The 52,417-nt window shown below is 54.5% G+C and carries 38 protein-coding genes; 15 read left to right on the top strand and 23 right to left on the bottom strand.

What is annotated here, in order from left to right; translation table 11 throughout:
• Positions 1-350: 350 nt before the first annotated feature.
• Together RC85_RS10850 and RC85_RS10845 are read right to left on the bottom strand one after the other, a co-directional pair.
• Positions 351-1,418 (bottom strand): hypothetical protein, encoded by a 1,068-nt coding sequence (locus RC85_RS10850; RefSeq protein ID WP_200836794.1) that lies wholly within the window; start codon positions 1,416-1,418, stop codon positions 351-353.
• Positions 1,419-1,462: 44 nt separating this feature from the next.
• Complete coding sequence (locus tag RC85_RS10845; RefSeq protein ID WP_149752948.1) at positions 1,463-3,043, bottom strand: hypothetical protein; 1,581 nt, start codon at positions 3,041-3,043, stop codon at positions 1,463-1,465.
• A gap of 927 nt (positions 3,044-3,970) precedes the next feature.
• On the opposite strand from RC85_RS10845, the gene RC85_RS10835 reads away from it, so the two are divergent.
• Positions 3,971-5,659, top strand: a complete 1,689-nt coding sequence (locus tag RC85_RS10835) for a sigma-70 family RNA polymerase sigma factor (protein WP_068262344.1) — start codon at positions 3,971-3,973, stop codon at positions 5,657-5,659.
• Positions 5,660-5,959: 300 nt separating this feature from the next.
• On the opposite strand, the gene RC85_RS10830 is transcribed toward RC85_RS10835, so the two are convergent.
• The 3 genes from RC85_RS10830 to pilM all read right to left on the bottom strand — a co-directional run bounded on the left by RC85_RS10830 (position 5,960) and on the right by pilM (position 12,266).
• On the bottom strand, positions 5,960-7,999 hold the full coding sequence (locus RC85_RS10830) for a hypothetical protein (protein WP_149752949.1): 2,040 nt from the start codon (positions 7,997-7,999) through the stop codon (positions 5,960-5,962).
• 169 nt (positions 8,000-8,168) lie between these two features.
• Positions 8,169-9,914, bottom strand: coding sequence for a hypothetical protein (locus RC85_RS10825; protein ID WP_068262320.1), 1,746 nt, complete (start codon positions 9,912-9,914; stop codon positions 8,169-8,171).
• Positions 9,915-9,986: 72 nt separating this feature from the next.
• Positions 9,987-12,266 carry a type IV pilus assembly protein PilM gene (pilM, locus tag RC85_RS10820; RefSeq protein WP_068262318.1) on the bottom strand — a complete coding sequence of 760 codons (2,280 nt, stop codon included), beginning with the start codon at positions 12,264-12,266 and terminating at the stop codon, positions 9,987-9,989.
• A 332-nt stretch (positions 12,267-12,598) separates the two neighbouring features.
• On the opposite strand from pilM, the gene RC85_RS10810 reads away from it, so the two are divergent.
• The 7 genes from RC85_RS10810 to RC85_RS10780 all read left to right on the top strand — a co-directional run bounded on the left by RC85_RS10810 (position 12,599) and on the right by RC85_RS10780 (position 23,893).
• Complete coding sequence (locus RC85_RS10810) at positions 12,599-15,586, top strand: hypothetical protein (protein WP_068262315.1); 2,988 nt, start codon at positions 12,599-12,601, stop codon at positions 15,584-15,586.
• On the top strand, positions 15,583-16,935 hold the full coding sequence (locus tag RC85_RS10805) for a serine/threonine protein kinase (protein ID WP_068262313.1): 1,353 nt from the start codon (positions 15,583-15,585) through the stop codon (positions 16,933-16,935). The genes RC85_RS10810 and RC85_RS10805 overlap by 4 nt, the downstream gene beginning before the upstream one ends.
• A gap of 203 nt (positions 16,936-17,138) precedes the next feature.
• On the top strand, positions 17,139-19,046 hold the full coding sequence (gene recQ, locus RC85_RS10800; protein ID WP_084422560.1) for a DNA helicase RecQ: 1,908 nt from the start codon (positions 17,139-17,141) through the stop codon (positions 19,044-19,046).
• A 171-nt stretch (positions 19,047-19,217) separates the two neighbouring features.
• Positions 19,218-20,438 carry a cofactor-independent phosphoglycerate mutase gene (locus RC85_RS10795; protein ID WP_068262310.1) on the top strand — a complete coding sequence of 407 codons (1,221 nt, stop codon included), beginning with the start codon at positions 19,218-19,220 and terminating at the stop codon, positions 20,436-20,438.
• Positions 20,439-20,534: 96 nt separating this feature from the next.
• A complete protein-coding gene (locus RC85_RS10790) occupies positions 20,535-22,319 on the top strand; it encodes an aspartate kinase (RefSeq protein WP_068262308.1) in 1,785 nt (594 codons plus the stop codon).
• Positions 22,320-22,435: 116 nt separating this feature from the next.
• Entirely contained in the window at positions 22,436-23,230 is a 795-nt protein-coding gene (locus RC85_RS10785) for a class I SAM-dependent methyltransferase (protein ID WP_068262305.1), read from the top strand.
• Between the two features lie 63 nt (positions 23,231-23,293).
• A complete protein-coding gene (locus RC85_RS10780; protein WP_068262302.1) occupies positions 23,294-23,893 on the top strand; it encodes a hypothetical protein in 600 nt (199 codons plus the stop codon).
• A 171-nt stretch (positions 23,894-24,064) separates the two neighbouring features.
• On the opposite strand, the gene RC85_RS10775 is transcribed toward RC85_RS10780, so the two are convergent.
• From RC85_RS10775 to RC85_RS10765, 3 genes are all read right to left on the bottom strand, one after another.
• Entirely contained in the window at positions 24,065-25,843 is a 1,779-nt protein-coding gene (locus RC85_RS10775; protein WP_068262299.1) for a DUF4129 domain-containing protein, read from the bottom strand.
• A 2-nt stretch (positions 25,844-25,845) separates the two neighbouring features.
• Positions 25,846-26,085 (bottom strand): DUF4339 domain-containing protein, encoded by a 240-nt coding sequence (locus RC85_RS10770; RefSeq protein ID WP_149752950.1) that lies wholly within the window; start codon positions 26,083-26,085, stop codon positions 25,846-25,848.
• 245 nt (positions 26,086-26,330) lie between these two features.
• A complete protein-coding gene (locus RC85_RS10765; RefSeq protein ID WP_068262336.1) occupies positions 26,331-27,125 on the bottom strand; it encodes a DUF6690 family protein in 795 nt (264 codons plus the stop codon).
• A gap of 96 nt (positions 27,126-27,221) precedes the next feature.
• On the opposite strand from RC85_RS10765, the gene RC85_RS10760 reads away from it, so the two are divergent.
• Positions 27,222-28,478, top strand: coding sequence for a class I SAM-dependent methyltransferase (locus RC85_RS10760; protein WP_149752951.1), 1,257 nt, complete (start codon positions 27,222-27,224; stop codon positions 28,476-28,478).
• Here the strand turns inward: RC85_RS10760 and RC85_RS10755 are convergent.
• The 4 genes from RC85_RS10755 to RC85_RS10740 all read right to left on the bottom strand — a co-directional run bounded on the left by RC85_RS10755 (position 28,461) and on the right by RC85_RS10740 (position 31,777).
• The gene (locus tag RC85_RS10755; protein ID WP_068262335.1) at positions 28,461-29,189 is read right to left on the bottom strand and encodes an ABC transporter ATP-binding protein; all 729 of its coding nucleotides are present in this window, start codon (positions 29,187-29,189) and stop codon (positions 28,461-28,463) included. The two genes, RC85_RS10760 and RC85_RS10755, sit on opposite strands and share 18 nt — an antisense overlap.
• A gap of 7 nt (positions 29,190-29,196) precedes the next feature.
• Positions 29,197-30,168 (bottom strand): prenyltransferase/squalene oxidase repeat-containing protein, encoded by a 972-nt coding sequence (locus tag RC85_RS10750; RefSeq protein ID WP_068262295.1) that lies wholly within the window; start codon positions 30,166-30,168, stop codon positions 29,197-29,199.
• The gene (locus RC85_RS10745) at positions 30,165-30,758 is read right to left on the bottom strand and encodes a thioredoxin family protein (protein WP_068262293.1); all 594 of its coding nucleotides are present in this window, start codon (positions 30,756-30,758) and stop codon (positions 30,165-30,167) included. Before RC85_RS10745 ends, RC85_RS10750 begins: the two co-directional genes overlap by 4 nt.
• Positions 30,759-30,958: 200 nt before the next feature.
• Positions 30,959-31,777 carry an enoyl-ACP reductase FabI gene (locus RC85_RS10740; protein WP_068262290.1) on the bottom strand — a complete coding sequence of 273 codons (819 nt, stop codon included), beginning with the start codon at positions 31,775-31,777 and terminating at the stop codon, positions 30,959-30,961.
• Between the two features lie 296 nt (positions 31,778-32,073).
• On the opposite strand from RC85_RS10740, the gene RC85_RS10735 reads away from it, so the two are divergent.
• Positions 32,074-34,095: a sigma-54-dependent Fis family transcriptional regulator gene (locus RC85_RS10735; RefSeq protein ID WP_235033407.1), complete on the top strand. Its 2,022-nt coding sequence runs from the start codon at positions 32,074-32,076 to the stop codon at positions 34,093-34,095.
• Between the two features lie 110 nt (positions 34,096-34,205).
• Here the strand turns inward: RC85_RS10735 and RC85_RS10730 are convergent, their stop codons facing one another.
• Both RC85_RS10730 and RC85_RS10725 read right to left on the bottom strand, forming a co-directional pair.
• Positions 34,206-35,372, bottom strand: a complete 1,167-nt coding sequence (locus tag RC85_RS10730; RefSeq protein ID WP_068262287.1) for an exonuclease/endonuclease/phosphatase family protein — start codon at positions 35,370-35,372, stop codon at positions 34,206-34,208.
• Between the two features lie 398 nt (positions 35,373-35,770).
• Positions 35,771-36,493, bottom strand: a complete 723-nt coding sequence (locus RC85_RS10725) for a DUF2071 domain-containing protein (RefSeq protein WP_068262285.1) — start codon at positions 36,491-36,493, stop codon at positions 35,771-35,773.
• Positions 36,494-36,580: 87 nt separating this feature from the next.
• On the opposite strand from RC85_RS10725, the gene RC85_RS10720 reads away from it, so the two are divergent.
• Together RC85_RS10720 and RC85_RS10715 are read left to right on the top strand one after the other, a co-directional pair.
• Positions 36,581-37,819, top strand: a complete 1,239-nt coding sequence (locus RC85_RS10720; RefSeq protein WP_084422557.1) for a hypothetical protein — start codon at positions 36,581-36,583, stop codon at positions 37,817-37,819.
• 185 nt (positions 37,820-38,004) lie between these two features.
• A complete protein-coding gene (locus RC85_RS10715) occupies positions 38,005-38,622 on the top strand; it encodes a hypothetical protein (protein ID WP_149752952.1) in 618 nt (205 codons plus the stop codon).
• A gap of 58 nt (positions 38,623-38,680) precedes the next feature.
• On the opposite strand, the gene RC85_RS10710 is transcribed toward RC85_RS10715, so the two are convergent.
• Positions 38,681-39,460 (bottom strand): NRDE family protein, encoded by a 780-nt coding sequence (locus RC85_RS10710; RefSeq protein ID WP_068262283.1) that lies wholly within the window; start codon positions 39,458-39,460, stop codon positions 38,681-38,683.
• A 311-nt stretch (positions 39,461-39,771) separates the two neighbouring features.
• Between RC85_RS10710 and RC85_RS10705 the strand changes: the two genes are divergently transcribed.
• Positions 39,772-40,029 carry a FliM/FliN family flagellar motor switch protein gene (locus tag RC85_RS10705; protein ID WP_068262279.1) on the top strand — a complete coding sequence of 86 codons (258 nt, stop codon included), beginning with the start codon at positions 39,772-39,774 and terminating at the stop codon, positions 40,027-40,029.
• A 249-nt stretch (positions 40,030-40,278) separates the two neighbouring features.
• Here RC85_RS10705 and RC85_RS10700 read toward each other — a convergent pair whose 3' ends face one another.
• The 7 genes from RC85_RS10700 to RC85_RS10670 all read right to left on the bottom strand — a co-directional run bounded on the left by RC85_RS10700 (position 40,279) and on the right by RC85_RS10670 (position 48,024).
• Entirely contained in the window at positions 40,279-41,505 is a 1,227-nt protein-coding gene (locus tag RC85_RS10700) for a M20 family metallopeptidase (RefSeq protein WP_068262277.1), read from the bottom strand.
• A gap of 15 nt (positions 41,506-41,520) precedes the next feature.
• Complete coding sequence (locus RC85_RS10695) at positions 41,521-43,239, bottom strand: hypothetical protein (RefSeq protein ID WP_068262274.1); 1,719 nt, start codon at positions 43,237-43,239, stop codon at positions 41,521-41,523.
• Positions 43,229-44,056 (bottom strand): type III pantothenate kinase, encoded by an 828-nt coding sequence (locus RC85_RS10690; RefSeq protein WP_068262272.1) that lies wholly within the window; start codon positions 44,054-44,056, stop codon positions 43,229-43,231. The genes RC85_RS10695 and RC85_RS10690 overlap by 11 nt, the downstream gene beginning before the upstream one ends.
• A complete protein-coding gene (obgE, locus tag RC85_RS10685; protein WP_068262270.1) occupies positions 44,053-45,195 on the bottom strand; it encodes a GTPase ObgE in 1,143 nt (380 codons plus the stop codon). The genes RC85_RS10690 and obgE overlap by 4 nt, the downstream gene beginning before the upstream one ends.
• Positions 45,196-45,284: 89 nt before the next feature.
• On the bottom strand, positions 45,285-45,710 hold the full coding sequence (mscL, locus tag RC85_RS10680) for a large conductance mechanosensitive channel protein MscL (RefSeq protein WP_202907967.1): 426 nt from the start codon (positions 45,708-45,710) through the stop codon (positions 45,285-45,287).
• Positions 45,711-46,030: 320 nt separating this feature from the next.
• On the bottom strand, positions 46,031-46,957 hold the full coding sequence (locus tag RC85_RS10675; RefSeq protein WP_068262266.1) for a hypothetical protein: 927 nt from the start codon (positions 46,955-46,957) through the stop codon (positions 46,031-46,033).
• Positions 46,954-48,024, bottom strand: coding sequence for a vWA domain-containing protein (locus RC85_RS10670; protein ID WP_149752954.1), 1,071 nt, complete (start codon positions 48,022-48,024; stop codon positions 46,954-46,956). Before RC85_RS10670 ends, RC85_RS10675 begins: the two co-directional genes overlap by 4 nt.
• A gap of 157 nt (positions 48,025-48,181) precedes the next feature.
• On the opposite strand from RC85_RS10670, the gene metK reads away from it, so the two are divergent.
• Both metK and RC85_RS10660 read left to right on the top strand, forming a co-directional pair.
• The gene (metK, locus tag RC85_RS10665; protein ID WP_149752955.1) at positions 48,182-49,402 is read left to right on the top strand and encodes a methionine adenosyltransferase; all 1,221 of its coding nucleotides are present in this window, start codon (positions 48,182-48,184) and stop codon (positions 49,400-49,402) included.
• A gap of 10 nt (positions 49,403-49,412) precedes the next feature.
• Positions 49,413-50,237, top strand: a complete 825-nt coding sequence (locus RC85_RS10660; RefSeq protein WP_068262261.1) for a metallophosphoesterase family protein — start codon at positions 49,413-49,415, stop codon at positions 50,235-50,237.
• A 206-nt stretch (positions 50,238-50,443) separates the two neighbouring features.
• Here the strand turns inward: RC85_RS10660 and RC85_RS10655 are convergent, their stop codons facing one another.
• Positions 50,444-51,655, bottom strand: coding sequence for a S1C family serine protease (locus tag RC85_RS10655; RefSeq protein ID WP_235033408.1), 1,212 nt, complete (start codon positions 51,653-51,655; stop codon positions 50,444-50,446).
• Positions 51,656-52,417 lie beyond the last annotated feature (762 nt).

Below are 52,417 nucleotides of genomic sequence, written 5' to 3'. Positions count from 1 at the left end.
AGCATTGTGGCAACGGCACATTTCCCTGATCGCCAGTATGTAGGCCGTAGCGAGCCAAAGCGAGTTACGGCAATTCGCGCACCGCCGTAACTCGCTATGGCTCGCTACGGCCTACTTTCGAGACGCAAGGCGTTTGGGAAAGCGAGTTGCGCTAACCTAAATCACCACAAACTCAACCACGGCTGGTTTGAAGACTGAACTTTGACGCTGCACGGACGAATCGATGCTTAGTACGGCGTGATCAATAAGTGACGAGCTTTGAAGTAGCGAAAGTCGCAGAGACTTTTGATTTCCCGCACGGCCGAATCTCTCTGTGAGATTCGCTATCTGAATTGTTGTTCACGCGGTCCCTAGCGAAACAGCCATCGGTAGTCGAGGCGTTCGTCCAGGCCGTATTGCTCGAGAATGTAATCCTGCTCGGCTTTGTTCTCGTAAGCGGGCACGCCGAACCGGATTCGGTCATCGGTTTGTGCAACTTTGTCGCCGGGACGATAGAAGTTCAGTTGTAGAACTTTTCTGCGGTACGGTGCATCCATGCCTTCGCCATCTTGTTCAAACGCATTCGTTAGACCACTGACCTCGACCGAAAGAAAGTCGATGTCTGGGTCAACGTCTTCCCATGTCGCGACTCCCCAAATTCCACCAGCGGCAGCGTCACCGGAATACGGGACTTTGACGCGAGTGATCTCAACTGAATTGTAAAGCGGCGCGGTGATTTGTTCGCGTACTTTGATTTTGTCCGCAGCACTTGGCAGAACTCGGTCAACGTAGGCAGTCCCCGTGCTTTGATTTCGAAGCACCAACATCGGAAAGAACCGACGGTTGTTGTAGTGAACTTCTTCGACACGTTTGTAAATCGGCACGCCGGCGATTATGTCGGCCGAAGGTCGCAAGTCGCCGCCGCGGTAGCGAACTCGGTAAACCATGTACCAAATCAACTTGCGTTGCATTCGTCCGTCGGCACGTGGCACATCAATGTAAACATGACGAAGCGGCTTGAACGCAAATTCGAATGCGTAAATCTCACGCCGCAAAATCACTTGCTTGGCCATCTCGACCAACGTTCGCGAACGCGGATCAAAGTGCGGCGATCCATCGGGATGAGTTTCACCACCGAATTGAATCTCGGGGTGTGCGTCCAAAAGCGACTGCAAGGTCTGAGGCCCCGCAAAGGTTTCCTCAGGTTCCGGCGCAGGCGGGATCACTTGCATGACGCCCGGTGCAAAACGAGTTTCCTCAGAGGTCGAAGGATCCTTCTTTGCTTCTGACTTTGCTGCGCCGAGACCGAGCGGAGCCTGCGCCGTCGCGGTCACCGACATGCACACCAAAGCTGCCGTCAACATCAGGCCGGATATTGGCCCAGACGTGACAATGGTTGCCAAGCTGGGTTGAATCGATGGTCGAGGTCGCGAGAACATGAATAGCTTTCGGCGTGAAAATGTCGTAAATGGGCAGGAAATGGTTATTTCAGATCACTTGCCGATTGTACTTCGGTTTTCTTGGCACGTTTAGAGATTGCGTCGGCGATCCGGGTAGAAGCCGGGGTGTTTTCAGCCGATTGGGCCATTTCCGCATCGGTTTGCTGGCTGCCATCCTTCACGGATTCGGATTTGCGGCCCGTCAGTCGCAAGGAACTGGCTAATTGTAGGTCCGAACCGGCGAAAGCGTCTACGTTGTCCGCTTCCAGAGTAAAGGTCGCCTGCATCCGGCGGCCCGAATCGTCTGAAAAGTGCATCAGCACCCACTGAATCGGCACGCCCTGGACCGAACCGGCTGCCGTCACACGTAGGACGCGGAGCCCGAGCGGCGAAACCCGTTCGTCGGAATCAATCAAATCAGTCAACTGATTGCCGAGGGTTTGCTTGACGTCCTGAGTAAACGCCTCCAGGGTCCATTGCTTGCCAGGTGCCAGCGAAGGCAGACTGCGGAAATCGCACTGCGCGACGCTTCGATCGTGACGAACCATCCGCATCATCGCGGCACCAGGAACGTCCGACATCATCCGCCAATCGCGGTTCATCAAAGTATCGAACCCGATTCGATCACTGTGCAAATCCACGTACAAACGATCCGCAGGAATGGGCCCGGTGACGTCCACCGATGGCAATTTCTTTTCCAAGCCGATGGGCGATGCCATCGGTTTGCGTAGCATTTTGATCGTGGCGGCGACATCAAAACCAGGCTTGGCGATTCCGATGTCTCGCGTTTCGTGAACTGCCATCGCAAGCCACGTGCAAACACCGATCCGTCGATCAAAAGTCAATTTGCCAACCGTACGAATGATCGTGGGAACACCATCGACTGATCCGTCTGCGTTTCCGCGAAATTGGATTTTGGCTTCGTCGCGGGTAATCGACACCACTTCGGCCTCGATTTCCGATGCGTCGACGGACGTCATGTTGAAAGCCGACGCAAGCGATTCAGGCGTGGGACGATACTTGGTCCCCTGTGACACTTCGCCAGTCGGTAGCAAGTGATCGACACCAATGCTGGACACCGGCAAATGCAGCAGATCCAGTTCGTCTCGACTGAAATAATCTTCGTTAGCGTATAGCACTTCTGGCAAGGTTTCGCGGCGCACCGTGGTTGTCTTCACCAAATCACGTAGCTCGCGGGTTTGCTTTAGCTTGCTTACATTCAAATCGGCCGATGCTTCGTGGTAGTAGCGTTCGGCGAAGGTGACCGGGTCGCTGATCGCCGAATCGGATACCGACCGTTTTCGGTTTTCTGGACGACGATAACGTTCTTCGTAATCGAACTTAGCCTTGCTGCTGATCGGCAGCTTGGACGCGGACTTGCGAGACACCAACGGATTGGCGGCCAGGTCCACGTTGCCCTCGACATCCAGGTCAATTCGAACGCGAAACAAATCTGTTTCCGCGTTTGGAATCAAACGCACACCGTTTGTGGGACGAGCCGCGTCGGCAACACCGGTCGTGGCGTCGCTGAGCAATAGTCCACCCAGCATCGCGGTGGCGGACGCCGCCATCAAAAACCGACGCCGATCGGTTGACTTGGGCAGGCTAAGTCGTGAATCGTTCAAGGAGGATTTTCGAGAAAACATCGGTCGTCCGAGTCGAGAAAATGAATGGTGGGAATCCGTGACGGTGATTCCCATTGCAGGCATCAGGTGTAGTCATCGTCTAGAAAGGGTCCTGTGGTTTAGAACGTGTTGGAAAAATATGAGGCGCATCTGGCCCATTGCGGAACTGTACCGAAGCAACTTCCCGATTTCCCAACCCGTTCCCAACCCAAACGCGTAAGCGAGAGATCTCTCTTGGCTGGGAAATCCCTCGCTTACCCGTTCGGGTGGTGATTGGGTGAAATTCAATCTGAGAAAGTAATTTGGGGACAATTCCTGAGCCCCAGATGGCAGGAAAGCACGTCTATCGCTGCAATCGCGATCGCAATCTGAGACGTCATAACCTTCAAAGGCATGAAAGTTTTACAAAGGGCCAGCGGGGGGGCGTGGGAACCGGTGGATCGCTTGGAATTGTTTTTCGGTCTGAATTGGTCGCGAATCACTGTGTTTGCGGAGATCTGCTGGCACCTTGGCCTCGAAAAATTTGGTTTTGGCCCGGGATTTCCTAGTCACTTAGCTGGTCAGTTGGTCAAATCGGATTCGCGTCCAACTTTCGGGGGTTTACCCGCCAATGCCGACGTGTTCGGATTCAGTGGTCGTGGCAGCCTAAAATGAATGTTTCACGCGAACTTTGAGTAAAATCAATCTGTCAAACAAGAAGTACTCGCGTCGAATTGACGCGTAGCGCAAAATTGAGTCAGCGGCAAGGAGTCGCTAACACTTTGACCAAACGTGTCACCACCGTACACGATGTTTGAAGTGTCCCAACGAAGCCGATCACGGATGGGTCGGCACCCGGGAAATAACCGAGACGAGTTGTCGTGCGATCCGCCGGGGTCGCAGGGACTATTTGAACGACAGCCGCCTCAGCACAGGGAGAAATGGTCGATGCACGAAGAATATCGAAATAGCCACCTCAAGGAATTACGAGATCAATTGGCACGCTTTGCCCCCAAGGCAAAGAAGGTCGAACAGATTGCTCTCACAGAGAAACTCTACGCAGAGATCGACGCCGATCGGTCCTACTCGCTCGAATATCTTTGTTTCCGCATCACCAATTATCGCAACGAAAAATCGGTGCGCCAGAACTTGGCTGGCGTCGATGTGCTGCATGACCTTCGATTGCTGATCGACGACCTGTCTGACTCGGCTGATATTTCTGTCGATGAAGTTGGCGAACCCGTTCACACGGTCGAGGAACTCAGCCGGATGTTCCGCGTTTCCACCAAAACAATCTCTCGCTGGCGAACGGCTGGCTTGTTGAGTCGTCGGTTGATGTTTGGCGGACGCAAACGAGTTGGGTTCTTGCACAGCAGCGTCGAACGTTTTGCAGCAAACAACCAAGACAAAATTCGACGTGGCGAACGGTTCAGCCAGTTGTCCGAAGAAGAAAAGGGCGAGATGATTGAACGGGCTCGGCAAATGGTCGAAGCCGGTGCAACCTTTGCCGATGTGACGCGGCAGTTGTCGGCTCAAATGGGCCGCAGTCCCGAAACAGTCCGCTACACGCTGAAGAACTTTGACGCCGACCACCGCGCCGTTGCGATCTTCCCAAGTCATCGCGATGTGTTGACCGAAGAAGACAAGCGTTCAATCTTTAAGCTGCACACGCATGGCGCGACCGTGACAACCCTTGGCAAGCGGTTCAATCGAACACGCACCAGCATCAATCGAATTTTGCTAGACATGCGGATCGAGCAGGTGATGGAATTGCCGTTGGATCACATCTATAACGATGACTTCAACTTGTCGGCATCTGACGCTGCTGCCCGCGAATCTGAATTCCTTGGGCCGGTTCCCGAGCCAGCCGTTGCTGCACGAAAGATCCGAGTTCCATCGGATTTGCCAAGCTATTTGGCCGCCCTTTACGATGTGCCGCTTTTGACACGCGAACAGGAATATCATCTGTTCCGCAAAATGAACTACTTGAAGCACAAAGCCAGCGTCCTGCGTCAGCACTTGTTGCGTCCGAGTGCCAACAAGTCGCTTTTGATGAGCGAGATCAATGACCTGTACGAGCAGGCAGTGTTGGTGAAGAACAAGATCGTGCAAAGCAATTTACGACTGGTGGTTTCGATTGCGAAACGTCACGTTGCCAGCACCGATGATTTTTTCTCGCTGGTCAGCGATGGCAACATGTCATTGATTCGTGCTGCTGAGAAGTTTGATTATTCGCGGGGCAACAAGTTCAGCACTTACGCTTCCTGGGCGATCATGAAAAACTTCGCCCGATCGATTCCAACGGAATTCAAGCATCGCGATCGGTTCCGCACCACGACCGAAGAGCTGTTTGTATCTAAGCAAGACGAGCGTTTGGATCCCTACACCGAAGAAACGGTTCAGAAAACTCGTCAGCGCGAGCTGTCAAAAATCTTGGGGCGACTGGACGAACGCGAGCAGAAGATCATCACCGCTCGGTTTGGTCTCGGCCGCGACAAGGAACCTCTGACGCTAAAAGAAGTTGGTGCAGAATTGGGTGTGACCAAGGAACGTATTCGCCAACTGGAAGCACGGGCTCTGTCCAAACTTCGCGAAGCCGCCGACGAAGCAAAGATCGACGTCGAGCTTGGTGCGTAAGGTCGCATGCCGTGCTGTGAGTGGTGAGAGGACGTCCGCTTAGAGACGGTTCAAAACCGTAGCTGATCCCGCCAGGCTTCAGTCCACGATCGGATCAAGCTCGACTGAACCCTGGCGGGATCAGCCACGGGCAGGTCGCCGGCAACCTCCGAGATCGCGGCAAAGACATTCAAGGGGCGACATGATCCGGGTGCTCACGCACCCGGCAAAGTGCTGTCACCGCTACGCGGCTAGATTGCCTGCTTCGCGTAGATATCGAAGCCGGACGTTCGCTCACACCTCCGAGCCTCACTGCTACGACTACTTCTCGTGTTGCTCTTTCTCTTTCGCGAATGAGTAAACTCGAAACGGTCGTTGATCGTCGATATCGTTGGAAACACTTAGCTTGCCAGTTGAATCAAAGAGCAACATCTGGCCGGGCGACGTGAGCTCCTCGGACATTTCAAGCGACACTCCGCCATCAATGTCGACGACCGAGATGGAAGACTTGACTTCGTAATCCGTGACTTTTTTGATCATGTTGGTGATCGGGTCAATGACTTCGGCTACCTCGGCGGTTTTGCTTAGCACGCCGCCCTCTTTGATTTCGTCGATCATCACTGGGACACGTACGCCTAGATTGAAATCGAACTTCGACAGCAGAACCTTCGCTGATGCTGTCTCGCGTGCGACCGGAACCGAGCGGTCACCGAGCGTATAGGACCGAACCGAGCCTCTTGTCACCGAACCGGCGAAGGCATCGTAGGTCGTTGGCAGCGAATCGGGCAACGTAGGTTCGCTCCACTCGCTCCACAGGCGGAAGTTCCGCTTGCCTGATTCTTTCGCCTCTGAAACTTTCGCCATCACACGCTGGGCAACATCAGGCGACAACTTGCTGGTAGTTGGCTGTGCTTGGGCCAGCGCCGGGAAGTTGGGATCGATCACCGCGTAGCGAAGGCGATACGAGTATTTGCGTCCTGGCTTTGCTTTGGATGGATAGAGGCCAAAGTCGTAGAACCGGATCAGTTTGTGGTCGACCGGATCAATTTCGACTTGTCCTCGGCTAAACATCCCCATGCCGCCACCGCTGTACATGTCGTCATATCCCATGTCCATATCCATGTCGTCATACCCCATGCCGCCACCGCCGCCTCGCATGCCACCGCCGGCCCCGGGACCGGCGAGTTCACTTTCGTCGTTCTGGAAATCGAGGTTTTCCAAATTGATCTCGCCACTGCGGTCGTTCTTTTCATCCTCAATCAATCGTCGTTCTTCCAACTCTCGCTTGGACAGCATCGGAATGCGTGGGTGCAGCGCAAAGTGGCTGTAATCGTCTAGCAGGACAGGTGGAATCCAAGTCGTGATGTTTTCGTCACGGTAATCCTCGGGAACAATCTCGGGTGCAAAGCCTTGCCATACGGTGTCAGCAATTTTGGTGTAAAGCGATCGGTCATAGACTTTCGTCCAGTCTTCTTCGTTCAACTGCTGGACTGATTTATCGGTCACATCAGCACGCTGGACTTCGAAGTCGTAGTACAGCGGAGTATCGCGAGTTGGGTCATATCCGCTTGCATCTTTGAGCGCAAGCTCGTACGCCTCGTAGATTTCCCGGTGCGGCAATAACGCAGTTCCGGCAATGAACCAACCGATTTTTGGTTGTGGGAAATTGTTTCTGTTCGTCGTCCCGCCTGTCGAAGTTGGAGTGTAGCCAAGGCTTTGCGAAGCATCGAATCGGCGGTTGGAAATTGGTTTCAGGTCTTCGTCGTCCCCGCGTCGAGCGCCCCGCCGGCCGCCGCCCATCATGCCCATCATTCCGTCGTCCATCATCATGTCATCCGTTTCGTCCATTCCCCGTCTTCCTCGGCGACCACGGGTTCTGGGACGTTTCTTTTCTTCCACTTCAAGATCATCCGCACCGTCGAGCTGGGCCAACGGGTATCCGTCAACCTCGCGGGCACCGTTGGCGGCGATCGCACAGACGACGCCCATGGTTCGTAAATCGATGGGTGGCAAAAGAAGCGGATCTTGTCGGCGAATCACCGAATCGCCAGTCGTTTCACCTACCCAAATTTTTGACAGCTTATAAGTCGTTGGATCGACCGGTTTGTAGAGCTGTTTTGTGCGGGCCACGATGCTGTCAGCCGACGTCTCCTTTCGCTCGGGAATGATCTGTTCGGTATGGTCGTCGTCGATCCCAAGCTTGACCGTGTTGGCTTCCTGCGTCAGTTGCTCAGGTGTTTTCTCGTTGGTGAAATCCGGTAGCTGAGCTCCCCGATAAACAAGGAATCCTGAAAGAGCAACGATCCCAGCGAGCACAACTTTCTCGAAGTGTGCCAGGGAGAACGATTTGATTTTGTCCATGTCCATGATTCGCTGTCCTAACGTGGGAACTGAAATTGACGAGGATCGTGAAGTGTAAAAACGATAGGTTGAAAAAAGAGCGGTTATTTATAGTCGCCTTTCGCTCCGCGAAAGTGTGATTTGACGCACTTTCGCAGAGCGAAAGGCGACACATCTCTTCAGCTCGATCCTAACCTGTCGGTGTCAGGTTCGATGGTGGCAGTGATGTTACCGGGGCTGCTGGCGCGGGTGCTTCTGTTGGCACACTCGCTGGGTCCGCGGGAACCTCTGCAGGTTGCCCACCTGGTGCCGGTGGCGTTGCAGGCACAGTCGCAGGATCCGGTGTCGGCAGAACCGCATCGTCGCCGCCGGCGGCCGGCGGATCAACGGCCGGTGCAGCGGGCTGGACTGGTTCCTTGACTTCGCCACTGAGATCTTGAACCGCCTGTTCGACCGTTTCTTCGTTGATTTGTTCGATTGCTAACTTGTCCAGGTCGGGTGGATTGTAGATGTAAATCAGACCGTAAATCTCCACTTGCATGTCCAATGGGAATTCATCAATAGGTTGATCATTTCCCGTCATTCCGCGTCCCATCGATGATCCGCCCATTCCCATGCCCATACCCATTCCATCTTCCATTTCCAAGTCGTCCATCCCCATGTCCATCCCCATTCCACCACCACCACCACCACCGGATGACGCAGTCGAGACTTTGCCCTTTGGCATGATTCTGGTTTGACGAACTTTGACCATCAGCTTGGCACTGCCACAGGCGGCAAGCAATTCGGGGATCGCCCGCTGGTTCATTTTAAGAGACATCATCACTGGCAGACGTTTCGCGATCGCCAAGGCAACGTTTTGAGGCTTGATGTCTTTCAACGCTGATCTCAAATCGACGGCCGCGATCTTCTCTAGCGATTCGGACACGTAACGGAACTCGGCCGGATCGGGTGACTCGTCTTCCTCGCCCATCCCCATCCCCATTCCAAAATCATCCATGCCCATGTCGTCCATCCCCATATCGCTCATCCCCATCCCCATTCCCATTCCGGTGGATACTCGGCTGCTGCCCGGAGCGGAGATTTGGCCGGCACCGAAAACGACGGAGCTGCCAATCTTGATTCCATTGATTTCGTGAATTTTTGCTTGATAGGGTTGCTTGGCCGGCCCATTGACCTTGCCGATGATTTCCAGCAACTGTCGCAGCACCCACAGATTTTCCTGCGAGTAATAAATTTCCAGCGTGTTCGGCAAACCGGCTTGCCGCCAGGGAAAAAGATCCGTCAAAAGATTGGCTTGGCTCTGCTGAGTCCAAACGACCAACGGTCCTTGCCGAAGCCCAAGGATCGCTTCCTCGCGAAGGTTCGGATCGATGTTGCGACGCGCAACGCCCATTCCCCCGCCCATCATTCCGGCGTTGTTGCTGCTGGTGTCAAAGTTGGCCGTCCATTCGGCTCCTGCAATCTCGGCCAAGTCCGGCAGTTCATTCTTGATGTGCTTGGCATAGGTGCTGCGCATCGAAGTGGTCAAAGAATCTGCTTCGGGCGTCGGATATTCGACGTAGTACTCGATCGGAATTTTGTTGCGATACTGGTCAACAAACTTCTTCGTCAGAACGTCTTCAGGCCAAACCAAAATTTCGCTTTGACGCTCAAATAGTGTTTCCCAAGACTCCAACACTTGGTTCTGACGATCTTCGATTAACTTCTGCATCTCGGCATGCGATTGAGCATTGGGATGCATCGACAATTCACTTTGAATCTGAGACACCGTGCTGATCGATGCCTTGATCGATGAAGTTTGCTTTTCAGCTTCGGTTGCCAACGTCGATGTTGACAAATACCAAAACACAAGCGAAAGCAAAAACACCGTACCGCAGCCGATCCAAAAACCGTATTTAACGGCAACGGCAAAGTACTCCTTTAACTGATCCATTTCGTGTCCTACCGGCTTGAGGCTGCTGAGTGTTTTTGAGCTGAGTAAATATGATGTGCGATGGTGTCGTCTTTAAAAGTTGACATCGGCTGGGTCGGCAAGCGGATCTGCATCGCCCGCCAACGCCGCTTCTTCTTCCGCTTTGATTCTTGCTTCTTCACGAGCTTTCAGACGCTCGCTGAGTGTGTTTTCTTTCCAGACAAACTGATAGATGAATTCATGCTTGCGAACGATCAGCGTTGGCAGGTCCACCAGGTTGCCGTCCGCGTCTCGTAATTCATCTCGCCGAGTGGTCGCGGTGTCGGTTCGGTTTTCGATCGCCGCTTGGTAGGCATCCTCATCGAAATCGGGATTAGCGATCTCGACTTCCCTAGGACGTTCATCGTTAAGCAGGAATGGGTAATCGATCCCCATTTCTTGCATTGTAAATTCATCGTAAATCGGATTCCCGTTGTCGTCGCTGCCGATGGGCAACTTGACTTTGCTGTTTCGGAAAGCAGTGGTCATAATCCGCCGAACATGGTCACTGCCCTCGAATCCAATGCGATCGATTTCGTTGTGATAGTGGTAACAGGACAATTGGATGACCCAGCCAGGGCCTTCGGGTCCGCCCGCCGGCGCATCGATGCTGGAAGTACTGCTGCCGTACATGTCATCCATTCCAGTAGACATCGACGAGGCTCCCATCGAGCTTTCCTCCGCAGCCGCCAACATTGCCTCCTCTTCTTCAGGCCGCAATTTTTCGCCCGTCAGTTCCACCCAGTTACGAAGCTCTTCGCGATATCGAGTCGCCAATAACGGTGTTGACCACCAAGTCGCCAAGTCTTCAAAGAACTTGGTTTCAATCTCGGTGACGTGAATGTCTTTGCGGTCAACGTAAGGCAGTTCCTTGGGGCTTAGCACCTTGCCATCGGGAAAGTCTGGGCGTGGAACCACGTCATTGATGACGCGAATCACCTCCAACCATTTCAAACGGCTTTCCGCGTTACCTGAAACCTCTGTTCCCATCTCGTTCAAATAGGTCAGTTGAGCTTCCAGGTCACCGTCAGTTTGCTTTTGCTCGTTGGAGTAAGTGCTGGTGCTTGTGACGGCCGCCTTGGCCCCGCCCCAAAGATCTTCGTGAGTCGTCGCCCAACTCTTTTGCGTCAAGCCGTAGTGAATCGTCATGCCGGCCAACAATGCCGCCAGCGCCGCCAACGTCCAAGGCTTTTTGGCTCGGACCATTCGCTGAGTCAGGATTTCCTGCGGTACCAACGACGCATGAATCTGAGAAACGCCCAACCCTTGCAAACAAAGTCCGTAACAAACCGCAAACGTGGTTGCGTTGTCGCGGAAGGTTGGGATCGCGTGAACGTCTTCGCCACCCAGGCGATTAAAACGATCGATCACCGAAACTTCAAAACCAAGGTTCTTGCCAAGGTAAGCTGCAAGGCCTGGCATCTTGACCGTGTTACCGGTGATCACCAGCTCTTCGATCTCGGCCTTCTTGTCGATGCTGCGGAAGAAACCAATCGACCGTTGAACTTCGGTGACCAAGTCATTGAAAACCGGTCGCATCGTTTGGAAGACCAGCTTTGGATCAACCGCTTCGCGTGCATTGCGTTTGAGATGTTCGGCTTTGGCAAACGTCAGCTTTAGGTCTTTGGTCAATTGACGAGTAAAGTGGTTACCGCCGATCGGCATACTCCGCTGCCAGATTCTGAACCCATTGGTGACAATCAAATCGCTGCTGTCAGTTCCGATCGATAACAGAACCGTTGATGGCGGCGGATTGTCAGCATCGAAGATGTCGTTTTCGACTCGCTCGTTCATGCGGTCGTAGGTCAGCATGTTGAACAAAGCGATGGGAGCGAGTTGCACTTCATCGACTTCGATTTTTAATTCATCAAACGGAGCCAATTGGCGATACGCCATTTCGCGTTTCATCGCGAACAGGCCGACTTCGCTTTCCAGTGCGTATCCTTCTTCGACCATGCTGCCGGGCATGATTTGAAAATCCCAAACCACGTCGGCTAGATCGAAAGGAATTTGCTGACGAGCCTCGTAGCGAACGATGTCGCTGATTTTTTTGACTTCGACCGGTGGTGGTTTAAAGAACTTTGCCAAACCACTTTGACCGGGCACGCTGATGCATACCTTTTCATTGATCGCATCATTGCGTTGCAATAATTGGGCGAGCGCCTCGTTGATCAATTCATCCGCATCAGCTTCGGGCTGGCTGAGGATCTTGGGATACTCGATGTAATCAAATGCGTCCGCGACGACCTCGCCACCGACCAAGGAACAACGCAATGCCTTGATCGCGGTTTGCCCAATTTCGATACCCCAGACGCCAGCGCTACTTCTTGCCATGTTTGATTCAGTTCTTTGATGGTTTGGTCGGGAATGTCGTTGCTGATTTGTCCGCCGGCGATTCAAGTGAACGCCACAGACTTTTTGACCGTTTTCCACCCCAGTTTACAGGGAACAGGACGGCACCGAACCCGTTAATTGACGATAGCGGACAAATCACAGCCCGCCCGTTCACGTTGTAGGGTTGTTACAACCAAAGCCACCGGCCCATTGGTTTGGCTAACACCCAGAGATAAGGTAATCAATAAAAGAGAGATAAGGCGGCGAAGTTGGCCAGACTCGCACCATTTAGTTTATTCCGTTCAGCACTCCGGCGTCAAATTTCACGACCTATGCCCAACCCGAACTCTTGCAACGTCGAGTGCAGCGTCTTGATTCCGGCTCGAACGCTGGAAGATTTTCCGACCGATCTTGACGATTGTGACGCCCGCAGCACCCTGGCCGCCTGGACCGTGCTTTGGCATCCCCAACTACTCGCAGCCACCGAGCAAATCCCGGCTTGGCACCGGGCCGATTCGCCGCCGGAACCGGAAACGAGCCCAAAAAGTGAAGCGGCTGGTACTGAAGCGACTGGTATTGAAGCGACAGCCGGTCTGTTCAGTGGCTATTTGTTCACGTGTCCCGCGCCGTCGATCGAGCAATTACCCGACAATTACGCTCTGCGGGCAAAATCAGCCGGCGCAGTTTGGGTTAGCGGCCCCGATCGCAAAACGATGCTGGACGAATTGATTCAAGCTGGACTGATTCAAGCTGACCTGCCGCCGCAAACCGCTGGCGAACGGACCATCAGCACAGAAGATTTCTTCGCCGCCGGGTTCGCTGCCTTGCAGATTCAAATCATGACTCGCCGGCTTCGCTACACCAGCAACCTGGATCAAATCCACCTGCAAACCAGAATCGTCGATGCCGCCCAAGCATTCTTGGCTAGCCGTACTTCCGATGCAATCGAGGCCCTGCACGACGTCTTTGATTGCCTGGCCGAGGAACGCGATCACTATTTCACCTCCGATCCTCACCTGATCGATCTCGTCCTGGTTGCCCCATCTACGCTCAACCAAGCGATCACCGACCCGATCATTCAACATGCCGCCAACAACAATGCATCGACGGAGGACGAGGGTGTTTTGAAGACGCCCGTCAATGTCCTGATCGATGAGGAATCAATCGATGATTTGGCCCAGCGAAATGATTTGCCGAGTCAGACTTTTCGGCAACAGCTTTGCGAGAACCAGATCGGGTGGGCGGCTGGTGGGCCAAGCAGCCGCACCCAATTCGACTTGATGGACTACACGGCCGCTGCCCGGGCAATCACTGGCGCTCACCAAAAAGCGGCTGCTTGCATCGGAGCACCGCCGCTGGTTTACGGTCGGCTCAGCGGTGACACACCTTCGGACCTGATCTCGGCAATCGCCAGCCAAGGCTACGCGGGCGTGATTCCACTGAACTTTGCAGCCGGAAGCGGACACGGATCCGAAGCCAAAGTTGTTTTGCCGGTTGGCGTGGGCGAAGGAACCGGTGGCGAAATTGAAGCTCTGACCGCGAAACCAATCGATGCATCGAGCGACGCAGAATTTCTGTCGATCGGTGCAAAGCTGGGCGAGTCGATCGACAGTGGTGAGATCGCGACCGGCTTGCTGGTCCATTGGCCGGGCCAAGGATGCGACAGTTACCATGACCTACGCCGCTTGGCGTCATGGAGTCTTTCACTAGGACGATTCTGGCAAATCGGCGACTACTTCACCAAAGGGGAACGCCCCTATCACCAGGGCAACCTGCCCGCGATCTCGTCGAATCCACCGTCAAACCTGGACGAGCTGTTCGGCAGCGAAACAAAAAATCAGATTGCCGATGCAGCCAATCAGTTCTTGAAGTCTTCGGCCGAGCGACAGGATCGATTGATGGCTGGGATCGGTGACTTTTTGACTTCTGGTCAGGCCAGCGAGAACTCGCTTGTTGAGCAACCCGATCGAATCGCGAAAACGATTGGGATGACGTCGGATCCAGACGGGGATTCCAAACTGGTCGTCAATGCAAATTCAATTCCATTGCGAGTCACGACCGAAATCCGCAATCCACCCGCAGCGATGCCGCATGTCTATTCCAGCGATCAAGACCGTGACCAATACGTCGCTACCGTGGACGTCCCGGCAATGGGCTATTCAATCGTTCGCCCTGCATCGGCCGTCGATCGATCGGGTGCAGCCGGTTCTAAATCGTCCGGGATCACAGGCTGGATTCGCAATCGGTTCTTGGGCCGCAGTAATTCGATCGCCAAGGAATTTCGATTGCAAAATGAATTCATGGAAGTCGAAATCAGCAAGACATCCGGTGGCGTAGCAGGCGTTTACAGCGGAGGCCAACGTGGCAATCGCTTTTCGATGCGGTTGGTCGCGGAAGGCTTCAGTGCAACTGAATCCGATTCCGAATCACCGCCCGAATCATTGATGCGCTGCGATGACATTCTGGTCACCAAAAGCACCGCATCCGAAGGACGGATCGAGGCGAAGGGCAAACTGCTGGTCGGCGGTGTCGTTGTTGCCAGTTTTGTGAACCGCTATTCACTGGTCAGCGGCAGCCGCGTGCTAAGCGTGCGAACGCAACTGAATCGGTCGTCGGAATTCGGCGACAATGAATGGAATCAGAGTAGCCAGTGGAAACAATACATCGCCGCTCGTGTGGCGGTGCAGGACGAGTCCGCGGTTTGCCGTCCGCTCGTGCGAGACAAGGTCCACCTAAGTCGCGGCCGACGAATCGTCGCGCCGCTTGGCTTGGTGATTGACGAGGCCCAACGGCAAACTCTGATCACCAGCGACGGCTATCCGCTTCATCGAGTGGCGGGCAAACGGTTCTACGACACGATTCTGATGATCCGCGGTCAGGGCGATGACCAGTTTAATTTGCGATATGGATTCGATGTTTCGCAACCTGTCGCCGAAGCGTGGTCCGGGCTGACGCCGGCAAAACAATTTTCTGGCAGCGTTAAACCCGATGTTGCTGCCACCAGTTGGTTCGTCGGCGTGGGGCCAAAGGAAGTCTTGATCAGTGACATGACGGTACATCAACTCGCTGACAAAACCATCGGCGTCGAATTTGAATTGATCGCAACACGCGGGAAATCCTGCACCGCCAAATTGAAGTTCTATCGTGATCCAAGTTCGGCTTTTCGGCTGACGGGAAGCAAGGCCAACGACAATGAAGGCCTTAAAGTTACAAACGATGCGGTTCAGATTCCTATGCACGGGCATGATGCCTGCCGAGTCATGGTCGTCTTCGGTGCCCCCATTTCAAACGACGATTCAACATCAAAGGAATCGCCATGACTCGCAATCCTCGACTATCGTTCGCCGAAGCGGCAATTCGCAGTGGCTTGATTTCCGAAAAGAAGTACGCTCGTGCGGTGGAGTTGGCCAAGACGAACGATCAGGATGAAGTTTCAGACGCCCAGATTTCGGAAGCACTGATCAAGAGCGGGCTGATCACCAGCTATCAAGCTCAGCAGCTTCGCGATGGACGCACCAAGTTGTCGCTTGGGCCGTACCTGATCACCGACTTTATCGGGCAAGGCGGGATGGGACGCGTGTTCAAAGCAGTCCACCGCGTGATGGGACGCGAGTGTGCGGTGAAGGTGTTGCCGCTGGAAAAATCGACTCGTGAATCTCGCGACAGTTTTATGCGTGAAATTCGTTTGCAGGCCGGGCTGGATAATCCCTATGTCGTCCGCGCGTTCGATGCCGGAGTCGATGGGAATGTCCATTATCTGGTCACCGAATACGTGCCGGGAACCGATCTGCGGAAGATGATTAGGTCTCGGATGCAAAGCGATGGTACGGCGCTGACGATGTCCGAAGCAGCACTGGTGATCTCGCAAGCGGCGACCGGATTGCAGTACGCCCATGACCTAGGTCTGATTCATCGCGACATCAAACCTGGCAACATTTTGGTGACGCCTGATGGGCACGCGAAACTGTCCGACATCGGTTTGGCGGCCTGGAGCATGGGGCTGCAGGATGACCCGCGAGCTGGCAAGATCGTTGGCACCGCCGACTACCTTTCGCCTGAACAGATTCGCGACCCGATGTCGGTGGGACCGCTAAGCGATCTGTATTCGCTTGGTTGCACGTTGTACTACACCGTCACTGGCAAGGTGCCGTTTCCCGGCGGCGATTCCAAGGCCAAATGCCGTCGGCACTGCGAAGAAACGCCCTGGCACCCACGTAACTTGGCACCCGACTTGGCCGAAGATTTTGTCGACACCATCGCTGACATGATGGAGAAAGATCCGGCAAGACGAATTCAATCGGCCGCAGAAGTCGCCGAGCGGTTGGAGCCTTGGATCACTTCGGGCTTAAGTGTCGCGCCAAGTTCAGTCGCGGCTAGCGAAACTCGCCAAGCCTGGACGCCGCCCCCACCACCGCACGAACCCGCACAGCTTCGCGAATCGTTACGCAGTGCCCAAGACGAATCCGGCAGCGGTGCCATCAGCCGCAGCGGTAGTCGCAACGGCGAGAATTCGGCATCGCTGCCGGTATCCGCCGACTGGGAAACCACGCCTTCGCTAAGGCCTCGCCCGTCGCATGCCAAAGCAATCTCAATTGCACTTGCCATCGCAATCCCCATCAGTTTGGCAATCGGTTTTGTGATCGGGTACGCAATCCACGGCAAGGTTTGAGTGTTGGGTAAAATTTAGGCTTCTTACAGATTCCAGAGGATGTAGGCCGGAGCGAGCGAAGCGCGGTTCCGGCAATTCAATGCCCAGCAATGCAATTGCCGGAACTGCGCCGAAGCGGCTTGTTCCGGCCTACATGAGTCCAAAACAATCGGCTTGCCTTGTTCGCGTTTGCCCCGGATAGTATTGCCATGGAAACTGCAAAAATGGAAATGCCACCCGCTGAAACGGAAACGGAACCCAAGAACGACACTCAGTCGGGTGACGTCAATCAAATCCTCAAAGAAGTCTGGGGTTACGACGCATTTCGTCCTTTACAGGCGGAGTCAATCGACTGTGTCCTCGGCGGGCGTGATTCGCTAACCGTGCTGCCGACCGGCGGCGGCAAGTCGCTTTGTTTCCAGGTTCCTGGAATCGCCAAACCGGGGCTTGCGGTTGTCGTTTCTCCGTTGATCTCGCTGATGAAAGACCAGGTCGATGCGCTGGTCGCCAACGGGATCTCCGCTGCATTCGTCAACAGCACGCAAACTGATGACGAAAAACAACACGTTGCTACGTTGATCCGATCGGGCGAACTGAAATTCCTGTACGTTGCACCGGAGCGATTGTTGCAGCAACGGACGATCGACTTCCTGAGCCGGAATCAAGTCTCGTTCTTCGCCATCGACGAAGCCCACTGTATCAGCAATTGGGGACACGACTTCCGACCAGAATACCGCGGCTTGCGGATGCTGAAACAGCGTTTCCCCACCGCTTCGGTTCACGCTTACACCGCGACCGCATCTGAGCCTGTGCGCCGCGACATTGCCGAACAACTTGGATTGCAAGACGCAGAGATTTTGGTGGGCGACTTTGACCGCCCCAACCTGACTTACCGAATGCTGCGATCAGCCAACCGGACCGCGCAGGTCGTCGAAGTCGCCAAGCGGCACCCCGGTGAATCAGGCGTTGTCTACTGCATCAGCCGCAAAGAAGTCGAACGTGTGACGGAGGTTCTGAAAGCCAACAAGGTGTCGGCCCGTGCCTATCACGCTGGCATGGACGATTCCAAACGACAAGCCAACCAGGAAGCGTTCATCCGTGAAAAGTGCGATGTCATTGTGGCGACCGTGGCGTTTGGTATGGGAATCGATAAATCGAATGTTCGTTACGTCGTGCATGCGGGAATGCCAAAGTCAATCGAACATTATCAACAAGAAAGCGGCCGCGCCGGACGCGATGGTTTGGAAAGCGAATGTGTGCTGATCTATTCCGGTGGCGACCTGGTCACCTGGAAGAAGATCATGTCCGGTGAATCTGACAACACGGCCGCCTTCGCCTCGCTCGAAGCGATGCACACCTTGGCATCGGGGACCGTTTGCCGTCACCGTTCGTTGGTCGAATACTTTGGTCAAGAATATGCAACTGATTCATGCGGCGCGTGCGACGTCTGTTTGGGTGAATTGGAATTAGTCGAAGATCCTGTTGTCTTGTCGCAGAAAATCCTGTCGTGCGTGGTTCGCGTCAATCAACGCTTCGGTGCCACCCACGTTGCCAAGGTTTTGGCCGGATCAAAAGAGAGTCGCTTGATTGAAATGCGGCACGACAAACTCAGCACCTTTGGGTTGCTGTCCTCCGAGGGCCAAGCAGCCGTGCGGATGTGGATCGACCAGCTTGTCGGGCAAGGTTTTTTGTATCGAACGGGTGAGTACCAAACGCTGTCGCTGTCAGAACCCGGTTGGGAATTGATTCGTGGCGATGGCGAAGTGCGGCTGACCACCGCGGCCAAACCCAAGTCATCCACCTATTCACGCGGCTCGCGCGGATCGGCCAGCGGATCGGCCGGCGGATCGAAGTCCGGCACATCTTGGGATGGCGTCGATCGCGAACTTTTCGATCACCTTCGTCAACTTCGCAGCCGAATGGCGACCGAATCACGAGTTCCCGCCTATGTGATCTTTGGCGATGAAACACTGCGGCAAATGGCCCGAGTCCGTCCCAGTACGCTGGAAACGATGGCGACGCTACGTGGTGTGGGTGCCAAAAAGTTAACGGACTACGGCGAGCTTTTCCGGCTGGAGATTGCCGCCTATTGCCAGGAAAACGGTTTGCCCGTCGACCAAGGATTGACTTGAAAAAGCCCCACGGATGGCTTTTGCAGACCCACGGATTTTGCGCGAGGAATTTGAGCGCAATTATCAGTAGGTCTGCGAAAGCCATCCGTGGGCCCCTTTCGCCGCATTGTTTGGCTTGCGAAACTACCGCGACTGCTTAATACATCGCCTCAAAACCCAAGCTAGCTTGCTGTGAAATACGTGATTGTCATCCCCGATGGATGTGCCGACGAACCGATTGACGCTCTGGGCGGAAAGACGCCTCTGCAAGCTGCGAATCTTCCCGCGATGGATGCGCTGGCAACCGCCGGGATGCTGGCGACTGCCAACAACACGCCTGACCACCTGCCAGCGGGCAGCGAAGTGGCGAACCTGTGTTTGCTGGGCTACGACCCCGATGTGTACTTTACCGGCCGGGCACCGCTAGAAGCAGCCGCGCAGGACATTGTGCTTGGCGAGCGTGATTTTGCAGTTCGCTGCAACTTGGTCACCATCGAAGATCAGATCATGGTCGACTTTACCGCGGATCACATTACCACCGAAGAATCGCGGCAGTTGATGGCGTCACTGAATGAGTCGCTAAAGTTCGATTCGGAATTTGAATCTCGTTTGGAATTCGTTGCCGGCGTCAGCTATCGCAACCTGTTGCTCTATCGTGGCGACCCTGATGCGAAAGCTCCCTTTTCAAACCAATCACGTTCGTCGGCACCTCATGATTTAACAGACTTATCCGTGGCCGATGATTTCCCCCGTGGTCCAGGCAGCGATGAATTGGTCAGCCTGATGAATCGCTCGGCGGAGATTTTTGCGAACCATCCGGTCAACAAGAAACGGATCGCCGAAGGCAAAAAACCGGCTACCAACGTCTGGCTATGGTCGCTCGGGGGTGCACCTCAGTTGCCAACCTTCAAGCAGACCCATGGCGTCCAGGGTGTCATGATCACGGCAGTGGATTTGCTGCGAGGCATCGCGGCTTTGGTGGGCTGGCCGCGGATTGAGGTCGAAGGTGCGACCGGTTATTTGGATACGGACTACGCCGCCAAAGGAAAAGCTGCCATTGCAGCTCTCGCTGATTACGATGTCGTCTGCGTTCACATCGAAGCACCCGACGAAGCTTCGCACGAAGGTCGTCACGACGCAAAGATCGAAGCGTTGCAGCAGATCGATATGCACATTGTTGGCCCGCTGACCGAAGCGTTAAAGCAACACGGTGATCACCGAATTTTGGTCACGCCCGATCACCCAACCTTTTGTCGAACCAAGAAACACACCCACGGAAACGTCCCGCTGGTCATCGCCGGCACCGACATCAAAGCAGACGCACAAACCACCTACGACGAAATCGCCTGCGAAGCCGCCGGCCGGCGCTTCGACAAGGGATGGGATTTGATGAACGACTTCATCGGTTCGTAGCAATCCAGCGTCTTTAGAATCGGTCGTACTTCGCTCCGCCCGGGTACGGCCTACCTGTTTTTTACTCTTCACTCTTCCAACTTCTCTCTTCCCTCCATGTCTTTGATTGTCCAGAAGTTCGGTGGCACTAGTGTTGCCGATGTCGAAAAGATTCAATCGGCTGCTCGCAAGGCGATCCGTGCTCAACGTGCCGGTCATCGCGTGGTGATGGTGGTCAGTGCGATGGGGAAGAATACGGACACGTTGTTGGATTTGGCATCGCAAATCGGTGACGATCCACCGGCGAGAGAAATGGACATGCTGCTTTCGACCGGCGAACAAGTGAGCGTCGCCCTGGTCGCAATGGCGATCCATTCGATGGACGCCAAAGCTGTCAGCTTGACCGGTGGCCAAATCGGGATGAAGACTGATAACAGTTTTAGCAAAGCTCGCATCGAATCGATTTCAACGGAAAGGATCGAGCGTTTGCTTGACGACGGTAACATCGTGGTCGCAGCCGGTTTCCAAGGCGTCGATGATGAGCTGAACATCACGACGCTTGGTCGTGGCGGCAGCGATACGACTGCGGTGGCGTTGGCGGCGGTGCTGGGTGCCGACGCCTGCGAAATTTACACCGACGTTGATGGTGTCTACACAACCGACCCGCGGAAGTTGCCTGAAGCTCGACGCGTCGAAGTCGTCAGCTACGATGAAATGTTGGAACTGGCTAGCCTGGGCGCGGGCGTGATGCACAGTCGCAGCATCGAGTTTGCTAAAAAATTTGGCGTTCCGATTCACGTTCGCAGCAGTTTTTCTGATACCGAGGGCACCATGATTGTCGCCGAGTCCGAATCGACGACTCAGCCGGTGAGCGGTGCGGCGATGACGGCCGAGGAAGCGAGAATCACGGTGTTGGGCGTGCCGGATGTGCCGGGCAAGAGCCAGCAATTGTTCGCGGCAATCGCGGCGTGCAAGGTTGCTATCGACATGGTCGTTCAAAACGTCGGCCAAAGCGGAAAAGCAGACATCTCGTTCACCGTCCCACGTGGCGAATTGAAAACGACGTTGGCGGCAATCGATTCCGTCAAGGTTGATCTTGGTGCCAGCGGCGTCACGCATGACGACAAAGTATCAAAGGTTTCCGTCGTCGGTTCCAACATGGCTGCCCAGACCGGCGTCGCGTCGCAAATGTTTCGAGCGTTGGCCGACGCGGGCGTGAACATTCAAATGATCACCACCAGCGAAATCAAAATTTCGGCACTGGTATCCAAACAACAATCCGCCAAAGCACTGCAAGCCGTTCACGCTGCCTTTGGACTGCACCAGCGTCCCGCGGATGCGAAATCCTGGTCCCAAATCAAAGCTGAACGAGGCAAAGCCGACGTCCAAACCTTGGTTGATCGACTGCGTGCCGACGCGTTGGAAGCTTTAACGCTGACCGGCATCTCGATGACTGACAATCAAGCTCGCGTGACCCTGCACGGAGTGCCTGACAAACCCGGCATCGCGGCGGACATGTTCGAGATGATTGGCAAGGCAGAAATTTTTGTTGACATGATTGTCCAGGGATACGACGGCGAAGATGGATCAACCAGCGTCAGCTTCACGGTCCGCGAATCCGACCTGGCCGCCAGCTTGAAAGTCGCCCAGGCGATCGCCAAGAAACATGGCATGCGGGATGTCCAAGGCGCTGGCGGCATCGCCAAGATCACCGTCAGCGGCATCGGTCTGCGAAGTCACACCAGTGTCGCAACGCTGTTGTTTGAGTGCCTGGCAGCCGACCAAACGAATGTTGAAATGATCAACACCAGCGAACTGCAGGTCAACGCGGTCATCGACGCCGCCAAAGCAAATCAAGCGACCGAGCGAATCAAGAAAGCATTCGCCGATTCTCTGCTTTGAATTCTTAGATTTGGTTTGTGGGCCTAGTTTTATAGGCCGTATTGAGCGGAGCGAAATACGGCACGAGCGCACCTGCCGTATTTCGCTCCGACCATGACGGCCTACTTAGATTCACCATGACCAAAAACAAACACGAATCCGTTGACTGGTACGACTACCCGCAATACTTCGACATGCTGTTCAGCGATGAAACGGCGGACGAAGTAAAGTTCTTCAAAAAAGCGTTTGAAAAATTCTCCAAACGAAAGGTCAATCGGGTACTCGAACCCGGTTGCGGTTCAGGTCGTTTGGTGGTCGCGATGGCCAAGCAAGGTTACGACGTCACCGGCTTGGACCTGAGTCCCGCGATGCTGAATTTCCTGGATCAAGAACTCGGACGAAAAGGCCTGAAAGCCAAAACCGTCTTGGGCGACATGACCCAGATGAAGTTCAAAAAGAAGTTTGACGCGGCCTTCTGCACCTTCAACACGTTCCGTCACCTGCTTGATGAAAAGAGTGCGGTTAAGCATCTGCGAAATGTCGCCGATCAAGTACGAAAAGGCGGCCTTTATATCCTGGGATTTCACATCATCCCGATGGACGCGGACCCCGATTGCATCGAACGCTGGCATGCGAAAAATAAAGCCGTCGAAGTCAACGCAAAGTTAAAAGTGATCGACTTCAAACGCAAAAAGCGACTAGAAAAACTGCGAGTCACCATCAACGCCAAGAAAGCAAGCGGCAAGACCGACCGCTTAAAAACCGAATTTGCACTTCGCGTTTACACTCACAAGCAAGCCCGCAAAACGTTGCAAAGCGTCAGCGATGTCTGGGAAATCGCCAGCATCTTCGACTTTGATTACGACATCGAAGAACCCCGCGACTTCGACAAAGACCTTACCGACGCTTTGTTTGTGCTTCGAAGGAAGTAATTCGGTGGTCCTTCAGTCGAGATTCGCCAGTCAAAGCCCAAACCGTCGTGCTATGGTATTTGGATGACTCGAATCCTTGATGCTGCAAAACGAGCGGACCTGTTCTTTAAGAATCAATCACCGATCCATGAAGCGATGCGGCGTTTGAACAAGACGCTTGGTGAGATGGAGATCCCGTTTGCGGTGGCAGGTGCAATGGCCGCGAATGCCCATGGTCACCGAAGAACTACGGCGGATGTCGACATTCTGATTCGGCAAGAAGACCTGGATCGGTTCAAGGCGGCTTTCATCGGCCGCGGCTGGACCGACATTTTCGAGGGATCCAAAAATTTCCGTGACGCGGTGGTGGATGTTAAAATCGTCGCATGGATTGTGGATCAGTTTCCGGGTGATGGTTTGGAAAAACCAGTTGCGTTTCCTGCACCCGAGACAGTCGCCGAGACTGGCGAAGATGGCGTGCCGGTAATCTCGCTAAAGACGCTGATCGAGCTGAAGATTGCCAGCGGGATGACAGCGGTGCATCGTCCCAGAGATTTGGACGATGTGATTCAGCTTATCAAGGTCAACAAACTCTCCAAAGATTTTGGAAGCCAGTTAAATCCCTATGTGGCAGACAAGTTCGCGGAGTTGTGGGCGGCCGCTCAGGTCGTCGAAGAGTATTAACAAAGATTAGGACTCATCGGTTTGTCGATTCAATAGAAATCCCAACGGCAATGATGAACCGCTGGCAGTAAGGACTTGGGCTGGCGCGGTAGGGCCGGTCGCTGTAGGCCCGGCCGCTTACGCGTCGCGGCTCACTTTAGTTGGCAAGTCGTTAGGGATTGTGATCGTGAATCATTGGGGTGAGCTTTTCATCAGATCCCATAGTTGATCGCATGCTTGCACGTCTTCGTGGCTTGCGTTGCCTCGGCCGTAAACGATTCGGTTGTAGGCCGCGATAACGCGTGACGCTGGCGTGGAAAGAGAGCGATGGTTTTGACGCACTCTTGCCAGAAACTCTGTTGGCGTTTCGCCTTTTGATCGTGACACGCCGGCTTCGTGACTCCATGCGTCCAGGGCCGCGAAGGTTGCAACGACAATTTTCCTGGGGTCGGTTTGATTGCTTGACGGTTGAGTGATTGAGCCAAACGCTCGCCGGGGGGCAGTTTGCACTTCCTGCACAAACTCATCCAAGGTTGGTTCGCTTGGTGTTTCTTCACGGGCGAAAAGATTCTGCCAGAACTCGATCAGAAACTGGCGATTGATGTAGATGTAAAACCCAACGATGCCAAGCAGCACCGCCAAAACTAACCATTTCAACAGAGCAGCAATCGCAGGCACGATATCGGCCGCTTTCTGCATCGGGCTAGAAGCTGGATTCGATCTCGAATTGGATTGGCCTGACGATTCATTCTTGGCTTGCGATTCAGTTTTCGATTGATCCTGTTCGGCTTGATCGGATTTCTTTTCAGAATTGGGATCGGTTTCTTTGGAGTCGGAATCACTTGGCTTAGTTTCGCCGGGCTGCTGTTTTGAATCTTCGGACTCGCTTGGCGGGGAGTCGTTATTTTTCTGAGAATCACTTTTCGAGTCAGTCTTTTGCTGATCGTCGCTCTTTTCACTCTTCTGCTTGGCACCTTTCTTATCGCCCGAGCTGTCTTTTTTGCCGCCTTCTTTTTTACCCGCTGGTCCGTCCTTTCGGTCACCATCACCGACGTCTCCTGCGGGTGCTCCTTTTTGCGGTGCTGCACTTCCGACTTCCTTGTCTTTGTCAGCCAGGTTCGCATCGCTTCCTGTCGTTGCGGCATCCTCGCCTGCTTTCTCGGCTCCGTCTTTGCCCCAACCTTTGTTGCTGGCCGTTGTGTCGTCGCGGGAATCAAGAAACTTTGGTAACTCGAGCGAAGCGAGTGCTTCGCCGGGCACGGGCACCAAGAAAGCGACGCATAAAAGAATCGCAATGATGGCTGCGCCGCCGCCCAGCCAACCGACCGAAACGTCAGCAGGCATGTCGGCACCGCGTTGCCGCAAGTAACGTCGCAACCCCAGAAAGCTGGTCGTGACTAACAATGCCAATGCTGAAAACAAATAACAAGCCAACAACCACTGGGCCTTTGACCACGTTCCTGCATCGCCGCGAATCATGAATTGCCCCAGGCCGTAGAGCGGGAACGCTGCCAATGCCAAGTACAAGACGCTGCGTCCGGGCTGACCCGAATTACGTTTGAGTGAATCGAGTAATCCGCGGTCGCTTGAATCAGCATCCTCGTCAATCAAAGTGCAGTCGCGTATCACCCAGTCGGCCAAGTATGCGATCAGTGCCAACAAGAAAAGTGTGCTGAGCGGTGAATTGACGTAGCGAGAAAGAGTCGCAAACGATGCGATGCCCAGCACGCTCCCGTAGCCGAGCGAGTACATGCGATCTTTTTCGATCGCAATCCGGGCGATGCCCACGACACCCATCGTGAACATCAACACGATCCAAGAAACTCTAGCGGGTTGGCCGCCGCGGTAGATCACCAACATCAAGAAGTTGGCCAAGCTGCTGATCATGACGAACACTAAGATCGGCGCGACCGCGATCACGGCATAGTCACCGGCGGTCGGTCTACGCTTGCCAGTGGTGGGTTCAGTCATTCCTAGGCAAGATTCTTTTTCGGCGTGGCATCATCGGGATTCGCTTTCATCCAGCGACTCATTGCTGGGCCGACGCTCTTCATGGGAACCCATTTCCCTTTGGTCTTGGTGCTTTGCAAAAGAGTTTCAGGAGCGATTTTGCCCTGGTCAATCCGCACTAGCAGATCCGATTCAGAAATCGGCCCGACTCGTCGTCCCTTTCGCAACCATCCTGTGGTCATGTAGTACCATCCTGCGCTCATGGCATCTCTCCCAGAGGCTCCCAGTATTTGCAAAGGCGTTTGCAACAACGTTTGCAAAAACGCTCACAAAAATGCACGCTCCGTGGTGTTGCACTCGCCGTCCGCACCGGCCTGATTCAATTCAGACCTAGTTTGGTGGATGCTCACCACCACTCTATTGTAACGTCAGGCTAACCCGCAATGTGAGACGAATGAAGGGAAAATTTCCGTCCTAAACCAAAAAAGGCTGCCGGTTTGGCGTCAAGCTACCAGCGACCGCTTCCGCGATCCGAATTCACGATTCGCTGGGCTTCGGGGCTGATTCCGAACATCAAGTTGGGCTGATTCAGCTCTAGGAATACGGTGTACTTCTGGTGAACAGCGTCCGAGTAAACCACCGGGGCGTGCGTCAAACGCAAGAAATGAACCGGAGTTCCGTTCCAACGCTTGGTGTAAACACCGGCCTCCAGCGTCGGTTCTGCTTGCAAACCGTAGTCGGAAGTCATCGACTGAACCAATCGAGACGGGTCGCCGGTGAAACCGTGAACCGTCAAACGTTGAAGCTTTTGCTGGTGATCAAAGTAATACGTCAACGTACCCGCCACGTCGCTCGCCTGCGTTCCCGTGACGATCGGAACTCGCAAACCTTCCAGGTTCATGTCCGCCAACACGGTGCTGACTCTGGAAAACCGGCTGATGACCCAGTCCGGCGATATGTCGAACCGCATCACTTCGCGTAAATCTTGGATCTGCACACCCGTCATTTGTGGTGCGGCGCGAGGATCGTTTGGCAGGCCGCCCAGTTTGCGTGCAAGTTGCTCGTCGTATCGAAAGCGACTGCTGTCGGTTCGACGAAGCTTTTCGACTTCGTGGTGAGCATGATTGGCGTAACCCGAAACCGTTGTGCCAACCACGCCATCGCGAAAAACCGCCATGTCGCTGGTGCCCGTGGTGTCAGCAATTTGGCTGATCGCACCGCGTCCCCAATCGGTTTCGGACGCGACGTAGGGTCCACCCGCGGCGGCGGCAAGCAAAGCGGCAATGCGAAGTCGTGAGAACATGTTTCTTAGTTCGGCATTTTGCACAGTGGTTCGCTCGAGATTCTGTCTGCCATCGATGTGGTCGTCACCAAACGAACAAAGCCTACAATCGTCAAGATGAGCGAAGACAAAGCAACCACTGCCAAATCAATCACTGCAGCCGAGTTTTTAGAAAACAAAGACCGTTGCACGGCTGCGGCGATCGAGTTAGCAGGGCAGAAAACGATCAGTGCAAAATTGCATTCTGATTTACGAACACGATTCGGCGACACGTTGGCTGGGTTGATCGTCGAATCAGCATCGCTGCAAACGAAGGCCAGGCGAAAGTTTGGTGACATCCCGGCCAGCGAGCACGCGGTGTGGTGGGCGACGCGGCGGTCGTTGCAACAGGCAACACCCTGGCAAGTTGCCAAGCTGAAAGCGGGCTGGTTTGGTCAAGCGGATGTGCTGGATCTGTGCTGCGCCATTGGCGGCGATTCGATTGCGCTTGCTGCACGCGGCGGTGCCATGACCGCAGTCGATCGTGATCCGGTCTTGGTGGCGATGGCGGGCGCTAACTTAGCGACGTCTTTGCCTAAGGCTGTTTGGCAAACTCAATGCCAAGACGTTGTTGGATTTCAGATTCCCAAGGGCACTGCCGTCCACATCGATCCTGACCGACGATCCGATGACAAGCATCGTGGAACAAGAGCAGAATCGTTTTCACCAAGCTGGGACGAAGTCGTTCCAATCATCGACCAGTCTGATTCGGCGATCGTAAAGCTAGCTCCTGCAACGGAGCTTGATTGGCAACCAAGCGACCGACCGAGTCACCGTTGCTGGATCGCGTTGCAGGGGACGGTTCGCGAACAAGCGTTGTTGGTTGGCGATTCAGTAAAGATGGCTGGCTTGGTTGATCAACAAAAATCTGCCTTCCGGATGGCGGCCGATGGATCTTGGCATCGTTTTGCACCCAAGAACGCAATCGACAATCAGGTCGCGGCCAACGATCATCCTGGAACTTGGCTGATCGATCCTGTTTCCTCAGTTCGAGCAGCAGGCCTGACGGAGAGTTTTGCGGCGACTCATTCGCTTGGCACACTCGGCGGACTGAGCGGATTCTTAACCAGCAGCGATGATGATTTGCCAGACGAAGTTTCAGCGATGGCAACGACTGGCCGAATCGTCTGGACTGGATCGGCCAACGACCGGAAACTCAGACGCGAACTACGCTCGCATGGTTGGTTTCCCGAAACGGTAAAATGCCGTGGTGCAGATCGAGATCCGGCAGAAGTCTTTCGGCGGTACCGTGATTGCGGCGACGTGCCGGTGACGCTGTGGCTTGGCCGAATCGGGAAAAAAGTCTACGCCGCGATTTCACTGGTCAGTGGTTGAAGATCCGGTTGAAGATCCGGTCGAAGATCCGGTTAAAGCTCCGCCGACCAATTCGCGTTGCTGGGACATTGATGCGGCCAAGGTTTCGCTGTGGGTGACCGCGATTAGGATTGCGCCGAATTGTTTCTGTAAGTCCAGCAACAGTGTGGTCATTTCGCCGGCGGTGTTTGCGTCCAGGTTTCCGGTGGGTTCGTCGGCTAGGATCACGCTGGGCGACATGACTAACGAACGAGCGATGGCGACGCGTTCTTTTTGGCCGCCGGACAATTCGCTGGGCAAATGATTGATTCGGTCTGTCATTCCAACGGACTCGATCAGTTCATGGGCTCGCTGGACTTGATCGTCAGTGCCTTTTCCAAAAGCAATGGTTGGCAACAGAACGTTCTGTAATACGTTCAATTGCGGCAGCAGGTGATGGTCCTGGAAAATGAAGCCGATGTTGCTGTTTCGGAACTTAGCGAGCTGTTTGTCGTTTAGCGAAAATGGGTCGGTGTCATCGATGATCAACGTCCCACTATCGGGTCGATCGAGCGTGCCGATGATTTGCAGCAGCGTACTTTTGCCGCTGCCACTGGGGCCAACGATCGCCAACGAATCGCCGCCCGATAGCTCCAACGAAAGGCGATTGAGAACGACAAGCGGTTCGTCCACCGTTGCAAACGATTTGCATAGATCGTTGATTCGCAATCGCAGTATGTCTGAAGAGGCCATGATGTCTTTACGAAATTGTCTGGGCAAGTGAAAGCGTCGCCAAGCCATAGAACGTGTACTCGACGTCGGCAGTTTGATCGAGCGAGAAGCCAGCGAATCCACCGTCAGGCATCTGCATCGATAAAGCATACCTTTCAATGGCGTTGACGTTGACAAGCTGGCTGGCTTGCAAGTCAGTCAGCGTTAACAAACCGGTGAAAGAGCTTAGTAAATCGGCAAACGGGATTCGAGTGTTCGCAGTCAGGCCTCCTTCGTCGCTCTGCATTTCGGCGATGAACTGGGCTGTGTCGTTGAACTGGTCAGTGTCATTGAACTGCGCAGTCTCGTTGGATTGGGAGTCGCTGGTTAGTTTACAGAGCGTCTTCAGAGTTCCGATGGCGGCGGCGGTTGGGTTTACGCCGGGACGTTTGGCTGCGCGGATTTCGCGGTACCCGCCGTCGATGTGTGATTGTGAGGCAAGAAAAGACTCGATCAATTCAGGGTTTTTGATCGGCTGGTCGATCAGTTCCAGGCACAACACCGATAGGAACGTTTGGTAGGTGCTGCCGGCGCGTCCTTCGGGCGTTTTTGCAAAACCGCCATCTTCGGTTCGCAGCGACCCCAACAACCGAGCAACATTGATTCGCCAATCATCGTCATCCGCCAAGACGACTTCACCGACCGACAGCTCGCAGATTGCGGCGGCGAAGATCAGAGAGATCAAGTCGATAATGGAATCACGTTTTTGCATTCGGCCGCGAAGAAACTCAGCCGATCGCCGGGCAATGTCTGCATCGATCCGGTCCAAGATCCAAAGGCCTCGCAAAGCAAAGGCGGTGTAGTACGGATCGCTTTCGCCTTCGCGTCCGGCAAATCCACCGTCGGGGCGTTGCTGGGCGACCAACCAATCACCGTGCTTGGATTTCAATTCAGGGTCAAGCGTCGCCGCGCCGATGGCCAGACGCAGCGTTAACTCGTGCAGGTAAGGCGCGTTGCTCACGCGGTTCCTTGCGGATTGAAATAGTCCGGTTCACTGCCTTCGTTCCACTTGATGTTGCAGCCGATCGACGGTTTCTGATCGGCGGACGGCGATTGGCCTGCAAGCACTGCGTCCAGGGCCGCGCGTAAGTCTTCGCCCGTGACTGGAATCCCAGAATTTGGGCGACTGGAATCGAGCTGCCCTCGATAAGCCAATTTCATCTCAGCGTCGAACAGAAAGAAATCGGGTGTGCATGCAGCCGCGTACTCAATGGCGACACTTTGGTCGGCATCGTAGAGATAATCGAACCCGTAGCCGCGATCGACGATCTCCTTCGCCATCGCTTCGGGCGAATCGTCGGGGTACTTTTCCGCATCATTGCTGCTGATCGCGACAACCCCGACATCCTGGGCCATGTATTCATCGGTCAGCGACTTTAGCCCTTCAGCAACGTGCTTGACGAAGGGACAGTGATTACACATGAAGATCACCAACAACGCTTTCTTATCGGCAAACGATTCAAGCGTGATCGTTTTGCCATCGGTGTTGGCGAGAGCGAAAGACGGCGCGGTGGTGCCAAGTGGCAGCATTGTCGAAGCGGTACGAACCATGGTCGAAGTGTGAAGTGTGAGAAGTGAAGTGTGAAAAAAATCTGTCGTAGCTGGGCCCGCCAGGATTCAGTCGAGCATAGCTCTCGCTGAACTGAGCTTGAACTTGAACTGAACTTGAACTTGAACTTAAACTTGAACCTGAACCCTGGCGGGCCCAGCTACGAGAAAACGGAAAACTAATTGGGGAACGGAAGCTTGTGCTATTGAAGCTTTTGCAGCAGGCGACCTGGGCTGCCCATCATGTGGTAACCGCCATCAACATGCAGAATTTCGCCTGAAACACCCTTGCTTGCGTCAGAGAGCAGGAAGGCTCCGGTGTTCCCTACCTCTTCGTGGCTGACGTTTCGTCCCAGAGGGGCGATTTCTTTGTACATCTGCAGCATCTCTTTGACTCCCGCACCGACGCCAGCCAGTGTTTTGATCGGGCCAGCCGACAACGCGTTGACGCGGACGTCTTGGGCACCCATATCGAAGGCGCAATACTTTACGGTTGCGTCGAGTGCGGCTTTGCAGATTCCCATCACGTTGTAGCCCGGAACACACTTTTCACCACCAAAGTAGGTCATCGTGGCAATCGCGCCGCCGGGTGCCATTACATCGGTATCACGAGCGGCTTTGCAGCAGGACAATAACGAATAGACGCTGATGTCCATCGCCATTTTAAAGCCTTCACGACTGGTTTCGATGGTGTCGTTACGCAGGTCATTCAGGTCGGCGAATGCGATCGAATGCAGGAAGAAATCAATCTTCCCAAAAGTTTCCGCTGTTTTCTCAAAAACTGTGCGGATGTCTTCATCTTTCTGCGCGTCCATCGGTACCAGGAACTTTGCTTGGTCGTAGTTGTCGGTCAGCTTGGAAACCCGACGCCGATTCCGTTGTCGTTCGTCGTCGGGCCGGTCCGGCAGGTGTGTAAAACCGCACTCGCCACCGGCGTCCATGATCGTTTTTGCTATGGCCCATGCGATTGAATTGTCGTTGGCGACTCCAATGATGAGCCCTTTTTTTCCGCTGAACTGCATTTGAATCGGTATCCGTTGCTGGTTTGTAACCTGAGTTTTATTGAAAAAATCCCGCAAAACGCGAGAACGACAGAGATAAACATAGTGTGCAGAGTTCCATTCCGCCATTTGCCTAAGGCCAGGCCAGCTCATGAACAAATGGGCATTTTTCCTCACTGATGGCTTGAGGACTTTTGGTAGCCTTCCGAGATTGAATCGGCAGCCACCCCTCCCCCTGGTGAGGTGCAAGTGTTAACCCATGGGCTCCGCTCGGCAATCAGTTGGGACGACATCACTAACATCATTAGGATTTTAAATTGATTGACCTAACTAATAACGCCGACGACATCGAAGGCCCGGCGGTCAGTATTGCCCAAGCTTTGGTGGAACGATCCAACCGAAAGTGCTTCCTCGACGCGGTCTTTCCCGTTCTGCTTGATTTTCTTGGTGCAAACGCACTGGTCATGGTCACGCAAAAGAACGGAGCTTGGACGCGAAATCACAGCCACGGGGATTTATCCAGGATCCCTGAAGATCTGCCTGAGATTCTGATTGGCAATGCGATCGATCGCGGTTCGATCCTGTGCGTGGATCAAACATGCGTCCTGCCATTCCCTTGCCCGACCTCGATCCACAATGGATCAAACCAATCTAAGCATGACGGTTCGGCTACTGGAAACACAAACCTTGGTGAGTCATCGGATCGTGTTTCAGCATTGGTCTTGAAGTTTGACTCAACGCCGACGGATCTGGCTAATCGATCGTCAGGGACGCACCGAATCGCAGCGATGATTTCATCGGCTCTGCGGCATATCGACGATCGCCAATATCAGCACCGACGTGTCGAACAATTATCGGCGGTCTTGGCCGCGGCCGCGGACTGGCAGCGAATCGAGGACGACGAGGCACTGTTGCGAGCGATTGCTGACACCGCAACCAGCATGCTGTCGTGTGAACGAGCGAGTATTTTTCTGTGGGACCGTCGCCGCAGCAAGCTTATCGGGCGTCCCGCTTTGGGTGTCGAAGGCGAGTCGCTGGAAGTCGATGATAAGGCGGGTGTTGTTGGCGAAGTCCTTGCGACCGGTGAATACAAAATCTGGAACGCTGACAGCGATGATGGATCGCGTGTCAATCGAAAGGTGGACGCCAGGATCGAGTTCCAAACGCGATCGTTGGTCGCGGTTCCCATGTCAGGTGCCCGCAAGGAAACGATCGGGGTCTTTGAAGCAATCAACGCGATCGATCACAGCTTTGACGTCAGCGACGTTGCGGTGCTCGCCGACTTGGCGACTCACGCAGCCGTTGCGATTGAATCACTGCGAACGCGACGCAAGCTTAAGCAAAACCGCGACCGGTTGGTGGACGATGCCGCGTCACAAACCGAGCTAATTGGCGAACACAGCTCGATTGAATTGGTTCGCAAAAACGCTCGAAAGATCGCCGGCACCGACCTTTCGGTTCTTGTCCTCGGAAAGAACGGAACGGGCAAAGAAGTACTCGCTCGAATGATTCACTATCAAAGCGAGCGGCGAAACGGACCGTTCATTGCCGTCAACTGCGCGGCATTGGTCGAAACGTTGCTGGAAAGCGAATTGTTTGGTCACGAAAAAGGTGCCTTCACTGACGCCAATCAATCGCGTAGCGGTAAGTTTGAATTAGCCAGCGGCGGAACGCTGTTCTTGGACGAAGTTGGCGACATGAGCCCCGGCGGGCAAGCGAAACTACTGCGAGTGTTGGAAGACAAAGTGGTGGTCCGCGTCGGCGGTTCCCAATCAATTCCGGTTGATGTCCGAGTCATCGCGGCAACCAATCAACCGCTAGAAGAGCTGATTTCACAGCGAAAATTTCGCGAGGATTTGTTCTTTCGTTTGAACGTGGTTTCCCTAACCTTGCCACCGCTTTCGGGTCGTGGTGACGACGTCTTGTTGCTGGCCCAGCATTTCCTGAAACAGTTTTGTTATCAGATCGGCCGCCAGGTTCCCGAATTAGACCAAGCAACGATCGCGATTCTGAAAAACCACGCTTGGCCCGGCAACATTCGGCAACTGCGAAACACGATCGAACGCGTTTGTTACCTCTGCACCGAAGACGTCGTCAAACCAGATGATCTGATGTTGACCTCCGGTTCATCAGGTAGTTCTGAAAACGTATCGCTTGCCGACCTCGTTGATTCGACGACGCTAACCGACGCGACCAAAGAATTTCAGGTCGAACACATTCATGCAGCGATCGAATCTTGCGGCGGCAATATGACGGATGCAGCGGCTCGGTTGGGGCTTCACCGATCGAACTTGTACCGCAAGATGCGTCAGCTCGGGATGCAAACTTCCGGCGAATGAGGATCGAACGGCAATTCATAGTCGCCTTTCGCTCCGCGAAAGTGTGACCTGATGCACTTTCGCGGAGCGAAAGGCGACTATGAATTGCCGCTCGTTCCTGAGCCTGCTTTCTACAGCTCGCCGCCTTCATGGGCGGTGAACTCGGCGAAGACCGGCAAATGGCTAGTAACCGCTTCGGCTTCGATTGGATTGAGGTCGTAGTTGCGGCAAAAGTCGAACACACCACCGCGGCCTAAGTACTCGCTGGTGGATTCACGTTCAATCAAGATGTTGCTGGTTTGGAAGCGGCTAAAGACGTCGGTGCTGCGATGCCTGACTGCCGCGTGAAATTGGTTTGCGCCCACGGTGGGCAAAAGATAAGCATCATCGGCCTGCAACAGCCCCATGATGATGACGTCATCTTCACCGCGGCCATCGCGGCGTATCGAAGTGATCACCGACGGCAACAGAGCGACCTCGCTGGCGGCCTCAGCCAAGTCGATTCGTACGTTGACGATCGAAAATGTCCACGATTCGGCTGATGGTGGTTCGGCTGCACGGAACGAGGCGACCATTGGATCGTAGGTCAACTCTTCGGCTGGATCCGTGACGGTGTAGGTCTGCGATCGATCAACCAGAACCTTTGTTGTGTCGAACAAAAACGCAAGTTGTTCCTGTCGTCCCCGCGGTCCCGTCGCACTGCCCATCACGTAGTCGTATCGATGTTCGGTGCCGTTGACGACATCGACCAAACGCGGAATCAGATCACGTTCGATCGATGCGATTTGCTGCAGAGCGATGATGTCGTAACGGCGAACGATCTTACTGACGTACTTGCGTGCGTCGGCGCTGGCTAGTTTTGTCGGCCCAAATCCATCAAGTGCCCAGGAAGCGATTTTGATCGGTCGGTAGGCGGGACGATGAGGACTTTGGGCAACCGAACGTGCCAAGGTTGGACGAACAGTGGTCGATGGATTTCCGACGCCGAAAGATGTGGCTGCGGAAAATGTACCGGTCGTTCGTGCTGAATCTGCTATCGTTGAACCCAGCGGCGGAACCTGACCCAGATTTGTGTTGGCCACGACGCTTTGACTCGGACCAATCATGACCGGTGCGTCGCGATAGCTTACAAACGATTCGTCATAGAAGTCATTATCGCCGTCATCGCTGCTGCTTGCGAAAGAGAGCCCCTTCAGTCCACCGTCTTGGTAGTGATTGACATAGTAATAGCCACCGCCCGCCAAAAGCGCCACGATCAACAGCACCTGGATCGGACTTCCGCCACCAGATTCAGACATGGCTCACAAGGATAATTGAGGGAAGCGAAAAACGAAGTAACGGCCTAGCGACCGCACTCTTACCTCTTTTATTTCGTTCCGTGGAGTCTAGTTTCTGTATGCTTGATTGCCCGAGAATCAGAATCGCTATAACCGTAACGACACGTCACGTAGGCCGGAACAAGCAACACGCAGTTCCGGCAATTGCATTGTTACATCGCTCGCTGCTTAGCAAATGTCCTGAAACAAGTTCCGTATTTGGCGAAATCATTCGTAGCTGGGCCCGCCAGGGTTCAGTCGGGTACACCTAATGATGGCCTGAACAGTTACTGAACAGTTACTGAGCAGTTACTGAGCACTTACTGAACCCTGGCGGGCCCAGCTACGAGAAAACCGGGAACCAATTTCAGAACAGTTTCTTAGCAACACAAATCTGGGCGACTGTGCCATTGGTGGTTGATTTGGTGCATCAACAGGGCGCAGTCAAAGGTGATGCTGCCGGGTGGGAATTTCATTGGATCGTCAAAATAACTTGATGACATTTCCGTAATCTCCAGTGCATCGACGTGCCAGTTCTGACATTTCAATTCTAGACCGTCATACTTGCCATCAGTCAACGTGTCGGAATAACCGACCGAGCCGTCTTCGAAAAACTGCGACGCGGATTCAATCGAGGGGAACAGCGAACTGTCCGGGATCGCCGATGCCAATTTACCTGCGACTCCGATGGATGCTTGGCCATCATCGCTTTGCATTTCAACTCGATAGTTGTCGTTGATTTCCTTAACCGAAAATTTGGCGTGATGATGCAGCCCCGGAAACACGCGACCACCGGCGATCGAGTTGAGCCACGAATCGGTATCACGCCGAGGAATGTAAACGCCACGCTGCATCTTGCCGTCGGTTTCCCACTGAACCGCGATGCGATGCGCCGCATTTTCGGATCCGATGCCCCACGGAATCGGTATCGCTGTCGGCCTTACGTTTTTCAAGCGGATTAAGCAGATGCCTGCGATCGCAAAACCACCGACGCACCATGGTTGGAACGGCGGAGGCAACAGCGCCGCCATGACATCGGGATCAATGCGATAGTTCGCCAAGATTCGCCGATCGATGATGCCGCTGATGTTTGGTAATTTCATCTTTTCCTCGACGACGGATTTCCTGATGTGAACAGGCGTTAGACTAACCGGAAAAGTGTTGCCTGGGCTCCGCTGCCTGTTCAGCCAATGAAGTTCACCTTTGATTCGTGTTTCGTGCGTTCACCAAGTTTCCCTTTCCGATTCTCGTTTGCTCAGTACTGGGCCAGTTCGGCGATCTTGTTGATTCTGGTGACCTGGCCGCTGTGGTGGCCTGCCAGTGAAATTGGACAGAGCGGAATTGGACAGTATCCATCGCTGCCATGGTTTTCGATGCTGGAAAGTTCCAGTCTGTTCGTATGGTTGCGAGTTTTGACGGTCGGCTGTTTGGTGTGTCTTTTCGCGGGTGCGACTGAGAAGATTTCGCCGCGACGATGTTGGGTTGGCGTTGTCATCTGTTTGGCGTTTTCGTTTCTGTTAGACCAACATCGACTGCAACCTTGGGCTTATCAAACAGCGATCTACGGCGTCATCTTTGCGAGTTGCAATCGAATTTGGGAGCGGCGGTTGTTGACCGTGTTGATTGTCAGCATCTATTTCTACAGCGCTCTGGGTAAGTTTGATTTCCAGTTTGCACACACCGTCGGGCAAGATTTCCTGAGTCAATTACTTAGCCCGGTCGCGGGTTCCTTACCCGCGATCGATCCAGCGGTGGCAACCAAGTTGGCATTGATTTTTCCATCGATCGAGATCATTGCAGCAATCGGCTTGCTGCTTGCTCCCTGCCGATCGGCGGCAGCTTGGATCTTGATCGGAATGCATGCGACTTTGATTTTGATGCTGGGCCCCTGGGCAGCCGATCACAGCACCGGTGTCTTGGCTTGGAACGCGATCCTGATCGGGCAAGCCTATTTCATGTTTATTCGATCGCCTGATTCGGAAACGGATCCGCCACCGCTTGCTGTCCGCCCCAAACCCATGGTCGCGATGATCGTGGTCGGGTTGGCTGTGCTTGCACCGATCGGGGAACGCTGGGGATATTGGGATCATTGGTTGTCATGGTCGCTCTATTCGCCGCACACCAGCCGTACATCGATCCAGCTACATGCGTCGTGCTTGAACCGGTTGCCGGCCGGGCTTCGCGAGCATGTTTTGGAAGATCGGGATGGTGATCGTTGGCATCGCGTTTCGATCGAAAACTGGTCGCTTACAAGTCGCCGAGTGCCGGTCTATCCGCAAGCTCGCTACCAGTTGCAATTGGCAAGGTGGATCGCAACGGCGGCGGCCATCGATCGAGAAATCCGAGTGACCCATTCGAGCGTGTCTGATCGCTGGACAGGTGTGCGCATTCAAAGACAGCTTTTGGGAAAGCGGAATCTTTGGGACTAGATCTGGTAGGCGAAAGACGCCGACCACCGAGCCGACTATGATTTGAAGGGTTTGCCCGGTGGACGACGCGGTTAAAAGAATATCCAACTAAAGAGGCTAAAGTAATTGCCAGGTTGCAAATACCACTACGGCCTATCAACGCTACCGTTTCACTTTCAATTCTGCCAAGCGAAGTAATTCACATCGTGTTACGCCCATTTTCAAAGTTCCGTTCTGCTCTACCCGTGACCTGCTTCCTGGCAATTTGTTTCAGCGGATTTGGGTTGGGCATGCCGTTGGCGGGCGCAGAGGAAAGCGTTGCCGTTGGCCTGAAACCGGGGGATCCACTCGGCACTTTTCGCGTCATCAAGATCGCGGGAGCCAAAGATGACGGCGTCGAAGTGGGACAATCACTGTGTTACCGATGCCGCTATGGTTCCAACCCAATCGTCATGGTGTTTGCCAGAAAGGCGTCCACCGAAATTGATTCCTTGATCGGTGTCTTGGAAAAGTCCGTGGAGAAATCACTGGAAACGCAACAGATGCAAAGGCTGTGCGCGTTCGTTGTTCTGGTTGGCCAGGATCGTTCGGAATTGAACGAGAGTGCAGTAGCTCTGATTCAACGAACCGGCGCGGAAATGATTCCCGCGGTCGTAACCGAAGATGCCACGTCGGGACCGCTGGATTACCAGTTATCATCGGCAAACGATGTCACCGTTGTGGTTGCCAAGGACAGCCAAGTGGTCGCTGTCGAAACCTTCGGCATTGAAAAGATCGAGCCGAAAAGAATTTCCGATCACATCGATGCGATGCTTGCACCCTAGGCAAACTCCGCATCCGTAGAACGGAACGAATTCCGTTCTACGCTGACCCTGTGAGGCGTTACGCTTGGGCTTTGGCCTTCGTTCGTGCTTCACGCAATCCACGGCTGAGGATATCTCGCAGCATCGGCGAAAAATCTTCGTACTTGGATTGATCAGGAGCACCGTTGCTGAATTGGTAGATCGCATCGCGTGGCTTGACACCCAACGCGATCAGCGTGCTGCTGACGGTTGCGTAATCGCCATTGCGAACGACCATGCTTGGACGGCCAGGGCCGACGGGCGCTCGTGCGAAGACCTTACTGGCGACCGCCAAGAACTTCACCGGTGAATCGAGCGTTTGCAGGGTCAACAAGCGACGGGCCATTTGAACGCGTTGGTCTTCGGGGTCGTTCAAATTTCGCGATCCGATGATGTTCAAACCGTCCTTCAATTCGACAACTTCTTGTCGCTCATCAGCGTGAATCGCATAGCCATTGGCTGCGTCCGCAACGATCAAGTTGCAACCCTCGTAGCGGGTTTTGGCGAACTCGGTTTCTGCCTTTTCTAATGCGCGTGCCGCCGAGGTGCAGCGAAGCAGGTCCAATCCGAGCAGCCCGCGGGAACGCTGTCCAAACAGCGGCATCGTTGTTGCCCGGTTGCAAATGCCCACGAACACGCCATTCTGATTGACTCCCAACCATGTGCCGCCCGCTTTTTGGTCAATCCCGCACAGCACGCGTGGCTTGCCGGATTGAATGGACGGCGTCTGTGAGGGGCGATCAACGTACTCTTCCCGATTGGCAGCAACCAAAATGGGACTTTCGGGGACTAAGCGGTATTGAACAGCCAGTAAGCACATCTCGCGGCTTTCGATTTCAAAGATCGGTTGTTAGTTAATTTTTTCGACCGACAGCGTTGTCAGCATGCTGGTGAGCGATGCATGGCTTGCCAATCGATTTGACCAATGTATCCACGGGCATCGACAAACCACACCGCCCCAACGGGGGGATACCCGTAGAAAGCACATGGTATTTGCCTTTTTCGTTGCTTCGGAAGAGTCTGGGCAATCTTTACCGGCTAGATCCGCCGATAACTTCAAAATGGGCTGCCACCGCCAGAAACGGGGCCGGGAAAAGATCAGCGCCGAAAACCGCCACAAGGGAGACTTAGATGCCGCAAGCAGAAAACGCCTATTCTAAGTCCGTCTTGTCGATCGAGACTCCCGTCAGCGTCACGCTAGCTCGAAAAATGGTCCCATTGTCGCGAATCGTTGAATTAGTGCCCGGTTCGATGCTGACTTTCGACGCCCATTGCGACGAACCGCTGTTGCTAGAAGCGGGTGGAAAGGTGATCGCGACAGGCGAAACCGTCAAAATCGGCGACAAGTTCGGCCTGCGAGTTCGCGACATCATCGGCGGCAATGGCTAACGCTATTTAGACTCGTAGCGGATCCCGCTCAGGGTTCAGTCCAACGCCATGCAGAGTTTCTAAATCGTTTAACCGCGTGGGCATCGCCCCGCGAGTTCCGATCCGCAAGTTCCGATCCGCGCGACGCGCGGGGCGATGCCCGCGCGGCTAAACGATCTAACACGTGTTTTTCCAGACTAGAACCCTTCACGAGCGGTTGTAGCTCGACTGAACCCTGGCGGGATCAGCTACGGGCAGGTCGCTGTCCAGCTACGCCTGACAGCAATATCGGCGAATCAGATCGGCATACAATGCCGTCCCAGCCTTCAATTGATCCAAGCTGATCCATTCATCCGAAGTGTGTGCTTGTTCGATACTGCCGGGCCCCAGAACCACGCGGCGACCAAGTTCTGAAAACTCGCCGCCATCGGTTCCATAACAAACCACTTGCGGCGACGTGTGCGTCATCTGACAAAGTTCGTCAATGAAGGGCTGATTGGCATCAATCCAAACCGGCGAACCGCCATCGTAAAGCTTGAAATCAAGTTTCAATTCAGCAGCCTTGTGTCGAACCCGTTCGATCAAGTCCTGGCCGTCGATCGCCGGCATGGTTCGCAAAGTGACCCAAACGCTGGCTTGCTGGGTCGTGATGTTGATCGCCGATTCAGAATTGCGGATTCCATAATTCCACGACAGATGCGGAGGGTCAAAACGCGGGTCGTGGTATTCGGTATCACGACGAGTCGCTTGATTGATTTCTTCGACCAGTTGCAAGATCGGCATCAAAGCTTCGTTTGCGTTGATGCCGTCATCGGTACTGCTATGCGCTGACCGGCCGTGGCTGGTGACCTCAAAACCGGTGATGCCCTTGTGCGCATGTACGACATTTAATTCGGTGGGTTCGCCGATGATCGCAATCGGCTGTGCACGGACGATGTCTCGGTAGGCGGCCGAGTGTTTGACGAGGTGCTTGGCTCCATCGAACCCCACTTCTTCGTCGGCCGTGCAGACGATCCACAACGGGCGTGTTTGTTCATCAATCGAAATTGACGCTGCTGCGGTTAGCATCGTCGCAATCGAGCCTTTCATGTCACAGGCACCGCGACCGTAAAGCCGATCGCCAGAGAGAACGGGATCGAATGCTGCATTGGTCTCAGTTTGATTGGCCCCGGTTTGATTGCCCCCGGATTGATTGGCCCCGGATTGATTTTCGTTTTTCGGGCCAGTCCATGTGGGGACAGGGACCACATCGGAGTGCGCAAAATACGCCAACCCGCCGACTTGATCAAAGTCAGTACCAGGATAACGGCAAGCGACCAGGTTCACTTTCTGAACCCCTGCGTCGTCAACGTAACTCGTTTCTTCGACGCTAAACCTCATTTCGTTCAGAAAACCAGCGATGTCATCGGAGATTCGACGGTTGCTCGTGCTGCTGATTGACGGAAATTCAATCAAACGGCTAAGCAATTGAGTGGTCTGCTGGGTGGTTGCATCCATGAATCGTCCGGTCGTTTAGTTTTCGCCGTAGATGGCTTGAAGAGTCTGCACCAATTGGTCTCGGTCGGCACCCTCGATAGGTTGCTCAATGTCCCCGAGCCATCCGATTGCCTGAGTTCGATATCCTGCATTCGATTTGGGGGCGACCATTTGATAGACCGCCTTGGCAGCTTCACCGCTGGGACCTTCTGGAATCTGAAAGGTTGCTAAACGGTGCGCCAACGAAAGAGGCAATTCGTCGAAAGTGTATTCTCGAATATTCGCGTTGTAACGTACTGCCAAGCTTTGATTTGTCTTGCTGACCACAACCACTCGAAAGCCGTTCTTTACCTCGAAGTCATCGCCAGCGTTGAGTTCCGCGATCGCTCGTTCAATGCCTCTGCGATAGTAGACGGCAAGTTCGGCAACGCTCAACAAACCATCCGCATCGGCCTGTTGCTCGGAGCTTAACTTCATTTGATAGATTGATTCGGTAAGTTTCGACATCGCAGACCAATCACCCTGGCGTATCGCCGACGTCAATTCTGCCAATTCAGCGTCGGCGTTTGGATTCGGAGGTGACGTTGGAACTGCCTGCATCTCGGCCGCCGATGTTTCCTCGATCATTTCCTGCGGTGTTTGCTCCGCTGTATTCATTGGCATGTCCATCGGCGGCTCTATTGCCGGCTCCATCGACATTGACGGAAATGATGGCGGCGATTCCATGTTTGCGGGTTCGCTTTGGACAGGTTCGCTCTCGACAACTGGTATTTGGGCTTGCGGCTGAACCGCGGGTTGGGTTGGTGATGGCTTTGAATTGTTTCTGCCGGTCGTGATGTTGACGCTGCCATCGCTACTGGAGATTGCGATTGTTTCTTGACGAAAGAAAAGAGCGTAGGCCAGCAATCCAACCACCGCCATCAATCCCAACGTGATCAGTGACATAATCACGGGAACAAAGACCGACTTTCGCCGTCGTCTGGGCCGTCTGGTTGACCGTTCGGATGCGTCACTTACGATCGGCCTCTCAGGAACTTGCTGCTCAGGAACTTGCCGCCCAGGAACTTGATGCTCAGGAGTCGGCGGTTCAGGTACGTTTGGTTCAGGAATTGAAAACGGTGCGATCGGCACCTCAGGCGGCACGTCGGGGACATTCACTTTCGCTGTCGCAGCTTCGGTTTTCTTTTTAATCGGAGCACGATCACCCGCGGGACTCTTGGCGGCTGGAACGTCGGCTACCGGCGTTGAAAACAGCCCCGGCGGCATCGAGCTGGGCGTCTTGGGTGGGTTTGGGGAAGCGGCATCGGTGGACGTTGATTTCTGGCCAGCGACCGGTTGCATTGGGTTCACCGGCGGCAACAACGCCGCCAATGGATCGACTGGTTTTGACGCCGACGATGAAGCAGGCTTGATTCGGGCATCCAGCCTCGACTTCTTGTCTTGATCGATCAGCGTCAAGCGCGCAGCCTGAACGATTCCGGCAATCTGCTTCCACAACGCGGGGTCGGTTTCCGGCTTGGCTGATTTGACTTTCGCGATCATCGATTCGATCGAACGCTCGATCACTTCGGAATTCGATTCGCCCACCGTCAAACCAAACACCTGATAGGCATTCGGGTTGGTGTTGTTGTCACTGATCGGCAACAGGTCCGATAGTTTCTTGACAGCCATATTGCGACAACTCGGGTGGAAACATTGACGAGTGATTTCATCGGCAAACGCCAAAGAAACACGGTCAACTTGGTCAACCGTCACCTAATTCTAGTAAGCCTTGGCAAACCAAGTGGGGAACATGTCGATGAGAGCATTGCAGATGTGCTGAAATCGCAGCGGCGTCCCCGCCCGTGATCACGACCTGGCTTTTTCGAGCAGGATCGATCGATGCCGAATCATGACGCAAGTAATGCTGGGCCAAAGTGTCGATCGCGCCCGCCGCGCCAAGCAGAATCCCGCCAAAGATTGCGTCGCGAGTGTTGGTTGCGGGCAAAGATGCAAGTGATTCCCCATTCCAATCAATCTCGGGAAGTGCGTCCGTGCCGGTGGCCAGCGACTTCGCCTGCAACCTTAACCCCGGCAGAATCGCGCCGCCTCGAAACGATCCGTTGCCGTCGACCCAGTCCACCGTGATCGCGGAACCTGCATCGATGACGACCAGTCCACCGCTGCCGTCTATAGTGCTGCTTTCCATGCTGACAGCCGCAAACGCACTGAGCTGCACAGCCGCAAACGCACTAAGTAACCGATCGATGCCCAGCGATGCCGGATCGTCGACACAAACCTGCATCGGAACATCTTGATGGCGAATCACTTTCACGATGGCTGACTGGCTAGGCCGATCTTCGATCGCACGGATCAGGCTCTCGGCAGCACTTCGATGGACACTCGAAACGAGCCAACGAATGTTGCTGCAGCCCAATTGATCGCTGACCCAATCGATCGCATCCGAATGCCAAGATTTGGTACAGATCGGGATCGATCGATCGGCAATGTTGTTTCCGTTGCGGACAGCCAACTTGACCGCCGTGTTTCCTACATCGACCGCGACGGTGCAAACGCGTTGTTCTGGGTTCAAGATTCGACGTCCTTGGCTTGTCGATCGTCCGAAAGGTCGCTGGTGGGACCGGCCAAGTGAGGTGGCACACGTTTGGTGCGTCCAATATCACTGGCTTCCACGTCCGCTTCACGCAGCAACGTGACCTCTTCGCCATCCTCGATCATCTGCGCACGTCTAGCCTCAACACGATCGATGATTTCAGTCTTTAACTTATCCAAACCGTCGCCAACTACGGCGCTGATCAGGAACACGGGCTTGCCGGTCATCGACGCGAGTGCTTCTTGAACTTCTGCTGCCGACTCGGATTCACACTTCGTGACGACAATGATTTCGTCTCGCTTGGCTAGGTCTTCGTCGTACTGGCGCAGTTCGTCGCGGATGGCTTTGTAGTTTTCGATCGGATCGGTTGCGTCGGTGGGCTCTGGTTCAACCAGATGTACCAGCAATCCGGCTCGCTCGATATGTCGCAGGAATTCATGCCCCAGCCCGATGCCTTCGCTGGCACCTTCGATCAATCCAGGAATGTCAGCGAGCACAAAGGAACGTTCGCCAACGTCAACGATGCCCAAGTTGGGATGCTTTGTGGTGAACGGATAATCGGCGATCTCGGGTCGCGCACTGCTGATTCGGCTAAGCAACGTGCTCTTGCCCGCGTTGGGTTTTCCGACCAAGCCGACATCGGCGATGGATTTTAGTTCCAGAATCACCAATCGATCTTCACCGACCTCGCCGGGGGTGCTTTCGCGAGGCGCACGGTTGGTGCTGGTTTTGAAGTAAGCGTTGCCCTTGCCACCTTTGCCACCGCGAGCAATCACGAACTGATCGCCGGGCTTTTTGAGATCCTTGATCACAAATCCGCCCGCTGCATCGATGACCGTCGTGCCCGGTGGGACTTGGATGTGAACATCATTCCCTTTCCTACCATTGCATTTCGCGCCCCTGCCGTTGCTGCCGCCGGGCGCGCGGTAATGGTGGCGGCCAATCAGGGCTGCCAAGCTGTTCACGCCTAATTGAGCCTCCAGAATGATGCTCGCACCGTCGCCGCCATCGCCGCCATCGGGGCCACCACGTGGCACGTACTTTTCGCGACGCATGCTCATGCAGCCGTCGCCGCCGGTGCCGGCAATCAGGTGGATTTGGATACGGTCAACGAACATCGGATCTGACTTTGAACTGGCTGCTATGAAAAACGGCTGGTCCAAATCGGATCAGCCGTCTGTGAATCGTTGATTGTAGCACGCCAAGATTATTTCTTCAGGGCGTCACGGATTTCGGTCAAAAGAACGATGTCCGGAGGCGTGGGAGCTTCCGCTTCGGCCTTTTTCATCCATTTGCTGGTGATTCGCAGGGCAAGGAAGATGACGAACGCCAAAATGGTGAAGTCGATCACATTTTGCAGAAAGGTCCCGTAGTGAATCGCAGCTTGCACCGTTTCGCCTTTGGCATTTTCAATCGTTTGACCGAGCGGGTATTTCAAACCCGACATGTCTGGCACCCCGGCGACGACTGCGATCAGCGGCGAAATGATGTTGTCGATAAACGATTTCACGATCGCGGCGGCAGCCGTCCCCATGATGATCCCGATCGCCATATCGATCAGATTTCCTTTGAACGCAAACTCTTTAAAATCTTTGATCATTCCCATGTGCTTCGCCTTTTCTCTTTCAATCAATGTTATTAGTTTCGTCACCCGCATCGGCGGGGGCTCTTTTGTTCAGCTTAGCAAAGTGTAGCGGAGGTTGTCTCAACCTCCTACGATCGCGCCGTTTGCCAATCAAGCGCGATCGAGTTTGAGACAAACTCGGCTACACTGTGTAGCGGAGGTTGCCTCAACCTCCCACGGTCGCGCCGTTTGTCAATCAAACGCGATCGAGTTTGAGACAAACTCGGCTACACTGTGTAGCGGAGGTTGTCTCAACCTCCCACGGTCGCGCCGTTTGCCAATCCAGCACGATCGAGTTTGAGACAAACTCGGCTACACTTTCTGAGCTGTCATTCAACTAAGCCAAGCCACCGATGGATGGGCGTGAGTTGATTCGACCATAGCAGGCGATTGGCCGAATCGATTTGGCCCGACGCACGAAGTTTTCGTTGCAGAGCCATCGATGGTCCGGCTTGCATCACCATCGGAAACGAATCGAGTTGCACCAGCCATTTGGATTCTGATTCGATGACTTCCGCCGGCGGTTTGGTGGTCCACAATAAAACCTGTGCCAGCCGAGCGACGTCCAATCGATCTCGATTGCGAGTCAATGACTGAAGCTTGTTGATGGCGGTGCTTCGATCGGGCGAAGTCAACATCCAGCTTGCCGCAACCAACTGAACCAGCAACGATTCGTCATCGATTCGCTCACCCGCCTGCTGATTTGCAACGCCCGATGCAAGGCCTCCATTCCACTGAATCGGTAACCAAGCAATCACCATCGGCGGCAACGGCCGACGATCCAATTGTTCGACCAAGTCCAAAGCGATTTTCGCACGACCACTGCGATGCGCCGCACATGCCGACATCATCGTCAACCACTGCTGACGCCAAACCGGCGGACGTGCTTTCAAGACATCTGGCAGATACGAAAGCGACTTTCCAAATTCGCCTGCTTCAAACAGGCGGATCATGGTTGATTCGTCCTCAGGAACACTTGACGGTTCAATCCATAGGACTCGATCGGCCGCGACGGTGACTTTGCGATCACTAGACTCTACGGCGTAGGTCAGCCGCGTTGCATCGAATTCGATCACGCGGCCTCGGGGTGCATCAATCGGCTGAGCGTACCAGTTGCTCGTCGAGGACGTGGGCTTGGGCGGTGAGAGCCAAATTTGATCCGACGGATTTTCTGTTGGGTCAGCGGCGTACGCAATAGATGCAACAAAAGTAAAGACGCAGATTGAAACCAACGTGGGCCGCAGCATATAAATCATGGTTTGGGTTGCCCCAAGGTGCTGACATCTAGGTATCGATATTGGCCTTGATTCATCGCGGCCAGGTCACGCAAGAAGCTCTCGCTGGGCGCGGCCGGATCGCTGCCGAATTCGATCGCGTGAATGGTCGTTCCGCCTTGCCCGGCACGCCGCTGGATTTCGCGAAGCTGAGTCGAAGACAACCGCGGAATTCGGGCATCGGTCAAAAAGAAAATCACGTCGGGGCCCAATCGCAGCGCCATCTTCAACGCTGATTCATGCTCAGTCGCTCCGTAGGCCATGATCGAACCGACATATCGGCTAGCGGCGATCTTGTTGTTGTCTTCACCCGCCATCATTTGCAGCGGGATGCCTGACATTCGAAACGGAGTCGGTTTGTCGTTGTAAAAGATCAGTTGAAATTGCTGCCGATCGGTCAAGCTTTCCAAGCTACGAATCAGTTCGCGTTTGGCCGCTCGCAGTGGTCGCCCGCCGTAGCCGTTCATGCTGTCGCTGCGATCAAAGACGTACACAAATCTTGATCCGCTACCCGAGACGCCGAACACCATCGTTGTTGCATCGCTCGAATCGCTAGTCGTTCCGCTAGCCGACGCGCTGCCAAACGCGTCACCGTCCAGGTTGGCTTCCCCCGCCATTCCAGTGCCACTGATTGGCGACGGCGTGGCTTGGACGCTTTCCAAAATTCCATCGAGGTCAATCGGCGGTGCGATGCTGGGCGGAGCGGCGGCCGAACTGGCTGCTGCAGCGGTGGCCTCTTCAGAAGATTTCTGTTCGGTTGGTTCAAGCGGGCTTTGAGCTGGATCGGTATAGCGTGTGCGATCTGGCATCACGTGGGCCAGTGCGATCCCAATCGGGCGATCGGCAACTTGGCCGGTTCCGCTGGGTGCCCGAGCCACCAACAATCCCAATGCGACCAATGCCACGACGTGGACTAGCATCGACAACAACAATGCGGGGGCGGTTCGAGTGGGCGGTGTCAGGTCGATCGCCGATTCGAGCGAGTTTACAGAACGATTGCCAACGCCGAGCGTGGTGCGGGATTTCGGCTGTTTTTGGCTCTCAGACAACTCGTTTTCGCTCTCAACGTCCTGCGTTCTCGCCATTGCCGCTCTGTGCGCTTCTCTAAACGGGCTCGACGAAGTATTTTGTGTCGTTCTAACTCAGTCTATACCCTGTGGCGGTTTCGAGAGAAGCCAGCCCGATGTTCCCCGCCGGAGAACCCACGTGAGCGACAATCGCTACCTCTTTACCAGTGAATCAGTCAGCATGGGACACCCAGATAAGGTGTCCGACCAGATCTCCGATGCGATCGTTGACGATATTCTAGCCAATGACCCCAACCCCGCCGACGCTCGCGTCGCTGTCGAAACCCTGGTAACGACCGGCCAAGTCGTCGTCGCAGGCGAAGTTCGTACCAGCCATTATGTCGATGTTCAAGAGATCGTTCGCGAAACAATCAAGAAGATCGGCTACATCCACAGCGACATCGGATTCAGCTACGACGCTTGCGGAGTTCTGAACGCGATTCACGAACAGTCCGCCGACATCGCTCAAGGTGTCGATAAGGCTTCCGATGTCGATGGCGAACAGGGTGCTGGTGACCAAGGTTTGATGTTTGGTTACGCCTGCAACGAAACCGATGTTTTGATGCCGCTGCCGATTCACCTGTCGCACCGAATCGTCGAAAAGCTGGCTGAACTTCGCGCCAGTGGCGAAATTCCTTGGTTACGTCCCGACAGCAAGAGCCAAGTCACCGTTGAATACGGCAGCGACAACAAACCGATCCGCATTCACACCGTCGTCGTCAGTACCCAACACGACGAATCGATCCTGACACCCAAGGGCGATGCGATCACCGAGGAAGCCAAGCAATTGATCATCGACAAAGCGATCAAGCCGATGTTGCCCGCCGCGTTCCTTTCCGGCGACCCGATCTATCACATCAACCCGACCGGCAAGTTCGTCATCGGTGGACCTCATGGCGATACCGGTTTGACCGGTCGCAAGATCATCGTCGATACCTACGGCGGTCGCGGTCGTCACGGCGGCGGCGCGTTCAGCGGCAAGGATCCATCGAAGGTTGACCGCAGTGCCGCTTACATGGCTCGCTACGTTGCCAAGAACTTGGTCGCCGCAAAGTTGGCTGACGAAGTCGAAGTACAACTGGCTTATGCGATCGGTGTTGCCGAACCTGTCAGTGTCAACGTCAACACGTTTGGAACCGGCACGATCGGCGATTCCGACATGGTTCAATTGATCCGCGATCACTTCTCGTTGACACCTCGCGGATTGATCAGCGAACTTGGTTTGACCAAACCAGTGATGGGCGTCACCGCCGCTCACGGACACTTTGGTCGCGAACCTGGTCCCAACGGTGAATTCAGTTGGGAAAAAACTGACAAGGCAGAAGCTCTCGCCAAAGCAGCCAGCAAGCTTGCCGGCTAAAGAAGTTCGCATGAAACTATTGTGGGCAACCGACCTGCATCTAATCGACACAGCGGCGACCGATTGGTCGCCGCTGCTTTGCGCGGTCGATGATGAAACCCACGCGATCATCCTGACCGGTGACATCGCCGAAAGTGATCAGTTACTTGCAACGCTCGATTCGTTGGCGGACGAAGCGAAAGTGCCCGTTTTCTTCGTGCTCGGCAATCACGATTTTTACGGCAGCAACATTGGGGAAACCACTCGTCGCGTTGTGCATCATGTTCGCGGTGACGATCGACTGGTCTACCTCACTGATTCGCAACCGATTGAACTGGCAACCAACACCTACCTGATCGGTGACGACGGATGGGGCGACGCGGTCGAAGGGAATTATGAAACGTCGTTCGTAAGGCTAAACGATTTCAAACGGATCGACGACTTCCGCGACCTCGCTTCTGATCATTGGAAACAGAAGCTGATAGAACTTGGGCAACAATGTGCCGACCGCCTGTCGTCCAAGCTGGACCAGATTCCCGGCGATGCAGCCCATGTCCTGATCGCAACGCATGTGCCACCGTTTTGCGAAGCATGCTGGTACGAAGGCAAAACCACCGACGAAAACTGGTCACCGTTCTTTGTCTGCGGAGCGGTTGGTCGCGTGCTTCGCGAGTTTGCGGCCAGTCATCCATCGATCAACGTGACCGTGATCTGCGGTCATACACACCACGACGGGATCGCAAAGATCGCTAACAATTTGATTGTCCACACGGGAGCCGCAACTGGCGGCGTGCCAGAGATCGAAGCTGAGTTGACGATCGACGAGGTCGGTCTGAGTGTCAAGCGATTGAGTTAACCACGGATGGCTTTCGCGGGACCACGGATGACAGGGCAGTGATTGACGTGCCAGAGTGATCGTGGTCCCGCGAAAGCCATCGGTGGTTTGGTAACCTGGCGAACTCGTCCTAGCTGGGTCGGCAAACATCGGTGCAGGTGCGGGCCTGCAACTAGTCGAAGTTTGCCCCAGGACGCGATCGCTCTAGGTTACAGCTTTACGCGGTATCAGCGTCGGTTGGACGTTGGCATCGATGCCAGTCGCATGTAGCCGAACAGTGTTTCCTCGCGGCGAACCAAGTAGAACTTTGCCCGTGGGCCGCGTTGCAATTCGGGATGCTCCAGAATACTGGCTAGGCCCGAAAGCGTCGTGGTTTCAAAACCATGAATGCCCAGCAACACATCACCGGCGACGATGCCTTGTTGATCGGCTGCGGAACCGGGACGTACGGCGGTGATCAACAGACCGCCGCGATACTTGGTACGCATGCGGCTGTTCAAGCGTGTCATCGTTGTTTCAGGAACGGTGTTGGCTTTGACACCAATCATGGTCCACGCACGTTGGGATCCCAGTTTGGACGTTTGTCCGGCTGGGGCCTGCGCGGTGACGGCAAGGTCGTAATGTTTGCCGCCACGTTCCACTTCGATCTTCATCGCTCGACCCGGTGCTGCTTCCAGCATCGCAAGAGCAAAATCCAGCCGGTCATCCACTGGTTGCGAGCCAACGCGGACCACGCGGTCTCCTGGCTTCAATCCCTCCCGTGCGGCTGGACTGCTGGCGGAGACATTGGCGATCGTAATACCATCTCCGTCGCGGGGTCCGCCGGTGGCTCGCATCCCCGTCAATAATCGTTGTTCGTTGTGCTGTTCAATCATCTCGGTCACGATCTCAACCACTTGATCGATTGGGATCGCAAAAGCGATTTGCTGAGCACCAACGCGGACAGCCACGTTGACGCCAATCATCTCGCCTTCGATATTTAAAAGCGGGCCGCCGGAGTTTCCAGGGTTAATGCCCGCGCTGATTTGAATAAGGTCGTGATACTCTTGTGATTCATTCACTGGCACGTCACGGTGCAATGCACTGATGATGCCCTGAGTGCTGGTGTGGACGTAACCAAACGCGTTGCCGATCGCGATCACACTTTCGCCAACCATCAGGTCGCTGCTGGTGCCGCGTGGAATCGTTGGCAAGGATTCAGGAACATTGACCTTGATCAACGCCAAGTCGTTTCGGACTCGAGTGGCAACCAATTCGGCCGAAGTCGTTTCGCCGTTGCTAAGCGTGACGCGAATCTCTTCGACATCTTCGACGACGTGGTAATTGGTGATGACGTATCCGCGGCGATCGATAACGACACCGGTGCCCATGCCGTTGACTTGCTTGAACGAATCTGGCCCCGTGGCACCGGCCATGCCCGCGGCGGTGGATCGAACCATTTTCTGACCGTGGATATTGACCACGGCTGGCGACACACGCCGAATTGCTCGAACCGTCGGAGTTTCACGCAAACTGGAAACCCGACCAGCGGAACTCCGCTGACTGGTGCTGACATCCGAAACCCTTGCACTGTTGCTATTTTGAGCAGTGGCTGTTTGGTTTGCACAACAGCAGCCAACCAGCACACCCGCAGCCAACAAAAGGACTCGGACGTGGGAAACTTTAAAGAACGTTCGCATAGACTTGCGGGCCCGAATCATTCAGGTGATCTGATCCCACAGACCGATTGCCGAAGCAAACAAATCTGCAGGTGGGCGGGTTCACAAAAAGTCCGCCGTCCTACGAACCGGCAACACCGGTACGAGTGTTTGCTTCGGAACATTCGTCTCCCATGCTTGACGCATCAATCGTGACGCCGCAAGGTTTACCAGGCTTAACGTAAGGTCAGGGGGAAGGTTTCCAAAACCCCGCACGAACCTTCACAAAGTGGATCAGATTCCACATTTTAGATGCAGAAAAGCGATTGAGTGAGCCGTGGGCGCGCAAGCGAGAGAAGCCCAACGCCGTGAAGAGTTTCTAAATTGTTTAACCGCGTGGGCATCGCCCCGCGCGTCCACCCGGAACGAAACGCGCGAGGCGATGCCTGGGCTGATGAAAATGTTTGCGTGGAGGGAAACTGGACGACTTTGGGGGTTTGTGGCTGACCGGCCTCGGTGTTGATTGCAAATTGCAAAATGAACACTGAAAAATGTAAATTGACC

Source organism: Rubripirellula obstinata (genome assembly GCF_001642955.1).
Lineage (GTDB): Bacteria > Planctomycetota > Planctomycetia > Pirellulales > Pirellulaceae > Rubripirellula > Rubripirellula obstinata.
This window is presented reverse-complemented; position numbering and strand designations above follow the sequence as displayed.

Coding starts and splice junctions, on each gene's coding strand:
- RC85_RS10850 (WP_200836794.1), bottom strand. CDS start 1,418: ATGTTCTCGCGACCTCGACCATCGATTCAACCCAGCTTGGCAACCATT.
- RC85_RS10835 (WP_068262344.1), top strand. CDS start 3,971: ATGCACGAAGAATATCGAAATAGCCACCTCAAGGAATTACGAGATCAA.
- RC85_RS10830 (WP_149752949.1), bottom strand. CDS start 7,999: ATGGACAAAATCAAATCGTTCTCCCTGGCACACTTCGAGAAAGTTGTG.
- RC85_RS10825 (WP_068262320.1), bottom strand. CDS start 9,914: ATGGATCAGTTAAAGGAGTACTTTGCCGTTGCCGTTAAATACGGTTTT.
- pilM (WP_068262318.1), bottom strand. CDS start 12,266: ATGGCAAGAAGTAGCGCTGGCGTCTGGGGTATCGAAATTGGGCAAACC.
- RC85_RS10810 (WP_068262315.1), top strand. CDS start 12,599: ATGCCCAACCCGAACTCTTGCAACGTCGAGTGCAGCGTCTTGATTCCG.
- RC85_RS10805 (WP_068262313.1), top strand. CDS start 15,583: ATGACTCGCAATCCTCGACTATCGTTCGCCGAAGCGGCAATTCGCAGT.
- recQ (WP_084422560.1), top strand. CDS start 17,139: ATGGAAATGCCACCCGCTGAAACGGAAACGGAACCCAAGAACGACACT.
- RC85_RS10790 (WP_068262308.1), top strand. CDS start 20,535: ATGTCTTTGATTGTCCAGAAGTTCGGTGGCACTAGTGTTGCCGATGTC.
- RC85_RS10785 (WP_068262305.1), top strand. CDS start 22,436: ATGACCAAAAACAAACACGAATCCGTTGACTGGTACGACTACCCGCAA.
- RC85_RS10780 (WP_068262302.1), top strand. CDS start 23,294: ATGACTCGAATCCTTGATGCTGCAAAACGAGCGGACCTGTTCTTTAAG.
- RC85_RS10775 (WP_068262299.1), bottom strand. CDS start 25,843: ATGACTGAACCCACCACTGGCAAGCGTAGACCGACCGCCGGTGACTAT.
- RC85_RS10770 (WP_149752950.1), bottom strand. CDS start 26,085: ATGAGCGCAGGATGGTACTACATGACCACAGGATGGTTGCGAAAGGGA.
- RC85_RS10765 (WP_068262336.1), bottom strand. CDS start 27,125: ATGTTCTCACGACTTCGCATTGCCGCTTTGCTTGCCGCCGCCGCGGGT.
- RC85_RS10760 (WP_149752951.1), top strand. CDS start 27,222: ATGAGCGAAGACAAAGCAACCACTGCCAAATCAATCACTGCAGCCGAG.
- RC85_RS10755 (WP_068262335.1), bottom strand. CDS start 29,189: ATGGCCTCTTCAGACATACTGCGATTGCGAATCAACGATCTATGCAAA.
- RC85_RS10745 (WP_068262293.1), bottom strand. CDS start 30,758: ATGGTTCGTACCGCTTCGACAATGCTGCCACTTGGCACCACCGCGCCG.
- RC85_RS10740 (WP_068262290.1), bottom strand. CDS start 31,777: ATGCAGTTCAGCGGAAAAAAAGGGCTCATCATTGGAGTCGCCAACGAC.
- RC85_RS10730 (WP_068262287.1), bottom strand. CDS start 35,372: ATGTCTGAATCTGGTGGCGGAAGTCCGATCCAGGTGCTGTTGATCGTG.
- RC85_RS10725 (WP_068262285.1), bottom strand. CDS start 36,493: ATGAAATTACCAAACATCAGCGGCATCATCGATCGGCGAATCTTGGCG.
- RC85_RS10720 (WP_084422557.1), top strand. CDS start 36,581: ATGAAGTTCACCTTTGATTCGTGTTTCGTGCGTTCACCAAGTTTCCCT.
- RC85_RS10710 (WP_068262283.1), bottom strand. CDS start 39,460: ATGTGCTTACTGGCTGTTCAATACCGCTTAGTCCCCGAAAGTCCCATT.
- RC85_RS10705 (WP_068262279.1), top strand. CDS start 39,772: ATGCCGCAAGCAGAAAACGCCTATTCTAAGTCCGTCTTGTCGATCGAG.
- RC85_RS10700 (WP_068262277.1), bottom strand. CDS start 41,505: ATGGATGCAACCACCCAGCAGACCACTCAATTGCTTAGCCGTTTGATT.
- obgE (WP_068262270.1), bottom strand. CDS start 45,195: ATGTTCGTTGACCGTATCCAAATCCACCTGATTGCCGGCACCGGCGGC.
- RC85_RS10675 (WP_068262266.1), bottom strand. CDS start 46,957: ATGATTTATATGCTGCGGCCCACGTTGGTTTCAATCTGCGTCTTTACT.
- RC85_RS10660 (WP_068262261.1), top strand. CDS start 49,413: ATGAAACTATTGTGGGCAACCGACCTGCATCTAATCGACACAGCGGCG.
- RC85_RS10655 (WP_235033408.1), bottom strand. CDS start 51,655: ATGGTTCGATCCACCGCCGCGGGCATGGCCGGTGCCACGGGGCCAGAT.